The sequence below is a fragment of the Pseudomonas arvensis genome (assembly GCF_056688935.1).
Map to the genome: position 1 here is coordinate 1 of NZ_CP162038.1, position 56,271 is coordinate 56,271.

A 56,271-nucleotide genomic window follows, 5' to 3' on the forward strand; every position below is an offset into this window, starting at 1 on the left:
GTGTCAGTGGAACTTTGGCAGCAGTGCGTGGAGCTTTTGCGCGATGAGCTGCCTGCCCAGCAATTCAACACCTGGATCCGTCCGCTACAGGTCGAAGCCGAAGGCGACGAGTTGCGCGTTTATGCGCCCAACCGTTTCGTTCTCGACTGGGTCAACGAGAAGTACCTGAGCCGCGTTCTCGAATTGCTCGACGAACATGGCAACGGTCTCGCGCCCGTTCTCTCCTTGTTAATAGGCAGCAAACGTAGCTCGGCGCCTCGCGCTGCGCCGAATGCGCCGTTGGCGGCGAGTGCCTCGCAGGCCCAGGCCGCAGTGGCACCTGTTAACAATTCACCCGCGCCGCTTGCCCAGACGCCTTCGAAATCAGCGTCGCAGAAAAATGCGCCTATTAATGAAGAGCCGTCTCGCGACAGCTTCGACCCAATGGCTGGCGCCAGCTCGCAACAGGCACCGGTTCGCGCCGAACAGCGCACCGTGCAGGTAGAAGGCGCGCTCAAGCACACCAGTTACCTGAACCGCACCTTTACCTTCGAGAATTTCGTCGAAGGTAAATCCAACCAGCTTGCTCGCGCCGCGGCCTGGCAAGTGGCGGATAACCCCAAGCACGGTTACAACCCGCTCTTCCTTTATGGTGGCGTTGGCTTGGGTAAGACTCACTTGATGCACGCTGTGGGCAACCACCTATTAAAGAAGAACCCGAATGCCAAGGTCGTGTACCTGCACTCGGAGCGCTTCGTAGCTGACATGGTCAAGGCCTTGCAGCTCAATGCCATCAACGAGTTCAAGCGCTTCTATCGCTCCGTTGACGCCTTGCTGATCGATGACATCCAATTCTTCGCGCGCAAAGAGCGTTCCCAGGAAGAGTTTTTCCATACGTTCAACGCCCTGCTCGAAGGCGGCCAACAGGTCATCTTGACCAGTGACCGTTATCCGAAGGAAATCGAAGGCCTGGAAGAGCGCTTGAAATCGCGCTTCGGCTGGGGTCTGACCGTTGCGGTCGAGCCGCCGGAACTCGAAACCCGCGTTGCGATCCTGATGAAAAAAGCTGATCAGGCTAAGGTCGATCTACCGCACGACGCGGCGTTCTTTATCGCCCAACGCATTCGCTCCAACGTGCGTGAGCTGGAAGGCGCGCTCAAGCGGGTCATCGCTCACTCGCACTTCATGGGGCGCGACATCACCATCGAACTGATCCGCGAATCCCTGAAAGACTTGCTGGCACTGCAGGACAAACTGGTGAGTGTGGATAACATCCAGCGCACCGTGGCCGAGTACTACAAGATCAAGATTTCCGATCTGCTGTCCAAGCGCCGTTCGCGCTCGGTGGCTCGTCCGCGCCAGGTGGCCATGGCTCTCTCCAAGGAGTTGACCAACCACAGCCTGCCGGAAATTGGCGATGTGTTTGGTGGTCGCGACCACACTACGGTCTTGCATGCATGCCGCAAGATCAACGAACTTAAGGAATCCGACGCGGATATTCGCGAGGACTACAAGAACCTGCTGCGTACACTGACCACTTGATGACACCAGCGCAGCTTATTAAGGCAAGGGACTAGACCATGCATTTCACCATTCAACGCGAAGCCCTGTTGAAACCCCTGCAACTGGTCGCAGGCGTCGTCGAGCGCCGACAGACCTTGCCGGTGCTCTCCAACGTATTGCTGGTTGTCGAAGGCCAGCAGTTGTCCCTGACTGGCACCGACCTGGAAGTCGAACTGGTTGGCCGCGTGCAACTGGAAGAGCCCGCCGAACCAGGCGAGATCACCGTGCCCGCGCGCAAGCTGATGGATATCTGCAAAAGCCTGCCGAACGACGCGCTGATCGACATCAAGGTTGATGAGCAAAAGCTGGTGGTCAAGGCCGGTCGCAGCCGTTTCACGTTGTCGACCTTGCCAGCCAATGACTTCCCGACCGTGGAAGAAGGCCCCGGCTCGCTGACGTGCAGCCTGGAGCAAAGCAAACTGCGTCGTTTGATCGAGCGCACCAGCTTCGCCATGGCCCAGCAGGACGTGCGTTACTACCTCAATGGTATGTTGCTGGAAGTATCCGAAGGCATTATCCGTGCAGTGGCCACCGATGGTCATCGTCTGGCGATGTGCTCGATGCGTGCCGATATCGGTCAGCCAGACCGTCACCAGGTGATCGTGCCGCGTAAAGGTATTCTTGAGCTGGCGCGCCTGCTCACTGAGCCGGATGGCAATGTCAGCATCGTATTGGGTCAGCACCACATTCGCGCCACCACCGGCGAGTTCACCTTCACGTCCAAGCTGGTCGACGGTAAATTCCCAGATTACGAGCGCGTGCTGCCTAAAGGCGGTGACAAGTTGGTGATCGGCGATCGTCAGGCACTGCGTGAAGCGTTCAGCCGCACAGCGATTCTGTCCAACGAAAAATACCGTGGTATTCGTCTGCAACTGGCCAACGGTCAGCTGAAAATTCAGGCCAATAACCCGGAGCAGGAAGAGGCGGAAGAAGAAGTAGGCGTTGACTACAATGGCGGTTCGTTGGAAATCGGCTTCAACGTGAGCTACCTGCTGGACGTACTTGGCGTGATGACCACTGAACAGGTGCGCCTGATCCTGTCGGACTCCAACAGCAGCGCCTTGGTGCAGGAATCCGACAACGACGATTCGGCTTATGTTGTTATGCCGATGCGCCTGTAATCATGCTCAGCAGACGCTAGATGTCCCTCAGTCGCGTTTCAGTCACCGCGGTGCGCAACCTGCACCCGGTGACCTTCTCCCCCTCCCCCCGCATTAATATCCTCCATGGTGCCAACGGCAGTGGAAAAACCAGCGTGCTGGAAGCTATCCACTTGCTGGGGCTCGCCCGTTCCTTTCGCAGTGCGCGCTTGTTACCGGTTATCCAGTACGAACAATTGGCGTGTACTGTCTTTGGCCAGGTTGAACTGGCGGAGGGCGGATACAGCAGCCTGGGGATATCACGTGATCGTGGCGGTGAATTTCAGATTCGTATCGACGGGCAAAATGCGCGCAGTGCTGCGCAATTGGCAGAGATCCTGCCATTGCAGTTGATCAACCCTGACAGCTTTCGGCTGTTGGAAGGCGCACCCAAAATCCGCAGGCAATTCCTCGATTGGGGAGTGTTCCACGTGGAACCGCGCTTCATGGCCACTTGGCAGCGCCTGCAGAAGGCCCTGCGGCAGCGGAACTCGTGGCTGCGGCATGGTACACTTGACGCCGCTTCGCAAGCGGCCTGGGACCGGGAACTGTGCCTGGCCAGCGACGAAATAGATGAATACCGCCGCGCCTATATCAAAGCCTTGAAACCAGTCTTTGAGCAGACTTTGAGTGAGTTGTTGGATCTCGAAGGGCTGACGCTGAGCTACTACCGTGGTTGGGACAAAGAGCGTGAACTGAGCGCAGTGCTCGCCACGTCCCTGCAGCGGGATCAGCAAATTGGCCATACCCAGGCCGGACCCCAACGGGCAGATTTGCGTCTTAGGTTAGGTGCTCATAACGCTGCGGATATCTTGTCCCGCGGCCAGCAGAAGTTGGTGGTGTGTGCGCTGCGTATCGCCCAAGGCCACTTGGTTAGCCAAGCCCGACGCGGCCAGTGTATTTATCTGGTGGATGACTTGCCGTCTGAACTCGACGAGCAACACCGCCGCGCGCTATGCCGCTTATTGGAAGACTTACGCTGCCAGGTGTTTATCACTTGTGTAGACCATGAATTATTGAGGGAAGGCTGGCAGACGGAAACGCCAGTCGCTTTGTTCCACGTGGAACAAGGCCGTATCACCCAGACCCACGACCATCGGGAGTGAAGGCATGAGCGAAGAAAACACGTACGACTCGACCAGCATTAAAGTGCTGAAAGGTTTGGATGCCGTACGCAAACGTCCCGGTATGTACATTGGCGACACTGATGACGGTAGCGGTCTGCACCACATGGTGTTCGAGGTGGTCGACAACTCCATCGACGAAGCTTTGGCCGGTCACTGCGACGACATCAGCATCATCATCCACCCGGATGAATCCATTACCGTGCGCGACAACGGTCGTGGCATTCCGGTAGATGTGCACAAAGAAGAAGGCGTTTCGGCGGCAGAGGTCATCATGACCGTGCTCCACGCTGGCGGTAAGTTCGACGATAACTCCTATAAAGTATCCGGCGGTTTGCACGGTGTAGGTGTTTCGGTAGTGAACGCGCTGTCCGAAGAGTTGATCCTGACCGTCCGCCGTAGCGGAAAGATCTGGGAACAGACTTACGTCCACGGTGTTCCACAGGAGCCGATGAAAATCGTCGGCGACAGTGAATCGACCGGCACGCAGATTCACTTCAAGCCATCGGCTGAAACTTTCAAGAATATCCACTTCAGCTGGGACATTCTGGCCAAGCGTATCCGTGAACTGTCCTTCCTCAACTCCGGTGTGGGTATCGTCCTCAAAGACGAGCGCAGCGGAAAGGAAGAGCTGTTCAAGTACGAAGGCGGTCTGCGGGCATTCGTTGAATACCTGAACACCAACAAGACTGCGGTCAACCAGGTGTTCCACTTCAACATCCAGCGTGAAGACGGCATCGGCGTAGAAATCGCCCTGCAGTGGAACGACAGCTTTAACGAGAACCTGTTGTGCTTCACCAACAACATTCCACAGCGCGACGGCGGTACTCACCTGGTGGGTTTCCGTTCCGCACTGACGCGCAACCTGAACACCTACATCGAAGCCGAAGGCTTGGCCAAGAAGCATAAAGTCGCCACCACGGGTGACGATGCACGCGAAGGCCTGACCGCGATCATCTCGGTAAAAGTGCCGGATCCCAAGTTCAGCTCCCAGACTAAAGACAAGCTGGTGTCTTCCGAAGTGAAGACCGCTGTTGAACAGGAGATGGGTAAGTACTTCTCCGACTTCCTGCTGGAGAACCCGAACGAAGCCAAGTTGGTCGTCGGTAAGATGATCGATGCCGCGCGTGCCCGTGAAGCCGCACGTAAGGCTCGTGAGATGACCCGCCGCAAAGGCGCGCTGGATATCGCCGGCCTGCCGGGCAAACTGGCTGACTGCCAGGAGAAGGACCCTGCCCTCTCCGAACTGTATTTGGTGGAAGGTGACTCTGCTGGCGGTTCCGCCAAGCAGGGTCGTAACCGTCGCACCCAGGCCATTCTTCCGTTGAAGGGCAAGATCCTCAACGTTGAAAAGGCCCGCTTTGACAAGATGATTTCCTCCCAGGAAGTCGGCACCTTGATCACGGCGCTGGGCTGCGGTATCGGCCGCGATGAATACAACATCGACAAGCTGCGCTATCACAACATCATCATCATGACCGATGCTGACGTCGACGGTTCGCACATCCGTACCCTGCTGCTGACCTTCTTCTTCCGTCAGTTGCCGGAGTTGATCGAGCGCGGCTACATCTACATCGCCCAGCCACCGTTGTACAAAGTGAAAAAGGGTAAGCAAGAGCAATACATCAAAGACGACGACGCCATGGAAGAGTACATGACGCAGTCGGCTCTGGAAGATGCGAGCCTGCACTTGAACGATGAAGCCCCGGGTATTTCCGGCGAAGCATTGGAGCGTCTGGTTAACGACTTCCGCATGGTGATGAAGACCCTCAAGCGCCTGTCGCGCCTGTACCCTCAGGAGCTGACCGAGCACTTCATTTACCTTCCGGCCATCACCCTGGAACAGTTGGGCGATCACGCACACATGCAGGATTGGTTGGCCCAGTACGAAGTACGTCTGCGCACCGTCGAGAAGTCTGGCCTGGTGTACAAAGCCAGTCTGCGTGAAGACCGTGAACGTAACGTGTGGCTGCCAGAGGTTGAACTGATCTCCCACGGCCTGTCGAACTACGTCACCTTCAACCGCGACTTCTTCGGCAGCAACGACTACAAGACCGTGGTTACCTTGGGTGCCCAACTCAGCACCCTGTTGGACGACGGCGCTTACATTCAACGTGGCGAGCGTAAGAAAGCAGTCAAGGAGTTCAAAGAGGCTCTGGACTGGTTGATGGCCGAAAGCACCAAACGTCACACCATCCAGCGATACAAAGGTCTGGGCGAGATGAACCCGGATCAACTGTGGGAAACCACCATGGACCCTGCCCAGCGTCGCATGCTGCGCGTGACCATCGAAGACGCCATTGGTGCGGATCAGATCTTCAACACCCTGATGGGTGATGCGGTCGAGCCTCGCCGTGACTTCATCGAAAGCAACGCTCTGGCAGTGTCTAACCTGGACTTCTGATCCAGGCGGGACCCGAAAAACAAAAAGGCCAACGTTATGCGTTGGCCTTTTTTATTACGTGGAAATCAGTATTTTTTGAATGCTCCACGTGGAACATCACCCTTTTCAACCATGGGAAGCAGTCGCCACGCTCTCCAACCGGTACCCATACCCATAAATCGTCAACAGCTGCCAACCTCTATCAGCGGTAAGGCCGAGCTTGTTGCGCAGTCGATAGATATGCGTATCCAATGGCCGTGAGGACACCATTTCTTCATGGGTCCAGAACCGCTCATAAAGGTACTCGCGAGACAACGGTCGCGCTAAGTTGGCAAACAAGCAACTCGCTAGGCGGTATTCGCGTTCAGTGAGGTTGATCGGTTTTCCCGCGCGGGTGACGGTCAACTCGGCGTCGTCGAAGGTCAGATCGTTGAAACTTTGTACTTCCTGGGTCGCCGACTTCTGCAGGCCATGGCGACGTAGAACGGCGGTAACCCGAGCCTTGAGTTCGTTGGGACGAAAGGGTTTGCTGACGTAGTCATCGGCGCCACTGTTCAACGCGGTGACGATATCGCTTTCCGCATCCCTGCTGGTGAGCATGATCACGGCGGGTGGCGACTCCATGTGCTCACGGGTCCAGCGCAGCAACGCAATGCCGGTGATATCGGGCAGTTGCCAATCGAGTATCAGCAGGTCAAAGGTTTCCCGCCGCAACTGACGCAGCAGGTCCTCACCACGCTCGAAGCAATGCAGGGTCCAGGGCTGTTCGGCGGTGCTGGGGATTTGTCGCAGTGTCTGTTCCACCCTTCGCAATTCAGCGGGTTCGTCATCCAGTATTGCGACACGCATGGGTGGGTCCTTTCATTTCGAAGAGTACGGCAGTCGTAGTGAGGGCACGTACTGCGCAGATGCCAGCCATCGAATCTGAAGAATTGTGCGCAGATTCGTTAGCCCCTTGGATCTCTCGGTAGGCTGGGTTCAATGAGTGATCAACCCAGTTAAAGTCCTCGGTACCGATGTGGGAAAGATACCGGCTCCAGGCTGTAAGGAAAAGGATCAGCCGACGCGTGCGCTGTCGTAGACTTCTGTGCCCCGATGGTAGATACCTTGGTGGTTCTATCTTTATGAGTCTCACGCAGGAAAACTTTTCCACTGCCGCGAAAATGAGCTTCACTGGGCGCTATGCCACTTCCTTTCGTATGCCAACAACAGGGACACGCTGATCAATGATGCTCTGGGGCAAGGCTGAAAAACGTCAACCCACCCATGCCCAACGGCTGTTCCACGGTTTGGTTCGTGAGTGGTTGTGGATCGGTTTGCTGTTGTTGCCGATCACAGCCTACCTTTCGACGAGTGCTGGCCTGGCGTTGAACAATCCGCTGTACGACAGCCTTCGCCGTCTGACACCGCTGCCGGTGGACCCACGTATCTTATTGGTGACCATCGATGACGCCAGCTTGAAGAAGCTCGGGCAGTGGCCTTGGCCCCGTAGTTTGCATGCCGACCTGATCGACCGCCTGAGTGCTGCACAACCCACCGCCATCCTGTTCGACGTGATATTCAGCGATCCTGCCGATCCCGCTGCTGACAAACGCTTGGCCGACGCGGTGTGCAGCGCCGGCAACGTACTGTTGCCCCTGGCGCGTGATGATTCTGCCAGCGATAGCCAGCCCAGAGGAGAACTGCAGCCACTGCTTAAATGTGCCAAAGGCATAGGGCATATCAACGTGGAAGCGGACAGCGATGGCGTGGTGCGCAGGCTGTATTTGCGCGAGGGCCCACCCGATGCCACGGCGCCTCAGTTGGCATGGCTAGCGTTCACGATGAGTGGCCAACCCTCAGAGATGCCAGGTGAGCCTCGCGATTCGAACTCCCAGGGCTGGCATCAGGAACATGCAGTTCGCATCCCGTATATCGACCCCGACAGCCGTTTTCCGAGTGTGTCTTATGTCAGCGTATTACGCGGCGAAGTCCCTCCTGAGCGGTTGCGTAACCGCCTTATTTTGGTAGGCGCCCCGGGTTCGGGCATGGGCGATCGTTTTGTCACTCCGCTTTCCCCCATGATGGGCACTACAGCGGGTGTAGAGATCCAGGCCAACGTGCTCAACGGCCTACTGCAAGGACATAGCGTCGTGGATCTGCCCCAATGGCTGTCAGCCGTGATGGCAACGTGCTGGGTGGCGCTGCTGCTGGGCCTGCTGCTCTACCGCCCACGCTATGCACTATGGATGACGCTGGGGTGTATGTTCACGGCCTTGCTCGGCTCATTTGCCCTATTGCGTTTGGGCTACTGGTGGTCGCCTGCGGCCTGCCTGATCGGTTTGCTGCTCAGCTACCTGATCTGGAACTGGCGGCGTCTGAGCGTGATCCTGGCCTACTTTGGCTGGGAGTTGGCGCGGTTGGATAACGAACCCAAAGTCTTGCCCGAACGCCGCCGAGCGCCGGCCAGCAAAGGTGATGTGTTGCAGGGGCGCATCTTTGCCCTGGAGCAAGCGGTGAGCCGCACGCGGGACACCCGGCGCTTTATGGCCGATGGCCTTGAGTGCCTGCCGGTGGCGACGCTGATCACGGACACCCAAGGCAATATATTGCTGGCTAACCGGATTGCCCGCGACGTGTTCGGTAATGATCTGGTCAACCAAAACCTGTTGGACCAGCTGGTTGATCTGGGTTATCCACCGCTGCACAACGGCGTGCGCCCTGCCCTTTCGGCATTGGAATTGGTTGAGTTTCGGGATATCCACCAACGTAGCCTGCGCATGGAGCTTGCACCTCTGCTACCGGCCGAAGGGGATGTGGCGCTGGGTTGGCTGCTGAGCCTCACTGACCTCAGCAAGGAACGTGAGGCCCAGCAGCACCGAGAAACCATGTTGCGTTTCCTGTCCCATGATCTTCGTGCGCCGCACTCGGCGATCCTTGCACTGCTCGACGTACACAGCGCCGAGTCGCCAGTGTTTGCGCAGATAGAGCAGCAGGTACGCCGCGCCTTGAGCCTGACTGAATCTTTTGTTCAGTTGGCAAAAGCCGAGGCCGACGGTTACCACTTCCAGCCAACGCTGTTCGCCATGCTGGTTATGGATGCTTTTGACCAAGTGGCGCTGATCGCACAGCTCAAGGGCATTCACCTGGTCCACGATCTGGATGAGGCAGATGAGGGGATGGTGTCAGCCGATCAGTCGCTGCTCACCCGTGCGTTATTCAACGTGCTGGAGAACGCGATCAAATACTCGCCGTCCGGCACCACCGTCCGGTTGAGACACAGCAGCACGCAAGGCTGGTTGGAATGCCGGATCAGTGACCAGGGCCCAGGGATAGCTGCCGAAGATTTACCGGAGTTGTTCAGCCAGTACAAACGCTTTGATTCAGCCCAAGGCAGCGATGGGTTGGGACTCGGGCTGACCATGGTCAAAGCGGTCGTGGAGCGTCATGGAGGACGTATCGAATGTGAAAGCAGTGTGGGCAAAGGCACCACATTCAGCCTGCAATTGCCCTTGCTGGACGAGTGCTAAAACGTGCTTTTGCGCTGTGCATAAAAAACCGGTCACAAGGACCGGTTTTTTTATGCGGAAAAAACTTATGCACGTTTTTAGGGATTTTTAGGTCTCTGGAAATATGTAAGTAAATCAGCTTGTTATGAAGCAAAAAAGCCAATTCGCCAACAATCCGTGCACAGGTTATCCACAGATGCTCATACCACCGGAGTGTCTACCACAACCGGCTCCGGCGGCAGGGAACCCATGGCCCGTTGCTGCGCTTCATTCCACGCCTGCGCGCGTTCATTCAGCGCGGCAATGGCGCGTGGGCCTTCGCCTTCTGCGTACATAGGTTCGCCAATCACCACGGTGATGGTGCCTTCGCGTTTTGCCCAACCAGTCTTCGGCCAGAACTTGCCGGCGTTATGCGCAATCGGCAACACCGGCAGATGGGCGTTGACCGCCAGGGCCGTACCACCTCGGGAGAATTTACCCACGGTGCCAAAGGGCACCCGCGTACCTTCCGGGAAGATCAGCACCCAAACGCCGTCCTTGAGCAGCTCGTCGCCCTTCTTGGCCACGTGCTTGAGCGCCGCCTTGGGGTTGTCACGGTCGATGGCGATCGGGCGCAACATGGCCATGGCCCAGCCAAAGAACGGTACGTACAGCAATTCGCGCTTGAGCACCTGGCTCAACGGCGAGAAGTACGCGGAGAGGAAGAACGTCTCCCAGGTGCTCTGATGGTTAGACAAAATCACGCAGGGCTGGTCCGGGACGTTTTCAGCGCCCTTGATCTCAAAACGGATGTTCAGGAACACCTTGGTCAGCCACAACGCGCAGCGGCACCAATAGACGTTGATAAAGCGATAGCGCGCCTTGAACGGCAGGAAGGGCGCAATAAAAAAGCTCAGGGTGCACCAGAGAAGCGAACTGGTGCCCAGCAGCAGGTAAAAGAAAAAGGTTCTGATGGCCTGCAAGATCGACATGGCGGCATTTACCGTTGCGGGACACGGCCCGCCTGTTGAAAAGCGCACTCCCGAACACTCCTTGGCCAGGATGTCGAGGGCGGCTAGTTGTTGATAAGTTCTGCGGCAACGGCCGCCAGATCGTCAAAAATCAAAGTGCCTACCGGCAGGTTTTTCGCCTGGGTCTTTTCGCCTTTCCCGGTCTTTACCAAAACTGGCTGAGAGTCGACGGCTTTGGCCGCCTCCAGGTCACCGAGGCTGTCCCCGACGAACCATATCCCAGCTAACGGCACCTTGTAATGTTCTGCAATGGTTTTCAACATGCCAGGCTTGGGTTTACGGCAATCGCAGCCCTCATCCGGCCCGTGGGGGCAGTACGTCACCAACCCCACCTGACCGCCCTGCTCCGCCACTAACGTGCGCAAGCGCGCGTGCATGGCGTCCAGGGTAGCGATGTCGTAGTAGCCACGGGCAATGCCGGACTGGTTGGTGGCAATCGCCACTGTCCAGCCGGCTTTGCTCAACTGCGCGATGGCCTCGATCGAGCCGGGCAGTGGTATCCACTCCGCCACTGACTTGATGTAAGCGTCGGAGTCGTAGTTGATCACCCCGTCCCGATCGAGAATCAGCAGTTTCACCATGGTCAGCTCAGGGTCGAAATGTCGGCGATGTTGACGAACAAGCCGCGCAGACGCGCCAGCATGGCGTAGCGGTTTTTCCGCACGCCGGCATCTTCGGCATTGATCATCACCGCCTCGAAGAACGCATCCACCGGCTCACGCAAGGTGGCCAGGCGCGCCAGTGCTTCGGCGTAGTTACGCTCGGCGATCAGCGGCTTCACGGCGTTTTCTGCCTTGGCGATGGCCGAGTTCAGCGAGAACTCCTTGGCATCGGCAAACAGGCCAGGGTCGACATCGCCGTTGCCCAGGCCTTCGGCCTTGCTCAGCAGGTTCGACACACGCTTGTTCACAGCGGCCAGGGCATCGGCTTCCGGCAATTTGCGGAAGGCCTGCACGGCTTGTACGCGCTGATCGAAGTCCAGCGCCGAACCCGGTTGCAGGGCACGTACCGACAGGTAGACGGAAACGTCCACGCCTTCGTCTTCGTAGCGCGCACGCAGGCGGTCGAACACAAACTCCAGCACTTGCTCGGCCAGGCCGGCTTGCTTGACCTTGGTACCGAACTGGCCGACGGCGAACACCACGGCCTGGGTCAGGTCGAGGTCGAGCTTCTTGTCGATCAGGATACGCAGCACACCCAGGGCTGCACGGCGCAGGGCATACGGGTCTTTGCTACCGGTAGGCAGCATGCCGATACCGAAGATACCCACCAGGGTATCCAGCTTGTCGGCGATGGCCACGGCCGCGCCGGTCAGGGTGGTTGGCAGCTCTGCACCGGCACCGCGTGGCATGTACTGCTCGTTCAGTGCCAGGGCAACGTCTTCGGCCTCGCCATCGTTGAGGGCGTAGTAGTAGCCGGCAACGCCTTGCATCTCAGGGAATTCGCCGACCATCTCGGTGGCCAGGTCGCACTTGGACAGCATACCGGCGCGGGCGGCCGAGGCCGCATCGCCGCCAATGCGGGGTGCGATATAGGCAGCGAGCTTGGAAACGCGCGCAGCCTTGTCGTAGACGCTGCCGAGCTTTTCCTGGAACACCACGTTTTGCAGGCGCAGGTTGAAGTCTTCAAGCTTCGACTTCTTGTCTTGCTTGAAGAAGAACTCGGCGTCGGTCAGGCGCGGGCGGACGACTTTCTCGTTACCGGCGATGATCTGCTGCGGGTCTTTGCTTTCGATGTTGGCCACGGTAATGAAGCGCGGCAGCAACTTGCCGTCCACATCCAGCAGGCAGAAGTACTTCTGGTTGTCCTGCATGGTGGTGATCAGGGCTTCTTGCGGCACGTCGAGGAAGCGCTCTTCGAACGAACACACCAGCGGCACTGGCCATTCAACCAGCGCGGTCACTTCGTCGAGCAGGCTTGGCGGCACGATGGCGGTGCCTTCCTGCAGGCGGGCCAGCTCTTCGGTGCGCTTGCTGATCAGCTCGCGACGCTCATTGGCGTCGGCCAGCACGTAAGCGGCACGCAGGTCGGCGGCATAGCTCGCCGGCGAGGTGATGCGTACGGCTTCTGGATGATGGAAGCGGTGACCACGGGAGTCGCGGCCAGCCTTCTGGGCGAGGATGGTGCAGTCGATGACCTGGTCACCGAGCAGCATCACCAGCCATTGGGTTGGGCGGACGAATTCTTCTTTGCGTGCACCCCAGCGCATGCGCTTGGGGATCGGCAGGTCGTTCAGGGAGTCTTCAACGATGGTCGGCAGCAGGCTGGCAGTCGGCTTGCCGGTGATAACCTGGCTGAAGCGCAGTTTCGGACCGCTCTGATCGATCTCGCTCAGCTCCACGCCACACTTCTTGGCAAAACCAAGGGCGGCCTGGGTCGGGTTGCCTTCAGCGTCGAAAGCCGCCTGGCGCGGCGGGCCGTCGAGGTTGATGCTGCGGTCCGGTTGCTGGGTTTCCAGCGCGGTCAGCAACACCGCCAGGCGACGTGGCGCGGCGTAGACTTTCTTGGCTTCAAACTTCAGGCCGGCAGTCTGCAGGCCTTTTTCGATACCGGCCAAAAATGCGTCGGCCAGGGTGTTGAGGGCCTTGGGTGGCAGCTCTTCGGTGCCCAGTTCAACCAGGAAATCTTGAGCACTCATTGTGCAGCCTCCAGCTTAGCCAACACTTCATCACGCAGGTCCGGGGTGGCCATCGGGAAGCCCAGCTTGGCGCGAGCCAGCAGGTAGGCTTGGGCGACGGAACGCGCCAGGGTGCGTACACGCAGGATGTATTGCTGGCGCGCGGTTACCGAAATGGCACGGCGGGCGTCCAGCAGGTTGAAGGTGTGGGATGCCTTCAGGACCATTTCATAGCTTGGCAACGGCAGCGGCTGGTCGAGTTCGATCAGGCGCTTGGCTTCGCTTTCATAGAAGTCGAACAGTTCGAACAGCTTCTCGACGTTGGCGTGTTCGAAGTTGTAGGTGGATTGCTCCACCTCGTTCTGGTGGAACACATCGCCATAAGTCACTTTGCCGAACGGGCCGTCAGCCCATACCAGGTCGTAGACCGAGTCCACGCCCTGCAGGTACATGGCCAGGCGTTCCAGACCGTAGGTGATCTCGCCGGTCACCGGGTAGCACTCGATGCCGCCCGCTTGCTGGAAGTAAGTGAATTGCGTCACTTCCATGCCGTTGAGCCAGACTTCCCAGCCCAGGCCCCAGGCGCCCAGCGTCGGCGATTCCCAGTTGTCTTCGACGAAACGGATATCGTGGACCAGCGGGTCCAGGCCAACATGCTTGAGCGAGCCCAAGTACAGTTCCTGGAAGTTGTCCGGGTTCGGCTTCAATACCACCTGGAATTGGTAGTAGTGCTGCAGACGGTTCGGGTTTTCGCCGTAGCGGCCGTCAGTCGGGCGACGACTGGGCTGCACATAAGCGGCGTTCCAGGTTTCCGGGCCAATGGCCCGCAGGAAGGTAGCGGTGTGGAAAGTGCCGGCGCCTACTTCCATATCGTAGGGCTGAAGTACCACACAACCTTGCTCGGCCCAGTATTGCTGGAGGGCGAGGATCAAGTCTTGGAAGGTACGCACGGCTGGCGTAGGCTGGCTCACGAAATTCACCTGTTACTTGGGCTGCGATTTAAAGAGCGGGAGTATACCCGATTCGGCCGCGCCACCATCCCCTGGAGCCTTATGCCACGCTGCTTTTGGTGTTCTGAAGATCCGCTGTACATGGCTTATCACGATCAGGAGTGGGGAACGCCGCTGCGCGATGCGCAGGGCTTGTTCGAGTTGCTTTTACTCGAAGGGTTCCAGGCGGGCCTTTCCTGGATCACCGTTTTACGCAAACGCGAGCATTATCGAAAGGTCTTGTTTGGTTTTGATGCGCAGCGCCTGGCGCACTTGAGCGACGACGAGATCGAAGCGCTGATGCTCGACCCTGGTATCGTGCGCAACCGCCTAAAGCTCAACGCGACTCGCCGCAACGCCGCGGCCTGGTTGGCACTGGAAGATCCGGTGGGCTTGCTCTGGTCGTTTGTCGGCGGCGTGCCCAAGGTCAATCACTTCAAGGATCGCAGCGAAGTCCCGGCGATCACCCCCGAGGCTGAAGCCATGAGCAAAGCCCTGAAAAAGGCCGGCTTCACCTTCGTCGGACCGACCATTTGCTACGCGTTCATGCAGGCCTCGGGCATGGTCATGGACCACACTCAGGACTGCGACCGTTACGCGGACTTGGTCAACGCCGGTTAGAATGCGTGCTTTGCGCACCACACACGAACGGGAGTGACCTGTGGAAAAGTTTAAAGGCGCCTTGCTGGTAGGCGCTCTTCGGTTGTTTGCCCTGCTGCCCTGGCGTGCCGTCCAGGCCGTCGGCACGGCGATTGGCTGGATCATGTGGAAAACCCCCAACCGCTCTCGCGAGACGGTGCGGATCAACCTCTCCAAATGTTTCCCGGACATGGACCCGGCCGCCCGCGAACGCCTGGTCGGCCAGAGCCTGATGGACATCGGCAAGTCCCTGACCGAAAGCGCCTGTGCCTGGATCTGGCCGGCGCAACGCTCCATCGACCTGGTGCGTGAAGTCGAAGGCCTCGAAGTGCTGCACGATGCATTGGCCTCGGGCAAAGGCGTAGTGGGCATCACCAGCCACCTGGGTAACTGGGAGGTGTTGAACCACTTCTATTGCAACCAGTGCAAACCGATCATTTTCTATCGCCCGCCCAAGCTCAAGGCGGTGGATGAGTTGCTGCGCAAACAGCGCGTGCAGTTGGGCAACCGCGTGGCGGCGTCCACCAAGGAAGGCATTCTCAGTGTGATCAAGGAAGTGCGCAAAGGTGGCCAGGTGGGTATTCCCGCTGACCCGGAGCCGGCGGAATCGGCAGGGATCTTCGTGCCGTTCTTTGCCACCCAGGCGCTGACCAGCAAGTTCGTGCCAAACATGCTCGCGGGCCACAAGGCTGTTGGTGTGTTCCTGCACGCCCTGCGACTGCCGGACGGTTCTGGCTACAAAGTAATCCTCGAAGCGGCGCCGGAAGACATGTACAGCACCGACACGGCCACGTCCTGCGCGGCGATGAGCAAGGTGGTGGAGCGCTATGTCGGCGCCTACCCGAGCCAGTACATGTGGAGCATGAAACGCTTCAAGAAACGCCCGCCGGGTGAAGCGCGGTGGTACTGATTCACCGCTGATCTAAAGAACAACACAAACCAAATGTGGGAGGGAGCTTGCCCCCCGATTGCAGTCTGTCAGCTACTGATATTTGGCTGATACACCGCTATCGGGGGCAAGCCCCCTCCCACATTTGATTTGCGCTTAGGCTTGGCGGTCGAGTTTCTTCAGGAACACCGTCATTTCTTTTTCCGCCTGTTTGTCGCCATGGGCCTGGGCCGCTTCTATGCCCTGTTCCCATGCCAGCCGTGCGGCGGTCAGATCATTCAAGCCAAGTTGCGCCTTACCCAACAACTTCCACGCCGCTGAATACTTCGGATCAAACTCAACGCACTTGCGCAAATGCTCGGCCGCCCTGGCATTGTCCTTCAGATCCAGATAACCCTTGCCCAAGCCGAAGCGCAGCAATGCGTTATCCACACCCTTGGCGAGCATTTTTTCCAGGGATTCGAGCATGTCGGTCACTCCGGTTGATCAGAAAAAGCTCAAACCCACGTGGAACAACTTCTCCACATCGCGGATATGTTTTTTATCCACAAGGAACAGGATTACGTGGTCGCCGGTAGCGATCACTGTATCGTCGTGGGCAATGATCACTTCTTCATCGCGAATAATCGCGCCAATGGTGGTGCCCGGTGGCAGGCCAATATCGCGGATGGCCTTGCCGATCACTTTGCTCGACTTCGCATCGCCGTGTGCGATCGCTTCGATGGCTTCCGCCGCGCCACGGCGCAGGGAGTGCACGCTGACGATATCGCCACGGCGTACGTGGGCCAGCAAGGTGCCGATAGTCGCCAGTTGCGGGCTGATAGCGATGTCGATATCGCCGCCCTGGATCAAGTCGACATAAGCCGGGTTGTTGATGATGGTCATCACCTTCTTCGCCCCCAGCCGCTTGGCCAGCAGCGAGGACATGATGTTGGCTTCGTCATCGTTGGTCAGGGCCAGGAAAATGTCGGCGTCGGCGATGTTTTCTTCCATCAACAGGTCGCGGTCCGAGGCGCTGCCTTGCAGGACGACCGTGCTGTCGAGGGTGTCGGACAAATGCCGGCAGCGCGCCGGGTTCATCTCGATGATCTTCACTTGATAGCGGCTTTCGATGGCCTCGGCCAGGCGCTCACCGATCTGCCCGCCGCCGGCGATGACGATGCGTTTATAGTTTTCGTCAAGCTGGCGCATTTCGCTCATCACGGCGCGAATATTCGCTTTAGCCGCGATGAAAAACACTTCGTCGTCGGCCTCGATCACCGTATCGCCCTGGGGCAGGATCGGCCGGTCACGCCGGAAAATCGCGGCTACGCGGGTTTCCACATTGGGCATGTGTTCGCGCAGCTGGCGCAGCTGCTGGCCGACCAGTGGGCCGCCATAATAGGCCTTCACTGCGACCAACTGCGCTTTGCCGCCCGCGAAGTCGATCACCTGCAGGGCGCCCGGAATTTCGATCAGGCGCTTGATGTAGTGGGTCACCACCTGCTCCGGGCTGATCAGCACGTCGACCGGGATGGCGTCGTTATCGAACAGGCCGGCGCGGGTCAGGTAGGCGGCTTCGCGGACACGGGCGATCTTGGTCGGGGTGTGGAACAGAGTGTGGGCGACCTGGCACGCGACCATGTTGGTCTCGTCGCTGTTGGTCACGGCCACCAGCATGTCGGCATCGTCGGCTCCGGCCTGACGCAGCACCGTAGGAAACGACGCACGACCTTGTACGGTGCGGATGTCCAGGCGGTCGCCCAAGTCGCGCAGGCGCTCAGCGTCAGTGTCCACCACGGTGATGTCATTGGCTTCGCTGGCCAAATGTTCCGCCAGTGTGCCGCCCACCTGCCCTGCCCCAAGGATGATGATTTTCATCCGGTCACTCCCTCAAAAACCATTCAGCCGCGTGCGGCGGCAATCTTGATCAGTTTGGCGTAGTAGAAGCCGTCGTGCCCGCCTTCTTGCGCGAGCAATTGGCGACCGTGCGGCTGCTTGATGCCAGCCGTTGTGGCGAGGTCCAGCTCCCGGGCGCCGCTGGTGCGGGCGAGGAAGGCTTCGATCACCTCGGTGTTTTCGGTAGGCAAGGTGGAGCAGGTGGCGTAGAGCAGGATGCCGCCGACTTCCAGGGTCGGCCACATGGCGTCCAGCAGCTCACCTTGCAGGGTGGCCAGGGCGACGATGTCGTCGGGTTGGCGGGTGAGCTTGATGTCCGGGTGGCGGCGGATCACGCCGGTGGCCGAGCATGGCGCGTCGAGCAGGATGCGCTGGAATGGTTTGCCGTCCCACCAGGTGGCGGTGTCACGGCCATCGGCGGCGATCAGGTCGGCACTCAGGCCCAGGCGTGCGAGGTTTTCTCGTACGCGCACCAGGCGCTTGGCTTCCAGGTCGACGGCGACGACACCGGCCAGGTCTTTTTCGACTTCCAGGATGTGACAGGTCTTGCCGCCCGGGGCGCAGCAGGCGTCGAGCACGCGTTGGCCGGGCGCCAGGTCGAGCAAATCGGCGGCCAATTGCGCGGCTTCGTCCTGCACGCTGATCCAACCCTCGGCAAAACCCGGCAGGCTGCGCACGTCAGTGGCGGCTTCAAGCACAATGCCATCGACGCTGTACACGCACGGCGTGGCGTTGATGCCCGCATCGGTGAGCAATTGCAGGTAGGCGTCACGCGCGTGATGACGACGGTTGACCCGCAAAATCATCGGTGGATGCGCATTGTTGGCCGCGCAAATGGCTTCCCACTGCTCGGGCCAGAACGCCTTCAGGGACTTTTGCAGCCAGCGCGGGTGGGCGGTACGCACCACTGGGTCATGTTCCAGCTCGGCCAGCAGCGCTTCGCTTTCGCGCTGGGCGCGGCGCAGTACGGCATTGAGCAAGGCCTTGGCCCAGGGTTTTTTCAGCTTGTCGGCGCAACCGACGGTTTCACCGATGGCGGCATGGGCCGGCACGCGGGTGTAGAGCAACTGATAAAGCCCCACCAGCAGCAGCGCTTCGACGTCAGCATCGGCCGCCTTGAATGGCTTTTGCAGCAGCTTGGCCGCCAGCGCCGATAAGCGCGGCTGCCAACGGGCGGTGCCAAAAGCCAGGTCCTGGGTAAAGCCGCGATCGCGGTCCTCGACCTTATCCAACTGCGTCGGCAGTGAACTGTTCAGCGAAGCCTTGCCGTTGAGTACGGCGGCGAGAGCCTTGGCGGCGGCCAGACGTGGGTTCATTGCGCGGCCACCCCAAGTACGGTGCCCAGGGAAAACTTCTCACGGCGGCTGTTGAACAAATCGCTGAAATTCAGCGCCTTGCCGCCGGGCAATTGCAGACGGGTCAGGCACAGGGCCTGCTCGCCACAGGCGACCAACAGGCCGTCTTTGCTGGCGCCAATGATTTCACCGGGGGCGCCTTTGCCGTCGGCCAACGTGGCGGCCAACACTTTCAAGGCTTCGCCATTGAGGGTGCTGTGGCAGACCGGCCACGGGTTGAAGGCACGCACCAGGCGCTCCAGCTCCACGGCCGGGCGGCTCCAGTCGATGCGCGCTTCGTCTTTGTTCAATTTGTGGGCGTAGGTGGCCAGGTTGTCGTCCTGCACTTCGCCTTCCAGGGTGCCGGCAGCGAGGCCAGCGATTGCTTGGATTACGGCGGGCGGGCCCATTTCGGCCAGGCGGTCGTGCAGGCTGCCGCCAGTGTCTGCGGCGGTGATCGGCGTCACCACTTTGAGCAGCATCGGGCCGGTGTCCAAACCCGCCTCCATGCGCATCACGGTTACACCGCTTTGAGCATCACCGGCTTGCACCGCGCGCTGGATTGGCGCCGCACCGCGCCAGCGTGGCAGCAGTGACGCATGACTGTTGATGCAGCCCAGGCGCGGAATATCCAGCACCACTTGCGGCAGGATCAAGCCGTAAGCCACCACCACCAGCAGGTCAGGCTTGAGCGCAGCCAGCTCGGCCTGTGCCTCGGCGTTGCGCAGGGTCGGCGGCTGCAGCACAGCAATGTTGTGCTCCAGCGCCAACTGCTTGACCGGGCTCGGCATCAGTTTTTGCCCGCGACCGGCCGGGCGATCCGGCTGGGTATACACCGCAATGACATCGTAAGGGCTGGCAAGCAGCGCCTTGAGGTGTTCGGCGGCGAATTCGGGGGTGCCAGCAAAAACAATGCGCAGTGGCTCGGTCATGGGAGGTCTCGGTTAAAAGCAGTCACAAAAGAAAAAGGCTTGCCGCAGCAAGCCTTTGGAAGGAGGGCATCAAGCTTGCTGGCGATGCTTTTTTTCCAGCTTCTTCTTGATCCGATCACGCTTGAGCGTGGACAGGTAATCGACAAACAGCTTGCCGTTGAGGTGGTCGCATTCGTGTTGGATGCACACCGCCAGCAGGCCTTCGGCAATCAGCTCGAACGGCTTGCCGTCGCGGTCCAGGGCCTTGATCTTGACGCGCAGCGGGCGCTCGACGTTCTCGTAGAACTCCGGCACCGACAGGCAGCCTTCCTGGTATTCGCCCATCTCTTCGGTCAGCGGTTCGAACTCTGGGTTGATGTACACCATCGGTTCGCTGCGGTCTTCCGACAGGTCCATGACCACGATGCGCTGATGCACGTTGACCTGGGTGGCGGCAAGGCCGATACCCGGGGCTTCATACATTGTTTCAAACATGTCATCGACCAACTGACGAACCTTGTCGTCCACTACGGCCACCGGTTTGGCGATCGTGCGCAGGCGCGAGTCGGGGAATTCGAGGATGTTCAAAATAGCCATAAGCGTAATTGCTGCACATGTGAGGTAAAGGCAAATCGGCGGTGGGATGGACCCATACGGCCGGTGTGAAAGGCTCGAAAGCCGCGAAGGCTCTGGCATTTCACGCGAACGCACATAATAAAGGAGATTCACCCCATGAGGAAATCGCTACTCGTCTTGCTGCTGTGGGTTCCGTTTGCCGCAGCCCTGGTTCCCCAACCTGGCCCGCGTCTGGATCTACCGACGCAACAGGCCATCCAGCGCTTTTTATTGCACAACCGCATTCTGGATACGCCCCGGGATCTGGACACAGCGCCTTACATTGTCGCGGCCGAGGCCGGGCGCGTGCTGGGCACCCAGGGCGAGCGTGTGCACGCCAGGGGCGACCTGGACCCGGCCCAGCCGAGCTATGGGATCTTTCGCCGAGGCAAGGTCTATACCGACCCCCAGACCCAGGAACTGCTGGGTATCAATGCCGATGACATTGGTACTGCTCGCTTTGTGATGGCGGGGGACCTCAGCACTCTCGCCGTGCAACGGGCCACCCAGGAGGTGCGTCCTGGGGACCGTCTGCTCCGCGCGCAATTGCCCACGGCGCTGGAGCCTCAGAAATCAGCGCCTTTCATTGAAGGAAAAATCATCGATATCCCGAGGGGCGTGACCCAGATCGGCGTGCTGGACGCCGTCACCCTCAACAAGGGCCGGCGCGACGGGATGGTCGAGGGCCAATTGCTGGCCGTCATCAAAACCGGCGCCACCGTCCGTGACCCGCTAACCGGCGCCCCCACGAAGCTACCCGATGAGCGCGCCGGCACGCTGCTGGTGTTCCGCACCTACGAAAAACTCAGTTATGGCCTGGTTCTCAACGCCTCGCGCCCACTGGCCGTGATGGACCGTTTCGAGACTGCTGAGCAAACGCAATAAATAGCCTGCTAAATAAGTTACCAACAGAGTTATCCACAGCTTGTTCCGGTCAAGGATGATCAGATGTTTCCGATAAACAGCAGTGAAATTTCCCCGTCAGAACTGGAAGCCCGGCTACGCTTGCACCGGCTGCCGGAAGTAGGCCCAAAGCGTTTCAGGTTGTTGATCGAAGCGTTCGGCAGCGCTTCAAAGGCTATCAGTGCACCGGCCAGTGCCTGGCGTGCACTGGGGTTGCCCCCCGTCAGCGCCGACGCCCGGCGCAGTCCGCAAATCCGTGATGGCGCCAGTCAAGCATTGACCTGGTTAGGGCGCCCGGCCCAGCATTTGCTGATGTGGGACCAACCGGAGTACCCCGCTCTGCTCGCCCAGATCGACGATGCGCCACCGTTGTTATTCGTCGCTGGCGACCCTTCAATCCTCGAAAAACCGCAACTGGCGATGGTCGGCAGCCGGCGTGCGTCGCGCCCTGGCATGGACACTGCCGCGGCGTTTTCTCGCAGTTTGGCCAGTGCCGGTTTTGTCATCACCAGTGGCCTTGCGTTGGGTATCGATGGCGCGGCGCATCAAGCGGCATTGGATGTGGGTGGACATACCATCGGCGTGCTTGGCACGGGCCTGGAAAATTTTTATCCACAGCGCCACCGGCGGCTCGCCGAGGCGATGATTGCCCACGGCAGTGCCGTGGTGTCCGAGTTTCCGCTGGATGCCGGGCCCCAGGCGAACAACTTTCCCCGGCGCAATCGCATCATCAGTGGCCTGTCGTTGGGCGTACTGGTGGTGGAGGCCAGCGTGGCCAGTGGCTCGCTGATCACCGCGAAGCTGGCCGCCGAGCAGGGCCGTGAGGTGTACGCGATCCCTGGCTCCATCCATCACCCTGGGGCCAAGGGTTGTCATCAGTTGATCCGCGAAGGTGCGACGCTGGTGGAAACCATCGAGCACATCCTTGAAGGCTTGCGGGGCTGGCAGGCATTGTCGCGCCCCACGCCGATGCCAGTGACCCATCCGTTGGTGGCGTTGCTGCACGCGGCACCTCACACCAGCGAAGCCCTGGCGATTGCCAGCGGCCGACCTTTGTCCCAGGTGCTGGCGACCCTTACCGAGTTGGAACTGGAAGGCCTGGTCATCTGCGAAAGCGGGCGCTGGCTTGCACGCTGCTAGGTTTTGTAACGAAGATCGGTAAACTGCGCAGAGCTTTAGTCCGGAGGGTAAACAATGGTCAACAGGTGGCGTGTGCTGGAAGCCGCACGGGAAATTCGCGCAGGCGCGGTGATTGCCTATCCAACCGAGGCGGTCTGGGGCCTGGGTTGCGACCCTTGGAACGAAGAAGCGGTGGACCGGCTGCTGGCGATCAAGAATCGCTCGGTGGACAAGGGCCTGATCCTGGTTGCCGACAATATCCGTCAGTTCGACTTCCTGTTCGAAGACTTCCCGGATACTTGGATCGACCGCATGGCCAGCACCTGGCCTGGGCCGAATACCTGGTTGGTGCCGCATCAGGATTTACTGCCGCAATGGGTTACCGGTGTGCATGACACCGTGGCGCTGCGGGTCAGCGATCACCCCTTGGTGCGTGATTTATGCGCGCAGGTGGGGCCGTTGATTTCCACCTCGGCCAACCCGCAAGGCCGCCCGGCTGCCCGTACGCGGATTCGTGTGGAGCAGTATTTCCGTGGCCAGGTGGATCTGGTGTTGGGTGGCGCCTTGGGCGGGCGCAAGAACCCCAGCCTGATTCGCAACCTGGCTACGGGTGAGGTGGTGCGGCCTTCCTGAGACCGCGTCGAATGAGAGTGTCAGATTTTTTGTGTTCGGGCCGGTTACGGCCTGCCGTCAGGCAGGCCATCTTTACCAGGTCGGCCTGATAAATCGATCTCCGTACAGAATCGCAAATTGATTCATTGCGTTCTTCCAATCATGAGCTGCACTGCCCCAGTTCGCGGTGATATTTCGTAATGCCAGCCAGATTAGTTTTGTCGCGGCCTCATCCGTTGGGAAGTGGCCTCGCGTCTTGATGACCTTGCGCAACTGGGCATTGATACTCTCGATGGCATTGGTTGTGTAGATCACTTTGCGTATCGCCGGGGGAAACACGAAGAACGGGATAACTCGATCCCAAGCACGTTTCCAAGCTGATACGACTGTCGGATATTGCTTACCCCAAGGCCCGGCTTCGAAAGCCAGTAGCGCTTGTTCTGCGGCGTCAGCATTGAGTGCTTGATAGATCGGTTTCAGTGCCTTGGCCAGCTCACGGCGCTTATCCCACGGGGCGTAATCGAGGCTGTTACGGATCAGGTGGACGATGCAGGTCTGCAACGTCGTCTCAGGAAACACAGCACTCAGCGCTTCGGGCATGCCTTTGAGACCGTCAGTTACGGCGATCAAGACGTCTTCGACGCCTCGGGTTTTCAGGTCGTTAAAGACCTTCATCCAAAATTTGGCGCCTTCGGTTGTTTCAATCCAAATGCCCAGAATATCTCGCGTTCCGTCCGGCAATACTCCCAGTGCCAAGTAGATCGCTTTGTTGCGAACCAAGCCTTCGTCGCGAATTTTGACTCGCAATGCATCGAAGAAAATTACCGGGTACATCGGTTCAAGCGGTCGCTGTTGCCAGGCGGTAACCTCCTCCAACACTGCGTCAGTGACGGAGCTGATGAAATCGTGAGAGACGTCTGTTCCGTACTGTTCAGAGAGAAACGCCCGGATTTCGCGAACCGTCATGCCTCGGGCATACATCGCGATAATCTTGTCATCGAAGCCGGTAAAACGCCGTTCGTGTTTGGGGATCAGAATCGGAGCAAAGCTTCCATCACGGTCTCTGGGAATGTCCAAACGCAGCGGACCGTCATCGGTTAGCACCGTTTTTCCGCTCTTGCCGTTGCGCTGGTTACTCGACTCCTCAGGGCGCTCCGCGCCCTGAGGATAGCCAAGGTGGTGGCCCAACTCGGCACCAAGAGCTCGCTCGATCAGCGCCTTTTTGAACGCCATCGAGGCATCCTGAATGGCTTCGGCACTCATCGGGCCGCTGACGAACTGGTCGATCAGCTCTTGGGGAATGGATGGAAGGTCTCGCGGGGCCTCACGGGCCGGTTTCTTTTTGGTCGGCATACATGCACCTCTATCAACATGTTATGCCCGAACACAAAATTTATGACAGTCCCCGTCGAATCGTCGAACCGCCCCTCCCACATTTGAACCGTGTCCTTCAGGACAACACGGTCAACTGTGGGAGGGGGCTTGCCCCCGATGGGGCCCTCAAGGCAACAGAATGGTCGACCCCGTGGTACGCCGCCCCGACAACTCCGTCTGCGCCTTCGCCGCCTCCGCCAGCGAATACCGCTGGTTGATATCAATGCGCACCTTGCCGCTTTGAATCATCGAAAACAGATCATCCGCCATCGCCTGCAAGTTCGTCGGGTTGTTGGCGTAGGTCGCCAAGGTCGGCCGGGTGACGTACAGCGAGCCTTTGGCCGACAGTATCCCCAGGTTCACGCCATCCACCGCGCCCGACGCGTTCCCGAAGCTCACCACCAATCCACGTGGCGCCACGCTGTCCAGGGACGTCAGCCACGTATCCTTGCCGACGCCGTCGTACACCACCGGGACCTTTTTGCCGTCGGTCAATTCCAGCACGCGCTTTGCCACGTCTTCCTTGCTGTAATCAATGGTTTCCCAGGCGCCGAGGGATTTGGCCAAAGCGGCCTTTTCTGGCGAACTCACGGTACCGATCAACTTCACGCCCAGCGCCTTGGCCCATTGGCAGGCCAGGGAGCCCACACCCCCGGCAGCGGCGTGGAACAGGATGGTTTCGCCGCCCTTCAGTTCATAGGTCTGGCGCAGCAGGTACTGCACGGTCAGACCTTTAAGCATGGCCCCGGCGGCTTGTTCGAAGCTGATATCGTCCGGCAGGTGCACCAGGTTGGCGGCGGGCAATACGTGCAGTTCGCTGTAGGCGCCAAGCGGGCCGCTGCCATAGGCCACGCGGTCGCCGACCTTGAATTGGCTGACTTCGCTGCCAACGGCGTCAACCACGCCGGCGCCTTCTGCGCCCAGGCTGGACGGCAAGGCGGGCGGCGCATACAGGCCGCTGCGGAAATAGGTGTCGATGAAGTTCAGGCCAATGGCCTCGTTACGCACCCGAACCTGCTGCGGGCCCGGCTCCGCCGGCGTGTAGTCGACATATTCAAGTACATCGGGGCCGCCATGGGCGCTGAACTGGATACGTTTTGCCATCTGCCTTCTCCTTGGTTCGAACTCGCGTAGCCGCTTATCGAACTCCTAAGCTTGATCTTCGTCAACTGCGACGGCATAGGGTGCGGTGTTATCCTGTGCGCCCATTTGCCGCCGACGCCCAATGGCCTCGCGTAGCTTTGCCCGATTCAAGGTGATGCCATGACTACCCGCACCGAGGCTGTAAAGGCCTACCTGCTTGACCTGCAAGACCGCATTTGCAGCGCCCTGGAAACCTTCGAGACGGACACTCGCTTTATCGAAGACGCCTGGACCCGGCCTGCCGGCGGCGGCGGTCGCACCCGTGTGATCGAAAACGGCGCGGTGATCGAAAAAGGCGGCGTTAACTTTTCCCACGTCTTCGGCAGCGGCCTCCCACCCTCCGCCAGCGCACACCGCCCTGAACTGGCCGGTCGCGGCTTTGAAGCCCTCGGCGTGTCGCTGGTGATCCACCCGCACAACCCCCATGTGCCGACGTCCCACGCCAACGTGCGCTTTTTCATCGCCGAAAAAGAGGGCGAAGAGCCGGTGTGGTGGTTCGGCGGCGGCTTTGACCTCACCCCGTATTACGGCAACGAAGAAGACTGCATCCACTGGCACCGCGTGGCCGAGCAGGCCTGTGCGCCGTTCGGGCCGGACGTGTACTCGCGCTACAAGGCTTGGTGCGATACCTATTTCCACATCAAGCACCGCAACGAGCCCCGTGGCATCGGCGGGCTGTTTTTCGATGACTTGAACGAGTGGGACTTCAACACCTGCTTCGCCTTCATCCGCGCCATCGGCGATGCCTATATCGATGCCTATCTGCCGATCGTGCAGCGCCGCAAGGCCACGGCCTATACCGAGCAGCAGCGCCAGTTCCAGGAATTCCGGCGTGGCCGCTATGTTGAATTCAACCTGGTCTACGACCGTGGCACGCTGTTCGGCCTGCAATCGGGCGGGCGTACCGAGTCGATCCTGATGTCGTTGCCGCCGCAAGTGCGCTGGGGCTATGACTGGAAAGCCGAGGCCGGCAGCGAAGAAGCGCGCCTCACCGATTACTTCCTGCAAGACCGCGACTGGCTCGGCCTTGCCGCGCCTAAGGCGACCGTCTGATGGATCGTTATGTCGTATTCGGCAACCCCATCGGGCACAGCAAGTCGCCGCTGATTCACCGCATGTTCGCCGAGCAGACCGGCGAACAATTGGACTACAGCACCTTGCTTGCTCCCCTGGAGGATTTCACCGGGTGTGCCCGTGAGTTTTTCCTGCAAGGGCGTGGCGCCAACGTCACCGTACCGTTCAAGGAAGACGCCTGCCGCCTGGCCAACAACCTCACCCAACGCGCCCAACGCGCCGGGGCGGTGAACACGCTGAGCAAGTTGGCCGATGGCACGCTGCTGGGTGATAACACCGACGGCGCCGGCCTGGTGCGCGACCTGACGGTCAACGCCGGGTTGAGCCTGCAAGGCAAACGCATCCTGTTGCTGGGTGCCGGTGGCGCGGTACGCGGCGTGTTGGAGCCGTTGCTGGCCGAGCGGCCTGCTTCCTTGATCATCGCCAACCGCACCGTGGCAAAGGCCGAGTTGCTCGCTAAACTGTTCGACGACTTGGGCCCGGTGTCTGCCAGTGGTTTCGACTGGCTGCGTGAGCCGGTGGACGTGATCATCAATGCCACGTCTGCCAGTCTGTCAGGCGATGTACCGCCGATTGCCGGCAGCCTGATCGAACCGGGTAAGACCTTTTGCTACGACATGATGTACGCCAAGGAGCCGACCGCGTTTTGCCGTTGGGCGTCCGAGCAAGATGCTGCGGTGGCGATGGATGGCCTGGGCATGCTGGTTGAGCAGGCGGCCGAAGCGTTTTTCCTGTGGCGCGGTGTGCGCCCGGAGTCGGCGCCGGTGTTGGCTGAGCTACGTCGTCAGTTAGCCTGATACATTTGAACCGCGTTCAGTTCTCGAAATGGAGGGGGCATTTGTCGGCCCCTTCCAGCTTCTTCAGTTCTTCCACTACCTGCGGCCGCGCCCCGCGCAATGTCAGGCTACGCCCCAGCCCCTTCAATCGCCGCGCCTCCTGGTGCAGCATCTCCACCCCGGAATAGTCGATAAAGTTGATCTGCTGCGCTTCGATCACCACCCGCTCGCCCTGTAAACGTTGCAGGCGCACTTGCAGGTAGTGGCTGGCGCCGAAAAAGATCGAGCCGCCGACGCGCAATACGTCGTCGCGACCGTCGCGCCATTGCTGAACCCGTGGCTGCGACGTGCGTTTGAGATAGAAAAACAGTGACGCCAGCACCCCCGCATAGATCGCCGTTTGCAGCTCCAGCAGCAAGGTGGCGACGAAGGTCAGGCTCATCACCACAAACTCGGCGCGGCTGACCCGGAACAATGCGCGAATCCCGCGGTGATCCACCAGACCCCAGCAAATCAGCAGGATGCTCGCCGCCATGCTTGGGATCGGAATATGCGCGATCAATGCTGCGCCAAACAACGCAAACAGCGCCACCCACAACGCGGAAAACATCCCGGCCAACGGCGAGCAGGCACCCGCCTCATAGCTGAGGCCCGAGCGGGTAAAGGACCCGGCCGACAAGTAGCCGGAGAAAAATCCGCCGACGATATTGGATAAACCCTGCGCGCGAACTTCCTGATTCGCGTCGAGCAACTGTTGCGAACGTGCCGACAACGAGCGGGCAATCGACAGGCTGGTCACCAGCCCCAGCATGCCCACCGCCACGGCGCTGGGCAGCAGGCGCAGGATCATGTCCAGGTCCAACGGTAACGGGCTGAACGGCGGCAGTTTGCCGATAAACGAACTGACCAATGCCACATGCCCGAACATCGCCGGCCACAGCCATGCGGCGACGCTGCTTAAGGCCAGTGCGATCAACAGTGTCGGCCAGCGCGGCACCAGGTACTTGAGCACTGCGCCCACCAGCAATGTACTCAAGCCCAGGGCAAGCGAGGCGTGGTCCCATTGGCCGCCATGCTCGATCAACGCCAGCAGGCTATTGATCGCCGTGGCCTGGCTAGGCAAGTCCAGCCCCAGCAGATTGGGCAGCTGACCGAGCGCGATCACGACGGCGGCGCCCAAGGTGAAGCCCAGCACTACCGAATGAGAGACAAAGTTCACCAGCGCGCCAAAGCGCAGCATGCCCAGCAACCACTGGAATACCCCCGCGAGGAACGTCAGCAACAGGATCAAGGTGATGTAGTCCTGTGAGCCCGGTACGGCCAGTGGACTGACACTGGCATACAGCACGATGGAAATCGCCGCCGTAGGGCCGCAGATCAGATGCCAGGACGAGCCCCACAGGCAGGCGATCAGCACCGGAATGATGGCGGCATACAGGCCGTACTCCGGTGGGAGACCGGCGATCAGCGCGTAGGCAATCGACTGCGGCAGGGCAAGCACGGCGCCACTGAGGCCCACCAGCGCATCCCGGCCGACACTGGCACGGGTTTGGCGTGGGAGCCAGCTGAGGAAGGGGAACAGTGTGTGGCGGTTGGGCCGTGGCATCAGAGGCTCGGATTTAAAGGGTTAAACCAGAATAACATCGGGCTGCACGTAGATACCGTCTAGAGCCTCACCGGGCAAGCGCAAGCTTCGGATCGTAGCAGCTGTCGAGCCTTGGCGAGGCTGCGTAGCGGACGTATTGACACCCCGCGATCTGCGGGGCGCCAACGCAGCCTCGCTTGCGCTCGACAGCTGCTACAAGGCGAAATGTGCGCTTGCCCGGTGAGGGTGAAGACGGTATCTACGACCCGAAACTTGAAGACGGGATCTACAGGGGAAAGGGGGCAGGCGTTAGAGTTTGGCTTTGACTGCGGCCAATGCATCCTGGCCATCCACGGTTTTAACCCCATCAAGCCACTTATCCAGCACAGCCGGATTGGCCTTGATCCACGCCTTCGCAGCCTCGGCATTGCTGACCTTGTTGTTGGCCACCTCGGCCATGATGCTGTTCTCCATTTCCTGGGTAAAACTCAAGTTGGTCAGCAGTTTTCCTACGTTCGGGCAGGCCTGTGCATAACCCTTGCGGGTCAGGGTATACACGCTGCCTGTGTCACCAAAGTACTTTTCCCCGCCTTTGAGGTAGTGCATTTTCAACTGCACGTTCATTGGGTGCGGGGTCCAGCCGAGGAAGGTGACGAAGCGTTGTTTTTTCACCGCCCGTGACACTTCAGCCAGCATCGCCTGTTCGCTGGACTCGATCAGTTTCCATTGGCCGAGCTCGAAGTCGTTCTTCTTGATGATCTCCTGCAACGAGATATTCGCCGGCGCGCCGGAGCCGATGCCGTAGATCTTCTTGTCGAACTTGTCGGCGAATTTGTTCAGGTCGGCAAAGTCATGCACACCCGCGTCCCACACGTAATCCGGCACGGCGAGGGTGAACTCGGTGCCGTCGAGGTTTTTTGCCAGTTGCACCACATCGCCGTTGGCCACGAACTTGTCGTAAAACCCCTGCTGCGCGGGCATCCAGTTGCCCATGAACACATCCACCTGGCCGTCCTTGAGCCCGCCAAAGGTAATCGGCACCGCGAGGGTGTCGACCTTGGGTTTGTAGCCCATGCCCGTCAGCAGAAAACCGGTGATGGCGTTGGTGGCCGCGATATCGCTCCAGCCTGGATCGGCCATTTTCACGGTTTCACAGCTGGTGTCTGCATACACATTAGCGCTGCCCAGCACCAGCATGCCCACTATCACAGATAACTTTTGCATGGCCTTCCCTCTGTATTTATTGGTTTTGGCAGGGTTGTGGATAACGTGCCTTGCGCTCCAGGTCATCGAGGTCGATATGGTTGCGCATGTACTGCTGACTGGCGTCTACCAGTGGCTGGTGATCCCAGCTCTTCAGCTTGCCTTGGGTCAGCGCCTCGAATACCAGGCGCCGACGGCGTTGGCTGGCGAGCACCTGCTGGTGGATCGCCGGGATGTCCCATTTGGCCCGCGCTTCACTTAAAAACGCCTCGAACAGTGACCGATGCTGCGGTGACTGGCTGAGATCTTCCTGCTCGTGCGGGTCGTTGTGCAGATCGAACAGCAGGCAGGGATCGTCTTCGCTGTAGATGAATTTATAGGCGCCCCGGCGAATCATCATCAGCGGGCTGATGGTGCCTTCGGCCATGTACTCGCCAAACACTTCGTCGTGCCCGCCCTGCCCTTGCAAGTGCGGGACCAGTGAGCGGCCATCCAGTGGCAGGTGTGGGTCGAGTTCGCCGCCGGCCAGTTCCACCAGGGTCGGCAGCAGGTCGGCGGTGGACACTGCGTGGGAAACGCGGCCCGCCGCAAACTGCCCCGGTGCACAGACCAGCAGCGGCACGCGGGCGGCCATTTCAAACCAGTGCATTTTGTACCAGAGGCCGCGCTCGCCGAGCATGTCGCCGTGGTCACCGGAGAACACGATGATGGTGTCGTCGGCCAGGCCGGTGTCTTGCAGGGTTTGCAGCAGCTTGCCGACATTGCTGTCGATGTAGCTGCAGGCACCGAAGTAAGCCCGGCGCGCATCGCGGATCTTATCCACAGGCAGCGGCTTGTCCCATAGGTCGTAGACCTTGAGCAGGCGTTGGGAATGCGGGTCGAGATCAGCTTGCGCGGGTGTTGCAGGCAACGGGATGTCGTTGTCGTCGTACAGATCCCAGAATGGCTTGGGAATCGTGTACGGGTCGTGGGGATGGGTCATCGACACGGTCAGGCAGAACGGCTGGTCGCCGTCTTCACGAATATGGTCGAACAGGTACTGTTGGGCCTTGAACACCACCTCTTCGTCGAAATCCAGCTGATTGGTGCGCACGCAGGGACCGGCTTGCAGTACCGAGGACATATTGTGATACCAACTGGGGCGCACGTCCGGCTCATCCCAGTTCACCGCCCAGCCGTAGTCAGCGGGGTAGATGTCGCTGGTCAGGCGTTCTTCATAGCCGTGCAACTGGTCCGGCCCGCAGAAGTGCATCTTGCCCGACAGCGCGGTGCGGTAACCGAGGCGACGCAGGTAGTGGGCATAAGTCGGTACATCGGCGGGCAAATCCGCCGCATTGTCGTAGGCGCCGATCTTGCTCGGCAACTGGCCGCTGACCAAGGTGAAGCGCGACGGCGCGCACAGTGGGCTATTGCAATAGGCAGCGTCGAACACCACGCCTTGTTCGGCGAGGCGGCTGAGATTTGGCAGCTTGATCGTGGAAGGTCCGTAGAACGGCAGCATCGGCGCGGCCATTTGATCGGCCATGATGAAAAGAATGTTCTTGCGCTTCATGGGTTCTAGGCATTCCATAGGCGGTGTTTATGCGAATGAGCATGCAGCCCATGGAAAATGGGGTAAAGCCCATAAAAAGCAATGTCTAGGATAAGCACAGCTTATGTATGAGTCCCTGGGTGACCTGTCCCTCGACCTGCTGCGCGCATTTGAAGCGGCGGCACGCCATCGCAGTTTTACCGCCGCCGCGATGGAACTGGGCACCACCCAGCCCGCGATCAGCCAGCAGATCAAGCGCCTCGAAGAACAGCTGGCGGTGCGCCTGTTTGATCGCATCTATCGCGGTATCGAACTGACGGACGCCGGCGCCCTGCTGTTCGAGCACGTGCAAGGTGGCCTGCAGAGCATCAATCAGGGCCTCAGCGCCATCACCCAGCAGGACCAGCACGAAGTGCTGCAAGTGGCCACCGACTTCGCCTTCGCCGCCTACTGGCTGATGCCGCGCCTGCACCGCTTCCACCAGGCCAATCCTCAGGTCGATGTGAGCCTGGTGACCAGTGAACGCAACCACGCCACCCTGCGCAGCGACATTGACGTGGCGGTGCTGTTTGGCGACGGCCGCTTCAAGCAGGGCGACAGCCTGTGGCTGTTCAATGAGGAAGTGTTTCCGGTGTGCAGCCCGCAGTGGCTCAAGGCGCAACCCGCACCACTGACCCTGCAGAACTTGCACGATGTGCCGCTGCTGCACCTGCGCCAGGAAAACAACAGCCAGTGGTTCGACTGGAGCGGCGTGTTCCGCGAGCTGGGCATCACCGCAGCGCCCACCCCCGGCCAGCTGCGTTTCGACAACTACACCCTGCTGATCCAGGCGGCGATTGCCGGCCAGGGCGTCGCCATCGGCTGGCGCCATTTGGTGGATAACCTGCTGGAGCAGAACTGGCTGTGCCGACCGATCAGCGACACCGTGATCTCACGTTTCGGCTACTACGTGGTACAGCCCCAGCGCAAACGCCGGGGGCAGTTGGTCGAGCGTTTTGTCGAGTGGCTGGTGGCCGAGCAGGCCAGCAGCGCGCAGTCGTTGACCGGGCTGGCCCTGCCGTCGATTGCGGTCTAGGATTTGGCGCATATTGGATCCGGAGTCCGTCATGCAACGTATCAAGGGCTATCACGCCCATATCTACTTTGACGCAAACACCCTTGAGCAGGCGCGCACTCTGTGCGAAGACGCTGCCAAACTCTTCCCGCTGCGCATGGGGCGTGTACACGAAAAGCCCGTCGGCCCGCACCCGGACTGGAGTTGCCAATTGGCATTCGACGCCGAATACATCGGCGTCGTGCTGCCGTGGCTGGTGATCCATCGCGACGGCTTGGTGGTGTTCCTGCACCCGGATACCGGCGACGATTTAAAGGATCACACCGACTACGCGATCTGGATGGGCGCCATGCGTGACCTGAACTTGTCAGCCTTTTCTTAAATTCCGTCCCTGAATGTGGGATTGATATTTATATATTGAGACTTTCTCGCCCATAGGTTTATATTCGCCGCATCCGCTCTGAACTCAGGTGAAGCGATGCAGGCGCAATTGATCGCGCTCGATTGGGGGACCAGCTCCCTTCGTGCTTACAAACTCGGCCCCGCTGGCGTGGTGTTGGAACAACGCTCGCTGGCGTCGGGCATCATGCATTTGCCCAGTGAGCCCCGGGACATCGCCGGCGTGCGTTGCAGTGACGGTTTTGAATTGGCCTTCGACGCGGCCTGCGGTGACTGGCTAGACGCCCAACCCGGCTTGCCGGTGATTGCTTGCGGTATGGTCGGCAGCGCCCAAGGCTGGAGCGAAGCGGCTTATCGCAATACTCCGGTCGATGTCGCCAGCCTCGGCCAGGCTCTGCATGCCGTGCGCAGCCTGCGCGGTGTCGATGTGCACATCGTGCCGGGTGTGATCGAGCAGGTCGGTTTGCCCAATGTGATGCGCGGCGAAGAAACCCAAGTGCTGGGCGTGCTGCAGGGTTTAGGCGCTGAAGTGTTGATTGGCCTGCCGGGCAGCCACTCCAAGTGGGTCGAGGTCGTCGATGGCCGTATCACTCACTTCGATACGTTCATGACCGGTGAAGTCTTCGCCGTGCTGAGCAAGCACAGCATCCTCGGCCGCACCCAGAAGACCCCCGAAGCCTTCCAGGCCGACGCCTTTGACCGCGGCGTGCACGTGGCGTTGTCCCAAGACGGCCAGCGCGGCGTGCTGTCGACCTTGTTCAGCGCCCGCACCCTGGGGCTCACCAGGGAACTCGCTGGCGACCAGCAGCCCGATTATCTGTCTGGCCTGTTGATCGGCCACGAACTCGCCGGCCTGCCGGCCAGTGCCCGCAAGACCCCCATCATCCTGGTGGGCGCCGCGCCCCTGTGCGCCCGCTATCAACGCGCCCTCGCCCTTTGCGGCTTCGCCCACGTCAGCCTGGCGCAGGAAGCCACCGAGCGCGGCCTGTGGCAACTGGCCGTGGCGGCCGGGCTGGTTCAACCTGTATCGGAGGCCTGACATGCTCAAGCAAGCACTCGCACAAAACGGTTTGATCGCAATCCTGCGCGGCCTGCGCCCGGATGAAGCCCAGGCGGTCGGCCAGGTGTTGTATGACGCCGGTTTCCGCGTGATCGAAGTCCCGCTGAATTCGCCGGACCCGTACACCAGCATCCGCACCCTGCGCGACAGCCTGCCCGCCGATTGCCTGATCGGTGCCGGCACGGTGTTGACACCCGAACAGGTCGGGCAGGTCAAAGCGGCTGGCGGCCAAGTGATCGTCATGCCCCACAGCGATGCCAAGGTGTTGCGCGCCGCCAAAGCGGCGGGCCTTTACCTGTCGCCGGGTGTGGCCACGCCGACCGAAGCCTTTGCGGCCCTCGCCGAAGGCGCCGACGTGTTGAAGTTGTTCCCAGCCGAGCAAATGGGCCCGGCAGTGATCAAGGCGTGGCTGGCGGTACTGCCGGCGGGCACGCTGCTGTTGCCGGTAGGCGGCATTACCCCGGACAACATGCAGGTGTTTACCGACGCCGGCGCCAAGGGGTTCGGGCTGGGTTCCGGGTTGTTCAAGCCGGGTATGACAGTGGATCAGGTAGCGAGCCGTGCCCAGGCTTATGTCGCCGCCTGGAAAGCCCTGAGCTGATATCAAGTTCCGCGCCCACAGGCGCCGCATCTATAAGAGAGATAACAGATGAAAATCACCAAACTGACGACCTATATCGTCCCGCCGCGCTGGTGCTTCCTCAAGGTCGAGACCGACCAGGGCGTGACCGGCTGGGGTGAGCCCGTGGTCGAAGGCCGCGCACACACCGTGGCGGCTGCCGTTGAAGAATTGTCCGACTACCTGATCGGCAAAGACCCACGCAATATCGAAGACATCTGGACCGTGCTCTATCGCGGCGGCTTCTACCGTGGCGGCGCCGTGCACATGAGCGCCCTCGCCGGTATCGACCAGGCGCTGTGGGACATCAAGGGCAAGGCCCTCGGTGTATCCGTCAGCGACCTGCTGGGCGGCCAGGTGCGCGACAAGATCCGCGTGTACTCGTGGATCGGCGGCGACCGTCCGGCCGACACCGCTCGCGCTGCCAAAGAGGCCGTGGCTCGCGGTTTTACCGCCGTGAAAATGAACGGCACCGAAGAATTGCAGTTCGTCGACAGCTTCGAAAAAGTCGACCTTGCCCTGGCCAACGTGGCGGCCGTGCGAGATGCGGTTGGCCCTAACGTGGGTATCGGCGTCGACTTCCATGGCCGGGTGCACAAGCCCATGGCCAAGGTCCTGATGAAAGAACTGGACCCGTACAAACTGATGTTTATCGAAGAACCGGTGCTCAGCGAAAACTACGAAGCGCTCAAGGAACTCGCACCGCTGACCAGCACGCCGATTGCCCTGGGCGAGCGTCTGTTCTCACGGTGGGACTTCAAGCGCGTGCTCAGCGAAGGCTACGTCGACATCATCCAGCCGGACGCCTCCCACGCCGGCGGCATCACCGAAACCCGCAAGATCGCCAACATGGCCGAAGCCTACGACGTGGCCCTGGCCCTGCACTGCCCGCTGGGCCCGATCGCCCTGGCGGCTTGCCTGCAACTGGACGCGGTTTGCTACAACGCGTTTATCCAGGAGCAAAGCCTGGGCATTCACTACAACGAGAGCAACGACTTGCTCGACTACGTGCGTGATCCAGGCGTGTTCGACTACGACAAGGGCTTCGTGAAGATCCCCAACGGGCCGGGCCTGGGCATTGAGATCAACGAGGAATACGTGATCGAACGCGCGGCTATCGGCCACCGCTGGCGCAACCCGATCTGGCGCCATGCCGACGGCAGCTTTGCCGAGTGGTGATTTCTGCCTGAAAGAACAGGGGTCAAAAAATGTGGGAGGGGGCTTGCCCCCCTCCCACACTTGATCCGGTTTTTTCAGAAGGCCCACCTCAATAAACATAAGAAGAGGCAACCCCCATGCACCCTGAATCCCTCACCGGACAGGCGTCTTTAGTCACGCCTACCCGAAAGCGCTACTTCATCATGGTGTTGCTGTTTATCACCGTGGTTATCAACTACCTCGATCGCAGCAACCTGTCGATTGCCGCGCCGGCGTTGACCAGTGAGTTGGGGATCGACCCGGTGCACGTCGGCCTGATTTTCTCCGCGTTCGGCTGGACCTACGCTGCCATGCAGATCCCCGGCGGTTGGCTGGTGGACCGCGTGCCGCCGCGCATCCTCTACACCGCCGCCTTGCTGTTGTGGTCCATCGCCACCGTGATGCTCGGTTTCGCCGCCAGCTTCATTGCGCTGTTTGTACTGCGCATGGCCGTGGGGGCGCTGGAAGCCCCGGCCTACCCGATCAACAGCCGCGTGGTCACCACCTGGTTCCCTGAGCGCGAGCGCGCGACGGCGATCGGTTTCTACACCTCCGGGCAGTTTGTCGGGCTGGCGTTCCTCACGCCCGTACTGGCCTGGCTGCAACACTATTACGGCTGGCACATGGTGTTTGTCGTCACCGGTGGCGTCGGTATTTTGTGGGCGGCGATCTGGTACGCGGTGTACCGCGAGCCAAAGGACTTCAAAGGCGCCAACGAGGCTGAAATCCAACTGATCCGCGACGGTGGTGGCCTGGTGGATATGCAGGCGCAAACCGTCAAGGCGCCGTTCAGCTGGGTCGACCTGGGCATCGTGCTGAGCAAGCGCAAACTCTGGGGTATCTACCTGGGGCAGTTCTGCCTCAACTCTACCCTGTGGTTCTTCCTGACCTGGTTCCCAACCTACCTGGTGAAATATCGCGGCATGGACTTCATCAAGTCCGGTTTGCTGGCATCGCTGCCGTTCCTGGCTGCGTTCGTGGGTGTGCTGTGCTCGGGGATTTTTTCCGACTGGCTGATTCGCCGGGGTGCGTCGGTAGGCTTTGCGCGTAAGTTGCCGATCATTGGCGGGTTGTTGATTTCCACAGCAATCATCGGCGCCAACTATGTGGACTCAACCGCATGGGTGATCGCGTTCCTGGCGGTGGCGTTCTTTGGTAACGGCCTGGCGTCGATTACCTGGTCACTGGTATCGACCCTGGCACCGGCACGGTTGCTGGGCCTGACGGGGGGCGTGTTCAACTTCATCGGCAACCTGTCCGCGATTGCCACGCCGATCGTGATTGGTTTTCTGGCCAGCGGCGATTCGTTCGCGCCAGCGATTACCTATATTGCGGTGCTGGCGTTGCTTGGGGCGTTGTCCTACATCCTGCTGGTGGGCAAGGTCGAACGGATCCAGTTGTAAAAAAAGGTCAATAGCGCCCAGTCCCATTCCAGCACCAGCCAAAGCACCTCTTTGGGTGCGTCCGGCATTGCCTTGAAATAATAGGTGGTTAGACGGCAAGAGGCATGAAGTGCGTTGAAGGGTGAGCAAAACGCTCACCCTTCAAGCCTAGCGGACATTCGAGAGGTTATTCGGTCAGTTCAGCACACCGTCCAGAATCTCGTAGACGATGCCTGTACCCACAGCAATCAACACCACATCCGGTCCCGAACGGCGCCATTCGTAACCCTGGTACACCGGCAGGCGGGCCAGGGCGCGGTTGTCCAGGCGTTCGCCGTAATAGCCGCGAGGCAGTGGCTCGCCGCGAACCAGGCGCACATTTGGCGGCGGCGGTGCGCCCCGGGAGAACTGGCCATGGTTGTCGTGGATGATCTGGCGCACCGGGCCGAAGTCCTGGGGTGGGCCGCCGCGACGGTTGGCCTGTGGGCCACGATGGTCGTCGCCGCGTTGCTCGTGCTGGCCTTGCGGGCCGCCACGGTCATCACCTCGCTGGTCAGGCGGCGCGGCTTGCACCAGGGCGCTGGCGCCAAGCACCAGCACGCCAAGACCTGCAATCACGGATTTGGGCATTTTCATCGGGTATTCCTCAGGGCACACAAACAAAAAAGGGACGTCGAACGCAGTTCGAAATCCCTTGGTCTTGCTGTTTAGGCCGTGAAGCGGCGAGTTGATTCCTCTGTATCAGGAACTTTACCTCTGGCTACATGGCGCTTACTTACGGGCGTTACGCACACCTTCCGACAGCGCCGCGCAATGGCTCAACACCCCGTCGATGGCTTGCTTGTGGTTGCTGGCATTGGCGATGTGATCGATCAACGCTGATCCCACTACCACACCGTCCGCCAGGCGAGCGATGGCCGCGGCTTGTTCCGGCGTGCGGATACCAAAACCGATACTGATCGGCAGGTCGGTATGGCGGCGCAGGCGGGCCACGGCTTCTTCGACGTGCTCCAGGGTGGCGGCACCGGCACCGGTCACACCGGCCACCGAGACGTAGTACACAAAACCGGAGCTGCCGTTGAGGACGGTCGGCAGGCGCATGTCGTCGGTGGTCGGCGTGGTCAGGCGGATAAAGTCGATACCTGCCGCCTGGGCCGGGTCGCACAGCTCGCCGTTATGTTCCGGGGGCATGTCGACCACGATCAGGCCGTCGACACCGGCTTCCTTGGCGTCGGCGATGAACGTGGGCACGCCGTATTTGTGGATCGGGTTGAAGTAGCCCATCAACACCAGCGGGGTGTCGTTGTTGTCTTTGCGGAACTCGCGAACCATCTGCAGGGTTTTCAGCAGGTTCTGCTTGGCTTCCAACGCCCGGATATTGGCCAACTGGATGGCTGGGCCGTCGGCCATCGGATCGGTGAAGGGCATGCCCAGCTCGATCACATCGGCGCCGGCGGCCGGCAGGCCCTTGAGGATTGCCAGGGACGTGTCATAGCCAGGGTCGCCGGCGGTGACGAAGGTCACCAGGGCGGCGCGGTTTTGTTCTTTGAGTTGGTCAAAGCGCGTTTGCAGGCGGCTCATCAGTGTTTCTCCTGCTGGGACTGTTCCATATGGTGCATCACGGTCTGCATGTCTTTGTCGCCACGGCCAGACAGGTTGACCACCATCAGGTGATCCTTGGGCAGGGTCGGTGCGCGTTTGAACACTTCGGCCAGGGCATGGGCGCTTTCCAGGGCAGGGATAATCCCTTCCAGGCGGCAGCATTTATGGAAGGCATCCAGCGCTTCGTCGTCGGTCACCGAGGTGTACTGGACGCGGCCGATGTCGTGCAACCAGGCGTGTTCCGGGCCGATGCCAGGGTAATCCAGGCCGGCGGAAATCGAGTGGGCGTCGATGATCTGGCCGTCGTCGTCCTGCAGCAGGAAGGTACGGTTACCGTGCAGTACACCCGGTACGCCACCGTTGAGGCTGGCCGCGTGCTTGCCGGTTTCGATGCCGTGGCCGGCGGCTTCCACGCCGATGATCTCGACGCTGGTGTCATCCAGGAACGGGTGAAACAGGCCCATGGCGTTGGAACCGCCGCCGATGCACGCCACCAGGCTGTCCGGCAGGCGGCCTTCCTGGGCTTGCAGCTGGGTGCGGGTTTCCTTGCCGATCACGGCCTGGAAGTCGCGCACCATCGCCGGGTACGGGTGTGGGCCGGCCACGGTGCCGATCAGGTAGAAGGTGTCGTCGACGTTGGTCACCCAGTCACGCAGCGCTTCGTTCATGGCGTCTTTCAGGGTGCCGGTGCCGGCAACCACCGGGATCACTTCGGCGCCCAGCAGCTTCATGCGGAACACGTTGGCCTGCTGGCGCTCGATGTCGGTGGTGCCCATGTAGATCACGCATTGCAGGCCGAAACGCGCGGCGACGGTGGCGGTGGCCACACCGTGCATGCCGGCGCCGGTCTCGGCAATGATGCGTTTTTTGCCCATGCGCCGCGCCAGCAGGATCTGGCCGATGCAGTTGTTGATCTTGTGCGCGCCGGTGTGGTTGAGCTCTTCGCGCTTGAGGTAGATCTTGGCGCCGCCGCAGAACTCAGTCAGGCGCTCGGCGAAATACAGCGGGCTTGGACGGCCCACATAGTCGCGCTGGAAGTAGGCCAATTCCTCGTTGAATGCCGGATCGATCTTGGCCGCTTCGTATTCGCGGGCCAGGTCGAGGATCAACGGCATCAGGGTTTCGGCAACGTAGCGGCCGCCGAATGCGCCAAACAGGCCGCTGGCGTCAGGGCCGTTGCGTAGATCGGTCTGGGACTGAGTCATGGGACGCTCCAGGAAAAAAGGTGTGTAACTGACAATGAGGGCCACTCTACCCCTGACGCTCCCGACTGAAAACCGATAAGATCGCCGTAACCTGTCAGGAAAACTCACAGATGAGCCGAGACCTTCCACCCCTCAATGCCCTGCGCGCGTTTGAAGCCACCGCGCGGCTCAACAGTGTCAGCCAAGCGGCTGAGCAGTTGCATGTGACCCACGGAGCAGTCAGCCGACAGTTGAAGGTGCTTGAGGAACACTTGGGGGTCAGTCTGTTCATCAAAGACGGGCGCGGCCTTAAACTCACAGATTCCGGCGTTCGGCTACGGGATGCCAGCTTCGAGGCATTCGAGCGGTTGAGGGATGTATGCGCCGAACTGACCCAGGCCAGCGCCGACGCGCCGTTTGTGCTCGGCTGCTCGGGGAGTTTGCTGGCGCGCTGGCTGATCCCGCGCTTGGGGCGTTTGAACTCAGACTTGCCGGACTTGCGCCTGCACCTGTCAGCAGGTGACGGCGACCTTGATCCTCGGCGCCCCGGCCTGGATGCCCTGCTGGTCTTCGCCGAGCCACCGTGGCCGGCGGACATGCAGGTGTATGAGCTGACCAGTGAGCGCATCGGCCCGGTGATGAGCCCGCGCTTCAACGGTTACGAACGGCTGCGCCAGGCGCCCGCCTCGTCTTTATGTGGCGAAGCGCTGCTGCACACGACCTCGCGCCCCCAAGCCTGGCCCAGTTGGGCGCAGCAACACGGCATCGAACCCGGCGCGTTGAAACACGGCCAGGGTTTTGAGCATTTGTATTATTTGCTGGAAGCAGCAGTGGCCGGGCTGGGTGTGGCGATCGCGCCGCAGCCGTTGGTGGCCGAGGACGTGCGTGCAGGTCGGCTGGTGGCGCCGTGGGGTTTCAGTGAAACCCCGGCGCACCTGGCATTGTGGCTGCCCAAACGCGCCGCAGACGGGCGCGCCGGGCAACTGGCGCAGTGGCTCAAGGCTGAGCTTTCGCGCCAGCCGGGGAGTTAATCACCACGCTTGCACAGCAGATAAGCGGCGAGCAGGCCCAATGCACCGACAGCCACACCGGCTGTAGTCCATGGGTGCTCTTGCGCGTAATCCCGGGTAGCGACACCGGTTTCGCGGATTTTGACTTTGCTTTCTTCATAGGCGTCGCTGATCAGGTGGCGGGAGTGCTTGAGGGCATTCTCGGCATTGCTTTTCAGGGCCTTCAAGGTTTTGCGCGACTCATCCGACGCATCGTCCTTGAGGCTTTCAAGGGACTTGAGCAGGCTCGAAATCTCGGCTTCCATGCTTTCCAGCGACGCTTTGCGTAAAGAAGTGTTGGCCATGTGGACTCTCCTGAAGTGATTGAGTGGCGTGTGTAGATACCGACTCCAGCGGTTTCAGAAAGTGCAGTAAATCTGAACTTTCGAGTAGGAATGGCCGCCAGAAGCAGTACGAACATTGACTGCTACGCTTGCTTAACGACCCTAGGAGAACTGCCATGAGTGATCACCACACCTACAAGAAAGTCGAATTGGTTGGCTCATCGACCACGAGTATCGAGGACGCCATCAACAATGCCATTGCTGAAGCCAACAAGAGCATCAAGCACTTGGAGTGGTTTGAGGTGACTGAAACCCGCGGGCATATCGAAAACGGCAAGGTCGCCCACTACCAGGTCACCCTCAAGGTGGGGTTCCGAATTGCCAGTAGTTGATCGGGCGAGTTGAACTTTGCCGGCTGGCCGATTGCCATAACCTGCGCTACAACCAATGGGTGCCGACGCCACAAGCGTCGGCACGCTCTTTTTGATCAGCGCAAGGAAAGTAACGGATGAAGAAGTTCCTGTTAGCGGTAGGTTTGTTGAGCATTGCCGGCACAGCCCTGGCGGCGGGCAAGCCTTGTGAGGAGCTGAAAAGCGAAATTGCCGCGAAAATCGACGCCAAGGGCGCTTCGGGTTATTCGCTGGAAGTGGTGGATAAAGGCGCCTCGACCGACGCTAAAGTGGTCGGTAGCTGTGAAGGCGGCACCAAGGAAATCGTCTACAAACGCGGTTGATTGCGTGTTTCAGACATAAAAAACCGACGCAGGTGCGTCGGTTTTTTTTCGCCTGGGTTTTAGCCCTTCATCAACTGCGCCAGCAGCTCGTAGGAATGAATCCGGTCGGCGTGTTCATACAGGTCGCTGGTAAAGATCAGCTCGTCGGCGCCGGTTTGCTCGATCAACACCTCCAGTTTGGCGCGGATCTTCGCCGGGCTGCCGACCATTGCCAGGCCGAGGAAGCTTCCCACCGCATCTTTCTCATGGGGCAGCCACAGGCCGTCCATGGTATCGACCGGCGGGCGCTGCACCAGGCTTTGCCCACGCATCAACGCGAGGATGCGTTGGTACACCGAGGTGGCCAGGTAGTCGGCCTGTTCATCGGTGTCAGCGGCCACCAGCGGAATGCCGAGCATCACATAAGGCTTGTCCAGCACCGCCGATGGTTTGAAGTGATTGCGGTACACGCGAATCGCTTCATGCATCAGGCGAGGTGCGAAATGGGAGGCGAAGGCGTAGGGCAAACCGCGCTCGCCTGCCAGTTGTGCGCTGAACAGGCTGGAACCGAGCAACCAGACCGGCACGTTGGTGCCGGTGCCGGGTACGGCAATGATGCGTTGGTCGGGTGTCCGTGGGCCCAGGTAGGCCATCAGCTCGGCAACATCTTCAGGGAACTCATCGGCGCTGCCGGAGCGTTCTCTGCGCAGAGCGCGCGCGGTCATTTGATCGGAACCCGGCGCACGGCCCAGGCCCAGATCGATACGGCCGGGGTAGAGGCTTTCCAGGGTGCCGAACTGTTCGGCGATCACCAGCGGCGCGTGGTTGGGCAGCATCACGCCACCGGAGCCGACGCGGATCGTCGACGTACCGCCCGCCAGATAACCCAGCAACACCGAGGTGGCCGAGCTGGCGATGCCGTCCATATTGTGGTGTTCAGCCACCCAGAAACGGTTGTAGCCAAACTTTTCCACATGCTGGGCCAGGTCCAGGGAATTGCGCAGCGACTGCGCCACACTGCCATTGGCCCGCACGGGCACCAGGTCGAGGGTCGAGAACTTCACGTCGGACAGCGATTTCATAAGCCTGCTTCTCCAATAGGGGCGCAGGCTTTTTAGACGATCCAAAACCTGCCGCTTCATGTGCATGCTCTATGCAATGAGGGCATATACCCGAGATTCAATAGCTGAGCAGAAATTTCCTACTGGATTGCTAGGTTTCTCCGACAAGAAGATGAACTTTGCCAAGCGGTCTATCCTCAGAACCCTTACTGACGCAAAACCACCGTTCGAGGAGACCGCTATGAGTATCGTTAAAAAAGCATCCGCGCATTGGGAAGGTGACCTGAAGACGGGCCTGGGGTCTATCTCCACGGAAACCGGCGTGTTGCGCGAAGCGCCCTACGGCTTCAAGGCACGTTTTGAAGGCGGCAAGGGTACTAACCCGGAAGAACTGATTGGTGCGGCGCATGCCGGCTGTTTCTCCATGGCGTTTTCCATGATTCTGGGCGATGCGGGGCTCAAGGCTGACAGCATCGACACCCAGGCCGAAGTGACGCTGGACCAGGTCGATGGCGGCTTTGCTATTACGGCTGTGCACCTGATCCTGAAAGCCAAGATCCCAGGCGCGAGCCAGGCGCAGTTCGATGAGCTAAGCAAGAAGGCGAAGGAAGGCTGCCCGGTGTCCAAAGTGTTGAATGCAACAATCAGCCTGGACGCCACGCTGGTCAACTGACCGCGTAGGTCCACTGTGGGAGGGGGCTTGCCCCGATAGCGGTCTTTCAGTCATATAAATGTCGACTGATCCACCGTTATCGGAAGCAAGCCCCCTCCTACATTCAGTTCTGCGTTAAATCAGAACTCGTGTTTCCAAACTGTGGTCGAATAGCCATATGCAGCCTAGGCGCACACCCGTGCGCAGTGCATTCAGGGAGCTTCACACATGAAACGTTTTGCCTTGGCGATCATCTGCGGTGTGTTGGCCACTTCGGCCGTGGCCGCGCCGAAAGATTGTGAAGAGCTCAGGAAAGAGATCGAGGTCAAGATCCAGGCTAACGCGGTGCCGTCCTACACCCTGGAGATCGTCAGCAAGGAAGAAGCTGATAAGCACGACGTAGCCATGGTCGTCGGCAGTTGTGAGAACGGCACCAAGGCGATCGTCTACCAAAAAAATAACGACTGATCAGAGGCAGTTCACGCTGCGCTCTTCAGCCAGTAACTGGCGGGCGGCGTTATACAGGCGGATATTTGGCGTGTAGCCCAACGAGCGTCCTTCCAGGCGATAACGTTGGCCTGCTTCGAAATGGTCGTACTGCAGCGTAATGAAGCAGGTTCGCTCGGTCGTTTGGCCAAAACTGCTGAAATTTCCGCCCGTAGGCACTTCAAAATCAAAACGTACCATCAGCTCGTGGCCGCCAGGCGGGACTTGGAAGTAGCGTCCGTCATTAAGGTTCTTGCCGTCCAGGCGCTGTGCCATCACCAGCTTGGCGCCCGGCGTTGGCGTGGCAAAATCAACCCATGCTTGTTGCGGATCGGCGGGAGGCACCGGGGTTGACGTACAGGCGCTGATGAACACGGCGGCGACGCAAAGCAAGAGCTGACGCATGACAGGCACTCGATGACAGGACGGGTATCTCGGTCAGTATAAACACGAACCCATCAGCCAAGAGCAGTCAGGTATGGTCAGGCGTTTTCTTCCAGGGTTGATGGTGTTGCTGCTCAGTGGCTGTTCCAGTGTCAGCTACTACAGCCAATTGGCGGGTGGCCAGTGGCAGCTGTTGCAGGCTCGGGAGCCCGTTTCAAAGGTCGTCGCTGACCCATCCCGCCCGCAGCAACTGCGCGAGCATCTCGCCCAATCCCAAAAAGCGCGAACCTTCGCCAGCGAACACCTGCACCTGCCTGACAACCAGAGTTACCGGCTGTACGCCGATATTGGCCGGCCTTATGTGGTCTGGAATGTCTTCGCCACGCAGGAATTTTCCCTGTCTCCTGAAAATCACTGCTTCCCCATTGCCGGTTGCGTGGCTTATCGCGGTTATTACAGCCAAGGTGCCGCACGGGGTGAGGCGGCGTTGCTGCGTCAGCAAGGCATGGATGTGTCGATTGGCGGGGTCGAAGCCTATTCCACGCTGGGTTGGTTCAATGACCCGATCATCAGTTCGATGATGCATTGGGGTGATGAACGCCTGGCCACGCTGATTTTTCATGAGCTCGCGCACCAGCGTTTTTATGTGAAGGACGACACTGAGTTCAACGAATCATTTGCCAGCTTTGTCGAGCAGGAAGGTACCCGACAATGGCGCGCCGCCCGTGGTTTGGGGCCTCTGAGCAATTTGACGTTGAAGCAGCGTGACCAGTTTATCCAGCTGATCCTCGACACGCGCGAACGCCTGGAAAAACTCTACGCGCAGCCGCTGTCTGCCGAGTCGATGCGCCAGGCCAAGGCGGCCGAATTCGAGCACTTGCGCCGTGAATACCGGCAGATGCGCGACAGCCAGTGGGATGGCGACAAGCGTTATGACGCCTGGATCAACCTGCCGATGAACAATGCGCGGCTGCTGCCGTTCGGGCTGTATGACCAGTGGGTGCCGGCGTTTGCGGCGTTGTTTGCGCGCGAAGGCGGGGATTGGGTGAAGTTCTATGCGGCGGTGGAGAAGTTGGGTGGATTGCCGGTGGCGCAGCGCAAGGCGGCGTTGAGGCAGTTGGCGGGGGGTTGATCTTTAGGGACTCATCGGGGGCAAGCCCCCTCCCACCTTGTCCGGCGTACACCTTTCAAAAATGTGGGAGGGGGCGGCGGCCTCAAGCCCGCTGCAAAAACGCCTGATGCATCTCTGCCAACGTCTCAAAGTGCCAGGTCGGCGCCTCGGCATTCAACTCTTCAAAGCTGCCAAACCCATAACCGACGGCCGCTGAATCCAGCCCATTGCTACGCGCTCCGATCAGGTCGTGCTTGCGATCACCAATCATCAAGGTCGTGGCCGGGTCCAGGCCTTCCTCGCACATCAGATGCGCGATCAGCTCGACCTTGTTGGTCCGCGTCCCGTCCAATTCGCTGCCGTAGATCACCTTGAAGTGCTTGGCAAAGTCGAAATGTCGGGCGATTTCACGGGCAAATTCCCACGGCTTGGAGGTGGCTACGTACAGCTGGCGGCCCTGGCTGCTCAAGTCTTCCAGCAGCGGCGTCACCCCGTCGAACACGCGGTTTTCATACAGCCCCGTGACTTTGAAGCGCTCGCGGTAAAAATTCAACGCCTCCCAGGCCTTGGCTTCATCGAAGGGGTAGAACTGCATGAACGCTTGCAGCAACGGCGGGCCGATGAAATGTTCGAGTTTGGTCAGGTCCGGCTCGTCGATGCCCAGTTTGCCGAGGGCATACTGGATCGAGCGGGTGATGCCCTCGCGTGGATCGGTGAGGGTGCCGTCCAGGTCGAACAACACGGTTTGGTAAGGCAGGCTCATTGGTCAAATCCCTCAGCCAGGTGCAGGTCTTTGAGCTTCACGTAGTTCGCGGCGCTGTAGGTGAAAAAGGCGCGCTCCTTGTCAGTCAGCGCCCGGACCTGTTTAACCGGGCTGCCCACATACAAGAAGCCGCTGTCGAGTTTCTTGCCTGGCGGCACCAGGCTGCCGGCGCCGATGATCACGTCGTCTTCCACCACCGCGCCGTCCATCACGATACTGCCCATGCCGATCAGGATGCGGTTGCCCACGGTGCAACCATGCAGCATGACTTTGTGAGCGATGGTCACGTCGTCGCCGATCAGCAGCGGGAAACCATCAGGATTGAAGGGGCCGGCGTGGGTGATGTGCAGCACGCAGCCATCCTGCACGCTGGTGCGCGCACCGATGCGGATGCGGTGCATGTCGCCGCGAATCACGGTCAGCGGCCAAACCGAGCTGTCGGTGCCGATTTCGACATCGCCGATCACCACCGCCGAAATATCGACAAAAGCCCCGGCGCCCAGGGTTGGCGTGTGGTTCTGATAGGTGCGAAGGGTCACGATAGCCTCTCTCTCTTCTGCTGATAGCTGCGGTGGGCGTTGATTGTAATTAAGATGGCCCCATCTTTGTTCTTACATGTTTCTTCAGCCAAGGTGCCAACCGTGAGCGCGAACAACCCTCTTCTGCAGTCCTACGACCTGCCGCCGTTCTCGGCGATCCGTGCCGAGCACGTGCAGCCGGCCATCGAACAGATCCTCGCCGACAACCGCGTTGCCATCGCAGGCATCCTGCAAAGCCAGGGTAAAAATCCGACATGGGCCGGGCTGGTACTGGCCATGGACGAACTGAATGACCGCCTGGGCGCCGCCTGGAGCCCGGTCAGCCATCTCAACGCGGTGTGCAACAGCGCCGAATTGCGCGAGGCCTATGAAAGCTGCCTGCCCGCATTGAGCGCGTATTCCACCGAAATGGGCCAGAACCGCGAGCTGTTCCAGGCCTTCGAAGCCTTGGCTAACAGCCCCGAAGCCGCCGGTTTCGACGTGGCGCAAAAAACCATTCTTGAGCACTCCCTGCGCGATTTCCGCCTGTCGGGCATTGACCTGCCACCTGAGCAGCAGAAGCGTTATGCCGAAGTGCAGAGCAAACTGTCCGAGCTGGGCAGCAAGTTCTCCAACCAACTGTTGGACGCCACCCAGGCCTGGACCAAACATGTCACCGATGAGGCTACGCTCGCCGGCCTGACCGACTCGGCCAAGGCGCAAATGGCTGCTGCCGCACAGGCCAAAGGCCTCGACGGCTGGCTGATCACCCTGGAATTCCCCAGCTACTACGCGGTGATGACCTACGCCCACGACCGTGCCCTGCGTGAAGAAATCTACGCGGCCTACTGCACTCGTGCGTCGGACCAAGGCCCGAATGCCGGTCAGAACGATAACGGCCCGGTGATGGAGCAGATCCTCGACCTGCGTCAGGAACTGGCGCAACTGCTCGGTTTCGCGTCGTTCTCCGAACTGAGCCTGGCCACCAAAATGGCTGAATCCAGCGATCAGGTCCTGAGTTTCCTGCGCGACCTGGCCAAGCGCAGCAAGCCGTTTGCCGCCCAGGATCTGCAACAGCTCAAGGCCTACGCCGCCGAACAAGGTTGCGCCGACCTGCAAAGCTGGGACAGCGGTTTCTACGGCGAAAAACTGCGCGAGCAGCGCTACAGCGTGTCCCAGGAAGCCCTGCGCGCCTACTTTCCGATCGACAAAGTGCTGGGCGGCCTGTTCGCCATTGTGCAGCGCCTGTATGGCATCGAGATCGCCGAGCAGAAAGGCTTCGACACCTGGCACCCGGATGTTCGCCTGTTTGAAATCAAGGAAAACGGCCAGCACGTCGGCCGCTTCTTCTTTGACCTTTACGCCCGCGCCAACAAGCGTGGCGGTGCCTGGATGGACGGCGCCCGCGACCGTCGTCGCACCGTTGACGGTGTGCTGCAAAGCCCGGTGGCCAATCTGGTGTGCAACTTCACCCCGGCTGACAGCGGCAAGCCTGCCCTGCTGACCCACGATGAAGTCACCACGCTGTTCCACGAATTCGGCCACGGCCTGCATCACCTGCTGACCCGCGTCGAGCACGCCGGCGTGTCCGGCATCAACGGAGTGGCCTGGGATGCGGTGGAGTTGCCGAGCCAATTCATGGAGAACTGGTGCTGGGAGCCAGAAGGCCTGGCGCTGATCTCCGGCCATTATGAAAGCGGCGAGCCGCTGCCCCAGGACCTGCTGCAAAAAATGCTTGCGGCGAAGAATTTCCAGTCCGGCCTGATGATGGTGCGCCAGCTGGAATTTTCGTTGTTTGACTTCGAAATGCACGCCACCCACGGTGATGGCCGCAGCGTGGCGCAGGTGTTGGAAGGCGTACGCGACGAGGTGTCGGTCATGCGTCCGCCGGCCTACAACCGCTTCCCCAACAGCTTTGCGCACATCTTCGCCGGTGGTTATGCGGCTGGTTACTACAGCTACAAGTGGGCAGAAGTGCTGTCGGCGGATGCCTTTTCCAAGTTCGAAGAGGACGGCGTACTCAACGCTGACACCGGTCGTGCATTCCGCGAGGCGATCCTGGCCCGTGGTGGTTCACAGGCGCCGATGGTGCTGTTCGTCGACTTCCGCGGACGCGAACCGTCGATTGACGCACTCTTGCGCCACAGCGGCCTGAGTGAGGACGCGGCAGCATGAGTGAAGGGCCTGTGATTACCAAAAAACAATTCATCGCCGGGGCGGTCTGCCCGGCGTGCAGCGAGCCGGACAAGCTGAAAATGTGGACCGAGGACAACGTGCCGCACCGCGAATGCGTGGCCTGTGGCTATACCGACACCTTGAATGATCAAGGGCTGTCAGTGCCTAAGGAGCTGGGGACGCGGGTCAATACCTCGGCACTCAAAGCGCCGGCGGATCCCAAGGTTCAGGCAGTGCAATTCTTTCCGAACCCGAAGCTGAAAAAAGACTAAAAGTTTCACGCACACCTAATGTGGGAGGGGGCTTGCCCCCGATAGCGCAGTGTCACGCAGCCTATGTATCGGCTGACCCACCGCTATCGGAGCCAAGCCCCCTTCCACATTTTTTTGCCTGCGTTTATTCGACTTAGGTCGTTGAATCCGTTCTCCACATCCTTAGCCTGCTATCATTTGTAACCATTGATTGCCAAAAGTAGACGAGCCGCTCCCCAGAAGCGACCGAATAAACCCGTGACCACATGATGAGGTGCACCCATGTCTGATCAAGATCAAGACAACCCCCGGCGTGACTTTTTGCGCAAATCCTTGACCTTGATCCCGGTGGTCACGGTTGCCAGTACCGGCCTTGGCGGCTCGATATTGATGGCCACGCCTGAGCCTGCCCAGGCCACGCCGGCGAAGCCTGCGGCGAGCGACAAGGCCTACGAGCCAAGCTATTTCACCGCAGAAGAATGGGCGTTTATCAACGCCGCCGTCGAGCGCTTGATCCCCGCCGACGCCCAAGGCCCAGGTGCCCTGGAAGCCGGTGCGCCGGAATACATCGACCGTCAGATGAACACGCCGTATGCCAGTGGCGCGCTGTGGTTCATGCAAGGTCCGTTCAACGCCGACGCCGCGCCAGAGATGGGCTGGCAGAGCAAGTTGGTGCCCAAAGAGATCTATCGCCTGGGTATTGCTGCGACGGATGCCTGGTCGAAAGCCTTCAACGGTAAAGCTTTTGCTGCGCAAGACAGCGCTACCCGAGACGATATGCTGCGCCGTCTGGAGGCTGGCGGCAGTGAGGTAACGGCGCATTTCGAGGCGGTGCCGCCAAAGATGTTCTTCAACCTGTTACTGCAAAACACCAAGGAAGGCTTCTTCTGCGACCCGATCCACGGGGGCAATAAAGGCATGGTCGGCTGGACCATGATCGGCTTCCCCGGCGCCCGCGCCGACTTTATGGATTGGGTGGAACGCAACGAGCAATACCCCTTCCCGGCTGTTTCCATCCGTGGCGAGAGGGCATAACCGTGGCGACCATCATGAAGAAAGTGGATGCAGTGATCGTAGGCTTCGGCTGGACTGGCGCGATCATGGCCAAGGAGCTGACGGAGGCGGGCCTCAACGTGCTGGCGCTGGAGCGCGGCCCGATGCAGGACACGTACCCGGACGGCAACTATCCCCAGGTCATCGACGAATTGACCTACAGCGTGCGCAAGAAACTCTTCCAGGACATCTCCAAGGAGACGGTGACCATTCGCCACAGCGTGAATGACGTCGCCCTGCCTAACCGTCAGCTCGGTGCTTTTTTGCCGGGCAATGGCGTGGGCGGCGCGGGTTTGCACTGGTCGGGTGTGCACTTTCGTGTCGACCCGATCGAGCTGCGCATGCGCAGCCATTACGAAGAACGCTACGGGAAAAATTTCATTCCCAAGGACATGACCATCCAGGACTTCGGCGTCAGCTATGAAGAACTGGAGCCGTTCTTCGACTACGCGGAAAAGGTCTTCGGCACCTCCGGCCAGGCCTGGACGGTGAAAGGGCAATTAGTGGGTGAAGGCCGTGGCGGCAACCCGTATGCGCCGGATCGTTCCAACCCGTTCCCATTGGAATCGCAGAAAAACACAGTCTCCGCACAGCTGTTTCAGAAAGCGGCTGCCGACGTCGGTTACAAACCCTACAACCTGCCGTCTGCCAATACTTCGGGGCCTTACACCAACCCCTATGGCGCGCAGATGGGCCCATGCAATTTCTGCGGTTTTTGCAGTGGCTACGTGTGCTACATGTACTCCAAGGCTTCGCCGAACGTTAACATCCTGCCCGCCTTGCGCCAGGTGCCGAACTTCGAACTGCGCCCCAATTCCCACGTGCTCAAGGTCAACCTCGACAGCACCAAGAAGAAAGCCACGGGCGTGACCTATATCGACGCCCAAGGACGCGAAATCGAGCAGCCGGCGGACCTGGTGATCCTCGGCGCGTTCCAGTTCCACAACGTGCGGCTGATGCTGCTGTCGGGCATCGGCAAGCCGTACGACCCGATCACCAATGAAGGCGTGGTGGGCCGCAACTTCGCCTACCAGAACATGGCCACCATCAAAGCCTTTTTCGACAAAGACACTCACACCAACAACTTCATCGGCGCGGGCGGTAATGGCGTGGCGATGGACGACTTCAACGCGGACAACTTCGACCATGGGCCCCATGGCTTTGTGGGCGGTTCGCCGATGTGGGTCAACCAGGCCGGCAGCCGGCCGATTGCCGGGACGTCCAACCCGCCTGGCACCCCGGCCTGGGGCAGTGCGTGGAAGCGCGCCACCGCCGATTACTACACCCATCAGGTGTCGATGGATGCCCACGGCGCCCATCAATCCTACCGGGGCAACTACCTGGATCTGGACCCGGTTTACCGCGATGCCTACGGCTTGCCGCTGCTGCGGATGACGTTCGATTGGCAGGAAAACGACATCAAGATGAACCGCTTCATGGTCGAGAAAATGGGCAAGGTCGCCCAAGCGATGAACCCCAAGGCCATTGCGGTACTTGGTAAAAAAGTCGGTGAGCATTTCAACACTGCGTCCTACCAGACCACCCACCTCAACGGTGGCGCGATCATGGGCACCGACCCGAAAACCAGTGCGTTGAACCGTTACCTGCAGAGCTGGGATGTACACAACGTGTTTGTCCCAGGCGCTTCCGCTTTCCCACAGGGCCTGGGCTACAACCCTACTGGCCTGGTGGCGGCGCTGACCTACTGGTCGGCTCGGGCGATCCGTGAGCAGTACCTGAAAAACCCCGGCCCACTGGTTCAGGCATAAGGAGCGATGACCATGAAAGCATTTGTTATCGCGACGTTGGCGCTGCTCAGCAGTTGCTCCATAAGCGCTGCCGAAACCGACCTGATCCAGCAGGGCGAATACCTGGCCCGCGCCGGTGACTGCGTGGCCTGCCACACTGCCAAGGGTGGCAAACCCTTTGCGGGTGGGCTGCCGATGGAAACCCCGATTGGCTTGATCTACTCCACCAATATCACCCCGGACAAGACCGGCCTGGGCGACTACAGCTTCGACGACTTCGACAAGGCCGTGCGCCATGGTGTCGCCAAAAGCGGTAGTACGCTTTACCCGGCGATGCCCTATCCGTCTTATGCGCGTGTCAGCGACAGCGATATGCAGGCGCTGTATGCGTACTTCATGAAGGGTGTGGAACCCGTTGCCCAAGACAACAAGGACAGCGACATTCCGTGGCCCTTGAGCATGCGTTGGCCGTTGGCGGCGTGGCGTTGGATGTTTGCCCCTGAAGTGGCGGATACACCGGCTGAGGCAGCGACTGACCCGGTTATCGGCCGCGGCGCCTACCTGGTGGAAGGTTTAGGCCACTGCGGCGCGTGCCATACACCGCGTGCCCTGACCATGCAGGAAAAAGCCCTGAGTGCTACCGATGGCACCGCGTTCCTGTCCGGCAGTGCGCCGTTGGAAGGTTGGATCGCCAAGAGCTTGCGTGGCGACCACAAGGACGGCCTCGGCAGCTGGAGCGAGGAGCAGCTGGTGCAATTCCTCAAGACCGGTCGCAGTGATCGCAGCGCGGTGTTTGGTGGCATGAGCGACGTGGTCGTCCACAGCATGCAGTACATGTCGCAAGACGACCTGACCGCTATCGCCCGTTACCTCAAGAGCCTGCCGGCGGTCGATCCCCAGGATCAGCCCCATGTGTACGACAAGCAGGTAGCCCAGGCGCTGTGGAAAGGCGATGACAGCCAGCGGGGTGCCTCGGTGTATATCGACAACTGCGCGGCCTGCCACCGAACCGATGGCCATGGCTATACACGGGTGTTCCCGGCCCTGGCGGGTAACCCGGTAGTGCAGACGGCGGATGCCACCTCGTTGATCAACATTGTGTTGAACGGCGGCACTTTGCCGGCTACGCACGCGGCGCCGTCGACCTTCACCATGCCGGCGTTTGCCTGGCGCCTGTCGGACCAGGAAGTCGCCGACGTGGTCAGTTTCATCCGTGGCAGCTGGGGCAACAAAGGTGCGCCAGTGAACGCCAGCGACGTCGCCGACCTGCGCAAGAACGATATGCGCACCACTTCGGGCGATGATCTGGGGCAGGCCACGCAAAAGCACTAAATCCTGGCTGGCCGCCAAACGGCACTGGTCAGACACCTCGCGCCTCGATACTGTATATAAAAACAGTACCGAGGCGCTTTTATGTCTACGCCGTTGCCGCCCCGTGGCCGGGGCACGGCCACCAACCTGCACAACCGCTTTGCGCCAACGGTCAGCGTGGCCGAGGACGACGGCTGGTACCAGGAAGTACCGCCGACCCAGGGCACCGAAGTGCGTATTGAGACGGCCAAGACCATCATCACCCGCAATACCTCGCCGGACCTGCCGTTTGATCGCTCGATCAACCCGTATCGCGGTTGCGAGCATGGCTGTATCTACTGCTATGCGCGGCCCAGCCATGCCTATTGGGACATGTCACCGGGGCTGGATTTCGAAACCAGACTGATCGCCAAGAGCAATGCGGCCGATGTGCTGGAGCAGCAGCTGTCCAAGCCCGGCTACGTGTGTGCGCCGATCAACCTGGGTTCCAATACCGACCCGTACCAGCCCATCGAGCGCGAATACAACATCACGCGGCAGACCCTCGAAGTGTTGCTGCGCTACCGACACCCGGTGACCATCATCACCAAGGGTTCGCTGATCCTGCGTGATCTCGACCTGCTCACCGAGTTGGCCCGCCAGCGCCTGGTGGCGGTGATGATCAGCCTCACCAGCCTGGACGATGAGCTCAAGCGCATCCTGGAACCGCGCACCGCCGCGCCCAAGGCGCGGTTGCGAGCGATCCGGGTGATGCGTGAGGCGGGGATTCCGGTGGGCGTGCTGTGCTCGCCGATGATCCCGATGATCAACGACAGTGAACTGGAAAGCCTGCTGACCGAAGCGCACGCCGCTGGTGCGCAGAGTGCGGCGTACATGATGCTGCGCTTGCCGCTGGAGGTGGCGCCGCTGTTTGAAGAGTGGCTGGCAGCCCATTATCCGCAGCGTGCGGCCCATGTAATGAGCCTGGTTCGGCAGGTGCGCGGTGGTGAGGTGTATGACAGCCGCTTCGGCGTGCGCATGCGGGGCGAAGGGCCGTTCGCCGATTTGCTGGCCCAGCGTTTCAGCAAGGCGATCAAACGCCTGGGGCTCAATCGCCGTGAAGGATTCAACCTGGATTGCACGGCGTTCTGTCCACCGGGCAGACAGATGGCATTGTTGTAGACTGATCAGCAAGAATGCACCTTGCTTGTAGGAATAGTCGCGTTTTGACATCACTGAAACCCGCGATCTAGAGCGGTTCATTCAGTTTGAGTTAAGTTTCGACAGTTACCTTGCTCAGCGAGTGACTGATGAGTCGGCGCCTGGATTTTGGAGTTTTACAACTATTCCACTGGCCGGGCGTCGAACTGTCCTGAACACTCCCCTGCACTAATCAAGAGGATGAATCATGAGTGATAAGGATAAACAGCCGTTGGCTGCGTCGGCTTCAGCCCCTCAAGTGGCGGAGTCCGCCGATGCAGCGCTAAAGCATATCGTTGACGGTTTTTTGCATTTCCATCACGACGTCTTCCCCCAGCAGGAAGAACTCTTCAAGAAACTCGCCACGGCCCAGAGCCCACGGGCGATGTTCATTACCTGCGCCGACTCGCGCATCGTGCCCGAGCTGATCACCCAAAGCTCGCCCGGCGACCTGTTCGTGACCCGTAACGTCGGCAACGTAGTGCCGCCCTACGGTCAGATGAACGGCGGTGTTTCAACCGCTATCGAGTACGCGGTACTTGCCCTGGGTGTGCAGCACATCATCGTCTGCGGTCACTCCGACTGTGGCGCCATGCGTGCGGTACTCAACCCCGACAGCCTGGAAAAAATGCCGACGGTACGGGCCTGGCTGCGGCACGCCGAGGTGGCCAAGTCGATGGTCGAGGACAACTGCGACTGCGCCAACGAAGGCGAGAGCATGAAGGTGCTGACCGAAGAAAACGTCATCGCCCAGTTGCAACATTTGCGTACCCACCCTTCCGTGGCCTCACGCATGGCCAATGGTCAGTTGTATATCCACGGTTGGATCTACAACATCGAGACCAGCGAAATCCGCGCCTACGATGCCGACCAGTCGGCGTTCCGACCGTTGAGCGGCGACGGGCCGATCCCTTGCGCGACGCCTAAAGCGCGCTTCTAAAACACTTCCCTGCCGGGTAATGCGGTGGCTGCCATGGATGCAGCCAGGCTTTACCGCGCCCGGCGAATGCCTCGGGAGAGTCATCATGCGTGCTGCTCAATTGAAAGCTGTATTGCCACGGGAGCTGCTCGCCTCGGTGGTTGTGTTTCTGGTCGCCCTGCCGCTGTGCATGGGCATCGCGATTGCGTCCGGCATGCCGCCGGCCAAAGGTCTGATCAC

General features: G+C 60.1%; 55 protein-coding genes (1 of these 55 only partly in view). 32 read left to right on the forward strand and 23 right to left on the reverse strand.

Going from position 1 to position 56,271, the window contains the following annotated elements; genetic code table 11:
• Genes dnaA through gyrB form a run of 4 tightly spaced genes read left to right on the forward strand, consistent with a single transcriptional unit; the run spans position 1 to position 6,209 of the window.
• Entirely contained in the window at positions 1–1,521 is a 1,521-nt protein-coding gene (gene dnaA, locus AB3G88_RS00005; RefSeq protein ID WP_099586139.1) for a chromosomal replication initiator protein DnaA, read from the forward strand.
• A 38-nt stretch (positions 1,522–1,559) separates the two neighbouring features.
• Complete coding sequence (gene dnaN, locus AB3G88_RS00010) at positions 1,560–2,663, forward strand: DNA polymerase III subunit beta (RefSeq protein WP_005783345.1); 1,104 nt, start codon at positions 1,560–1,562, stop codon at positions 2,661–2,663.
• A gap of 20 nt (positions 2,664–2,683) precedes the next feature.
• A complete protein-coding gene (recF, locus tag AB3G88_RS00015) occupies positions 2,684–3,787 on the forward strand; it encodes a DNA replication/repair protein RecF (RefSeq protein ID WP_099586140.1) in 1,104 nt (367 codons plus the stop codon).
• Positions 3,788–3,791: 4 nt separating this feature from the next.
• Positions 3,792–6,209 (forward strand): DNA topoisomerase (ATP-hydrolyzing) subunit B, encoded by a 2,418-nt coding sequence (gene gyrB, locus AB3G88_RS00020; RefSeq protein ID WP_099586141.1) that lies wholly within the window; start codon positions 3,792–3,794, stop codon positions 6,207–6,209.
• 105 nt (positions 6,210–6,314) lie between these two features.
• On the opposite strand, the gene AB3G88_RS00025 is transcribed toward gyrB, so the two are convergent.
• Positions 6,315–7,037 carry a response regulator transcription factor gene (locus AB3G88_RS00025; RefSeq protein ID WP_099586142.1) on the reverse strand — a complete coding sequence of 241 codons (723 nt, stop codon included), beginning with the start codon at positions 7,035–7,037 and terminating at the stop codon, positions 6,315–6,317.
• Between the two features lie 377 nt (positions 7,038–7,414).
• On the opposite strand from AB3G88_RS00025, the gene AB3G88_RS00030 reads away from it, so the two are divergent.
• Positions 7,415–9,697: a CHASE2 domain-containing protein gene (locus AB3G88_RS00030; protein ID WP_480452663.1), complete on the forward strand. Its 2,283-nt coding sequence runs from the start codon at positions 7,415–7,417 to the stop codon at positions 9,695–9,697.
• A 179-nt stretch (positions 9,698–9,876) separates the two neighbouring features.
• Here AB3G88_RS00030 and AB3G88_RS00035 read toward each other — a convergent pair whose 3' ends face one another.
• From AB3G88_RS00035 to glyQ, 4 genes are all read right to left on the reverse strand, one after another.
• Entirely contained in the window at positions 9,877–10,647 is a 771-nt protein-coding gene (locus tag AB3G88_RS00035) for a lysophospholipid acyltransferase family protein (protein ID WP_017528685.1), read from the reverse strand.
• An 83-nt stretch (positions 10,648–10,730) separates the two neighbouring features.
• Positions 10,731–11,267: a D-glycero-beta-D-manno-heptose 1,7-bisphosphate 7-phosphatase gene (gene gmhB / locus AB3G88_RS00040; protein ID WP_162633358.1), complete on the reverse strand. Its 537-nt coding sequence runs from the start codon at positions 11,265–11,267 to the stop codon at positions 10,731–10,733.
• Between the two features lie 2 nt (positions 11,268–11,269).
• A complete protein-coding gene (gene glyS / locus AB3G88_RS00045; protein WP_480452666.1) occupies positions 11,270–13,324 on the reverse strand; it encodes a glycine--tRNA ligase subunit beta in 2,055 nt (684 codons plus the stop codon).
• Positions 13,321–14,274 carry a glycine--tRNA ligase subunit alpha gene (gene glyQ / locus AB3G88_RS00050; protein WP_003213601.1) on the reverse strand — a complete coding sequence of 318 codons (954 nt, stop codon included), beginning with the start codon at positions 14,272–14,274 and terminating at the stop codon, positions 13,321–13,323. Before glyQ ends, glyS begins: the two co-directional genes overlap by 4 nt.
• Positions 14,275–14,355: 81 nt before the next feature.
• Here glyQ and AB3G88_RS00055 point away from each other — a divergent pair, with 81 nt between their 5' ends.
• Together AB3G88_RS00055 and AB3G88_RS00060 are read left to right on the forward strand one after the other, a co-directional pair.
• Positions 14,356–14,913: a DNA-3-methyladenine glycosylase I gene (locus AB3G88_RS00055; RefSeq protein WP_099586145.1), complete on the forward strand. Its 558-nt coding sequence runs from the start codon at positions 14,356–14,358 to the stop codon at positions 14,911–14,913.
• Between the two features lie 40 nt (positions 14,914–14,953).
• On the forward strand, positions 14,954–15,841 hold the full coding sequence (locus tag AB3G88_RS00060) for a lysophospholipid acyltransferase (RefSeq protein WP_480452668.1): 888 nt from the start codon (positions 14,954–14,956) through the stop codon (positions 15,839–15,841).
• Between the two features lie 135 nt (positions 15,842–15,976).
• Here AB3G88_RS00060 and AB3G88_RS00065 read toward each other — a convergent pair whose 3' ends face one another.
• The 5 genes from AB3G88_RS00065 to def all read right to left on the reverse strand — a co-directional run bounded on the left by AB3G88_RS00065 (position 15,977) and on the right by def (position 20,540).
• Positions 15,977–16,288, reverse strand: coding sequence for a tetratricopeptide repeat protein (locus AB3G88_RS00065; RefSeq protein WP_480452670.1), 312 nt, complete (start codon positions 16,286–16,288; stop codon positions 15,977–15,979).
• Between the two features lie 18 nt (positions 16,289–16,306).
• A complete protein-coding gene (gene trkA / locus AB3G88_RS00070) occupies positions 16,307–17,680 on the reverse strand; it encodes a Trk system potassium transporter TrkA (protein ID WP_480452672.1) in 1,374 nt (457 codons plus the stop codon).
• 23 nt (positions 17,681–17,703) lie between these two features.
• Positions 17,704–19,014, reverse strand: coding sequence for a 16S rRNA (cytosine(967)-C(5))-methyltransferase RsmB (gene rsmB, locus AB3G88_RS00075; RefSeq protein WP_099586149.1), 1,311 nt, complete (start codon positions 19,012–19,014; stop codon positions 17,704–17,706).
• Positions 19,011–19,964, reverse strand: coding sequence for a methionyl-tRNA formyltransferase (gene fmt, locus AB3G88_RS00080; RefSeq protein WP_480452674.1), 954 nt, complete (start codon positions 19,962–19,964; stop codon positions 19,011–19,013). Before fmt ends, rsmB begins: the two co-directional genes overlap by 4 nt.
• 69 nt (positions 19,965–20,033) lie before the next feature.
• Entirely contained in the window at positions 20,034–20,540 is a 507-nt protein-coding gene (gene def, locus AB3G88_RS00085; RefSeq protein WP_099586151.1) for a peptide deformylase, read from the reverse strand.
• A 135-nt stretch (positions 20,541–20,675) separates the two neighbouring features.
• On the opposite strand from def, the gene AB3G88_RS00090 reads away from it, so the two are divergent.
• The 3 genes from AB3G88_RS00090 (at position 20,676) to tsaC (ending at position 23,213) form a co-directional block, all read left to right on the forward strand.
• Positions 20,676–21,443, forward strand: coding sequence for a peptidoglycan-binding protein (locus AB3G88_RS00090; RefSeq protein WP_099586152.1), 768 nt, complete (start codon positions 20,676–20,678; stop codon positions 21,441–21,443).
• 63 nt (positions 21,444–21,506) lie between these two features.
• Complete coding sequence (dprA, locus tag AB3G88_RS00095; protein WP_480452677.1) at positions 21,507–22,601, forward strand: DNA-processing protein DprA; 1,095 nt, start codon at positions 21,507–21,509, stop codon at positions 22,599–22,601.
• A 54-nt stretch (positions 22,602–22,655) separates the two neighbouring features.
• On the forward strand, positions 22,656–23,213 hold the full coding sequence (gene tsaC, locus AB3G88_RS00100; RefSeq protein WP_099586154.1) for an L-threonylcarbamoyladenylate synthase type 1 TsaC: 558 nt from the start codon (positions 22,656–22,658) through the stop codon (positions 23,211–23,213).
• 72 nt (positions 23,214–23,285) lie between these two features.
• Here the strand turns inward: tsaC and AB3G88_RS00105 are convergent, their stop codons facing one another.
• Entirely contained in the window at positions 23,286–24,545 is a 1,260-nt protein-coding gene (locus AB3G88_RS00105; protein WP_015372597.1) for an IS256 family transposase, read from the reverse strand.
• Positions 24,546–24,692: 147 nt separating this feature from the next.
• A complete protein-coding gene (locus AB3G88_RS00110) occupies positions 24,693–25,670 on the reverse strand; it encodes a quinone oxidoreductase family protein (RefSeq protein ID WP_480452679.1) in 978 nt (325 codons plus the stop codon).
• 159 nt (positions 25,671–25,829) lie between these two features.
• On the opposite strand from AB3G88_RS00110, the gene hemF reads away from it, so the two are divergent.
• The gene (hemF, locus tag AB3G88_RS00115; RefSeq protein WP_480452681.1) at positions 25,830–26,762 is read left to right on the forward strand and encodes an oxygen-dependent coproporphyrinogen oxidase; all 933 of its coding nucleotides are present in this window, start codon (positions 25,830–25,832) and stop codon (positions 26,760–26,762) included.
• Positions 26,762–27,580 carry a shikimate dehydrogenase gene (gene aroE / locus AB3G88_RS00120; RefSeq protein ID WP_480452683.1) on the forward strand — a complete coding sequence of 273 codons (819 nt, stop codon included), beginning with the start codon at positions 26,762–26,764 and terminating at the stop codon, positions 27,578–27,580. Before hemF ends, aroE begins: the two co-directional genes overlap by 1 nt.
• A 16-nt stretch (positions 27,581–27,596) precedes the next feature.
• Here aroE and AB3G88_RS00125 read toward each other — a convergent pair whose 3' ends face one another.
• The 3 genes from AB3G88_RS00125 to betC form a co-directional block, all read right to left on the reverse strand.
• Complete coding sequence (locus tag AB3G88_RS00125) at positions 27,597–29,165, reverse strand: SulP family inorganic anion transporter (RefSeq protein ID WP_191946638.1); 1,569 nt, start codon at positions 29,163–29,165, stop codon at positions 27,597–27,599.
• Between the two features lie 288 nt (positions 29,166–29,453).
• A complete protein-coding gene (gene choX, locus AB3G88_RS00130; protein ID WP_099586159.1) occupies positions 29,454–30,368 on the reverse strand; it encodes a choline ABC transporter substrate-binding protein in 915 nt (304 codons plus the stop codon).
• 16 nt (positions 30,369–30,384) lie between these two features.
• Entirely contained in the window at positions 30,385–31,899 is a 1,515-nt protein-coding gene (gene betC / locus AB3G88_RS00135; RefSeq protein ID WP_480452686.1) for a choline-sulfatase, read from the reverse strand.
• A 103-nt stretch (positions 31,900–32,002) separates the two neighbouring features.
• Here betC and AB3G88_RS00140 point away from each other — a divergent pair, with 103 nt between their 5' ends.
• The 6 genes from AB3G88_RS00140 to AB3G88_RS00165 all read left to right on the forward strand — a co-directional run bounded on the left by AB3G88_RS00140 (position 32,003) and on the right by AB3G88_RS00165 (position 37,610).
• On the forward strand, positions 32,003–32,953 hold the full coding sequence (locus AB3G88_RS00140) for a choline sulfate utilization transcriptional regulator (protein WP_099586161.1): 951 nt from the start codon (positions 32,003–32,005) through the stop codon (positions 32,951–32,953).
• A gap of 31 nt (positions 32,954–32,984) precedes the next feature.
• Positions 32,985–33,314 (forward strand): DOPA 4,5-dioxygenase family protein, encoded by a 330-nt coding sequence (locus tag AB3G88_RS00145; RefSeq protein WP_099586162.1) that lies wholly within the window; start codon positions 32,985–32,987, stop codon positions 33,312–33,314.
• Positions 33,315–33,410: 96 nt separating this feature from the next.
• On the forward strand, positions 33,411–34,370 hold the full coding sequence (locus tag AB3G88_RS00150) for a 2-dehydro-3-deoxygalactonokinase (RefSeq protein ID WP_480452688.1): 960 nt from the start codon (positions 33,411–33,413) through the stop codon (positions 34,368–34,370).
• A gap of 1 nt (position 34,371) precedes the next feature.
• Positions 34,372–34,992 (forward strand): 2-dehydro-3-deoxy-6-phosphogalactonate aldolase, encoded by a 621-nt coding sequence (locus AB3G88_RS00155; RefSeq protein ID WP_112192839.1) that lies wholly within the window; start codon positions 34,372–34,374, stop codon positions 34,990–34,992.
• Between the two features lie 48 nt (positions 34,993–35,040).
• Positions 35,041–36,189, forward strand: a complete 1,149-nt coding sequence (gene dgoD / locus AB3G88_RS00160) for a galactonate dehydratase (RefSeq protein WP_099586165.1) — start codon at positions 35,041–35,043, stop codon at positions 36,187–36,189.
• Between the two features lie 116 nt (positions 36,190–36,305).
• Entirely contained in the window at positions 36,306–37,610 is a 1,305-nt protein-coding gene (locus AB3G88_RS00165; protein ID WP_112192840.1) for an MFS transporter, read from the forward strand.
• Positions 37,611–37,784: 174 nt separating this feature from the next.
• Here the strand turns inward: AB3G88_RS00165 and AB3G88_RS00170 are convergent, their stop codons facing one another.
• The 3 genes from AB3G88_RS00170 to trpB all read right to left on the reverse strand — a co-directional run bounded on the left by AB3G88_RS00170 (position 37,785) and on the right by trpB (position 40,396).
• Positions 37,785–38,225 carry an anti-virulence regulator CigR family protein gene (locus AB3G88_RS00170; protein ID WP_112192842.1) on the reverse strand — a complete coding sequence of 147 codons (441 nt, stop codon included), beginning with the start codon at positions 38,223–38,225 and terminating at the stop codon, positions 37,785–37,787.
• Between the two features lie 135 nt (positions 38,226–38,360).
• On the reverse strand, positions 38,361–39,170 hold the full coding sequence (gene trpA, locus AB3G88_RS00175; protein ID WP_480452691.1) for a tryptophan synthase subunit alpha: 810 nt from the start codon (positions 39,168–39,170) through the stop codon (positions 38,361–38,363).
• Positions 39,170–40,396, reverse strand: coding sequence for a tryptophan synthase subunit beta (trpB, locus tag AB3G88_RS00180; RefSeq protein ID WP_112192844.1), 1,227 nt, complete (start codon positions 40,394–40,396; stop codon positions 39,170–39,172). The genes trpA and trpB overlap by 1 nt, the downstream gene beginning before the upstream one ends.
• A gap of 110 nt (positions 40,397–40,506) precedes the next feature.
• Between trpB and AB3G88_RS00185 the strand changes: the two genes are divergently transcribed.
• Positions 40,507–41,406 carry a LysR family transcriptional regulator gene (locus AB3G88_RS00185; RefSeq protein ID WP_112192845.1) on the forward strand — a complete coding sequence of 300 codons (900 nt, stop codon included), beginning with the start codon at positions 40,507–40,509 and terminating at the stop codon, positions 41,404–41,406.
• Here the strand turns inward: AB3G88_RS00185 and AB3G88_RS00190 are convergent.
• On the reverse strand, positions 41,403–41,729 hold the full coding sequence (locus AB3G88_RS00190) for an ElaB/YgaM/YqjD family protein (protein WP_003170746.1): 327 nt from the start codon (positions 41,727–41,729) through the stop codon (positions 41,403–41,405). The two genes, AB3G88_RS00185 and AB3G88_RS00190, sit on opposite strands and share 4 nt — an antisense overlap.
• Positions 41,730–41,884: 155 nt before the next feature.
• Between AB3G88_RS00190 and AB3G88_RS00195 the strand changes: the two genes are divergently transcribed.
• Positions 41,885–42,100: a dodecin gene (locus tag AB3G88_RS00195; protein ID WP_032885105.1), complete on the forward strand. Its 216-nt coding sequence runs from the start codon at positions 41,885–41,887 to the stop codon at positions 42,098–42,100.
• Positions 42,101–42,216: 116 nt separating this feature from the next.
• Positions 42,217–42,441, forward strand: coding sequence for a DUF1161 domain-containing protein (locus AB3G88_RS00200; RefSeq protein WP_058424398.1), 225 nt, complete (start codon positions 42,217–42,219; stop codon positions 42,439–42,441).
• A 59-nt stretch (positions 42,442–42,500) separates the two neighbouring features.
• On the opposite strand, the gene AB3G88_RS00205 is transcribed toward AB3G88_RS00200, so the two are convergent.
• Positions 42,501–43,502, reverse strand: a complete 1,002-nt coding sequence (locus AB3G88_RS00205) for an LLM class flavin-dependent oxidoreductase (RefSeq protein ID WP_099586172.1) — start codon at positions 43,500–43,502, stop codon at positions 42,501–42,503.
• Between the two features lie 220 nt (positions 43,503–43,722).
• Between AB3G88_RS00205 and AB3G88_RS00210 the strand changes: the two genes are divergently transcribed.
• Positions 43,723–44,154, forward strand: a complete 432-nt coding sequence (locus tag AB3G88_RS00210; RefSeq protein ID WP_099586173.1) for an OsmC family protein — start codon at positions 43,723–43,725, stop codon at positions 44,152–44,154.
• Between the two features lie 207 nt (positions 44,155–44,361).
• Positions 44,362–44,601: a DUF1161 domain-containing protein gene (locus tag AB3G88_RS00215; RefSeq protein WP_034110558.1), complete on the forward strand. Its 240-nt coding sequence runs from the start codon at positions 44,362–44,364 to the stop codon at positions 44,599–44,601.
• On the opposite strand, the gene AB3G88_RS00220 is transcribed toward AB3G88_RS00215, so the two are convergent.
• Positions 44,602–45,024 carry a PA0061/PA0062 family lipoprotein gene (locus AB3G88_RS00220; RefSeq protein ID WP_191958764.1) on the reverse strand — a complete coding sequence of 141 codons (423 nt, stop codon included), beginning with the start codon at positions 45,022–45,024 and terminating at the stop codon, positions 44,602–44,604. It abuts the gene before it with no gap.
• 73 nt (positions 45,025–45,097) lie between these two features.
• Between AB3G88_RS00220 and AB3G88_RS00225 the strand changes: the two genes are divergently transcribed.
• Positions 45,098–46,135, forward strand: coding sequence for an aminopeptidase (locus tag AB3G88_RS00225; RefSeq protein ID WP_191946634.1), 1,038 nt, complete (start codon positions 45,098–45,100; stop codon positions 46,133–46,135).
• An 82-nt stretch (positions 46,136–46,217) separates the two neighbouring features.
• Here the strand turns inward: AB3G88_RS00225 and AB3G88_RS00230 are convergent, their stop codons facing one another.
• Together AB3G88_RS00230 and AB3G88_RS00235 are read right to left on the reverse strand one after the other, a co-directional pair.
• The gene (locus AB3G88_RS00230) at positions 46,218–46,877 is read right to left on the reverse strand and encodes an HAD family hydrolase (protein WP_480452695.1); all 660 of its coding nucleotides are present in this window, start codon (positions 46,875–46,877) and stop codon (positions 46,218–46,220) included.
• Positions 46,874–47,416 (reverse strand): gamma carbonic anhydrase family protein, encoded by a 543-nt coding sequence (locus AB3G88_RS00235; RefSeq protein ID WP_099586177.1) that lies wholly within the window; start codon positions 47,414–47,416, stop codon positions 46,874–46,876. Before AB3G88_RS00235 ends, AB3G88_RS00230 begins: the two co-directional genes overlap by 4 nt.
• 54 nt (positions 47,417–47,470) lie before the next feature.
• On the opposite strand from AB3G88_RS00235, the gene prlC reads away from it, so the two are divergent.
• The 8 genes from prlC to AB3G88_RS00275 form a co-directional block, all read left to right on the forward strand.
• Positions 47,471–49,570, forward strand: a complete 2,100-nt coding sequence (prlC, locus tag AB3G88_RS00240; RefSeq protein WP_178075385.1) for an oligopeptidase A — start codon at positions 47,471–47,473, stop codon at positions 49,568–49,570.
• Entirely contained in the window at positions 49,567–49,842 is a 276-nt protein-coding gene (locus AB3G88_RS00245) for a YheV family putative zinc ribbon protein (protein ID WP_010207776.1), read from the forward strand. The genes prlC and AB3G88_RS00245 overlap by 4 nt, the downstream gene beginning before the upstream one ends.
• A 261-nt stretch (positions 49,843–50,103) precedes the next feature.
• Positions 50,104–50,856: a gluconate 2-dehydrogenase subunit 3 family protein gene (locus AB3G88_RS00250; RefSeq protein WP_480452698.1), complete on the forward strand. Its 753-nt coding sequence runs from the start codon at positions 50,104–50,106 to the stop codon at positions 50,854–50,856.
• Positions 50,857–50,858: 2 nt separating this feature from the next.
• On the forward strand, positions 50,859–52,643 hold the full coding sequence (locus tag AB3G88_RS00255; protein ID WP_112192849.1) for a GMC family oxidoreductase: 1,785 nt from the start codon (positions 50,859–50,861) through the stop codon (positions 52,641–52,643).
• Between the two features lie 12 nt (positions 52,644–52,655).
• Positions 52,656–53,954: a cytochrome c gene (locus AB3G88_RS00260; protein ID WP_480452701.1), complete on the forward strand. Its 1,299-nt coding sequence runs from the start codon at positions 52,656–52,658 to the stop codon at positions 53,952–53,954.
• Positions 53,955–54,035: 81 nt separating this feature from the next.
• A complete protein-coding gene (locus AB3G88_RS00265) occupies positions 54,036–55,094 on the forward strand; it encodes a PA0069 family radical SAM protein (protein ID WP_099586182.1) in 1,059 nt (352 codons plus the stop codon).
• A gap of 226 nt (positions 55,095–55,320) precedes the next feature.
• Complete coding sequence (locus AB3G88_RS00270) at positions 55,321–56,052, forward strand: carbonic anhydrase (RefSeq protein WP_099586183.1); 732 nt, start codon at positions 55,321–55,323, stop codon at positions 56,050–56,052.
• Between the two features lie 85 nt (positions 56,053–56,137).
• Positions 56,138–56,271, forward strand: the beginning of a protein-coding gene (locus AB3G88_RS00275) for a SulP family inorganic anion transporter (RefSeq protein ID WP_099586184.1). The gene runs 1,414 nt beyond the window's last position; the window shows 134 of its 1,548 coding nt (coding positions 1–134); the start codon lies at positions 56,138–56,140; its stop codon lies beyond the right edge, outside the window.

Bases quoted from the DNA above. Each gene is read 5' to 3' on its own strand.
- AB3G88_RS00065 (WP_480452670.1), bottom strand. From the start codon at position 16,288: ATGCTCGAATCCCTGGAAAAAATGCTCGCCAAGGGTGTGGATAACGCA.
- AB3G88_RS00155 (WP_112192839.1), top strand. From the start codon at position 34,372: ATGCTCAAGCAAGCACTCGCACAAAACGGTTTGATCGCAATCCTGCGC.
- AB3G88_RS00265 (WP_099586182.1), top strand. From the start codon at position 54,036: ATGTCTACGCCGTTGCCGCCCCGTGGCCGGGGCACGGCCACCAACCTG.
- AB3G88_RS00165 (WP_112192840.1), top strand. From the start codon at position 36,306: ATGCACCCTGAATCCCTCACCGGACAGGCGTCTTTAGTCACGCCTACC.
- AB3G88_RS00260 (WP_480452701.1), top strand. From the start codon at position 52,656: ATGAAAGCATTTGTTATCGCGACGTTGGCGCTGCTCAGCAGTTGCTCC.
- AB3G88_RS00110 (WP_480452679.1), bottom strand. From the start codon at position 25,670: ATGGCAAAACGTATCCAGTTCAGCGCCCATGGCGGCCCCGATGTACTT.
- AB3G88_RS00230 (WP_480452695.1), bottom strand. From the start codon at position 46,877: ATGAGCCTGCCTTACCAAACCGTGTTGTTCGACCTGGACGGCACCCTC.
- AB3G88_RS00200 (WP_058424398.1), top strand. From the start codon at position 42,217: ATGAAGAAGTTCCTGTTAGCGGTAGGTTTGTTGAGCATTGCCGGCACA.
- dprA (WP_480452677.1), top strand. From the start codon at position 21,507: ATGTTTCCGATAAACAGCAGTGAAATTTCCCCGTCAGAACTGGAAGCC.
- AB3G88_RS00030 (WP_480452663.1), top strand. From the start codon at position 7,415: ATGATGCTCTGGGGCAAGGCTGAAAAACGTCAACCCACCCATGCCCAA.
- recF (WP_099586140.1), top strand. From the start codon at position 2,684: ATGTCCCTCAGTCGCGTTTCAGTCACCGCGGTGCGCAACCTGCACCCG.
- AB3G88_RS00195 (WP_032885105.1), top strand. From the start codon at position 41,885: ATGAGTGATCACCACACCTACAAGAAAGTCGAATTGGTTGGCTCATCG.
- def (WP_099586151.1), bottom strand. From the start codon at position 20,540: ATGGCTATTTTGAACATCCTCGAATTCCCCGACTCGCGCCTGCGCACG.
- AB3G88_RS00270 (WP_099586183.1), top strand. From the start codon at position 55,321: ATGAGTGATAAGGATAAACAGCCGTTGGCTGCGTCGGCTTCAGCCCCT.
- prlC (WP_178075385.1), top strand. From the start codon at position 47,471: ATGGCCCCATCTTTGTTCTTACATGTTTCTTCAGCCAAGGTGCCAACC.
- AB3G88_RS00210 (WP_099586173.1), top strand. From the start codon at position 43,723: ATGAGTATCGTTAAAAAAGCATCCGCGCATTGGGAAGGTGACCTGAAG.
- dnaN (WP_005783345.1), top strand. From the start codon at position 1,560: ATGCATTTCACCATTCAACGCGAAGCCCTGTTGAAACCCCTGCAACTG.
- AB3G88_RS00150 (WP_480452688.1), top strand. From the start codon at position 33,411: ATGCAGGCGCAATTGATCGCGCTCGATTGGGGGACCAGCTCCCTTCGT.
- AB3G88_RS00035 (WP_017528685.1), bottom strand. From the start codon at position 10,647: ATGTCGATCTTGCAGGCCATCAGAACCTTTTTCTTTTACCTGCTGCTG.
- glyS (WP_480452666.1), bottom strand. From the start codon at position 13,324: ATGAGTGCTCAAGATTTCCTGGTTGAACTGGGCACCGAAGAGCTGCCA.
- choX (WP_099586159.1), bottom strand. From the start codon at position 30,368: ATGCAAAAGTTATCTGTGATAGTGGGCATGCTGGTGCTGGGCAGCGCT.
- dgoD (WP_099586165.1), top strand. From the start codon at position 35,041: ATGAAAATCACCAAACTGACGACCTATATCGTCCCGCCGCGCTGGTGC.
- betC (WP_480452686.1), bottom strand. From the start codon at position 31,899: ATGAAGCGCAAGAACATTCTTTTCATCATGGCCGATCAAATGGCCGCG.
- AB3G88_RS00245 (WP_010207776.1), top strand. From the start codon at position 49,567: ATGAGTGAAGGGCCTGTGATTACCAAAAAACAATTCATCGCCGGGGCG.
- aroE (WP_480452683.1), top strand. From the start codon at position 26,762: ATGGATCGTTATGTCGTATTCGGCAACCCCATCGGGCACAGCAAGTCG.
- AB3G88_RS00205 (WP_099586172.1), bottom strand. From the start codon at position 43,502: ATGAAATCGCTGTCCGACGTGAAGTTCTCGACCCTCGACCTGGTGCCC.
- gmhB (WP_162633358.1), bottom strand. From the start codon at position 11,267: ATGGTGAAACTGCTGATTCTCGATCGGGACGGGGTGATCAACTACGAC.
- trkA (WP_480452672.1), bottom strand. From the start codon at position 17,680: ATGAAAATCATCATCCTTGGGGCAGGGCAGGTGGGCGGCACACTGGCG.
- tsaC (WP_099586154.1), top strand. From the start codon at position 22,656: ATGGTCAACAGGTGGCGTGTGCTGGAAGCCGCACGGGAAATTCGCGCA.
- AB3G88_RS00145 (WP_099586162.1), top strand. From the start codon at position 32,985: ATGCAACGTATCAAGGGCTATCACGCCCATATCTACTTTGACGCAAAC.
- AB3G88_RS00220 (WP_191958764.1), bottom strand. From the start codon at position 45,024: ATGCGTCAGCTCTTGCTTTGCGTCGCCGCCGTGTTCATCAGCGCCTGT.
- AB3G88_RS00225 (WP_191946634.1), top strand. From the start codon at position 45,098: ATGGTCAGGCGTTTTCTTCCAGGGTTGATGGTGTTGCTGCTCAGTGGC.
- gyrB (WP_099586141.1), top strand. From the start codon at position 3,792: ATGAGCGAAGAAAACACGTACGACTCGACCAGCATTAAAGTGCTGAAA.
- hemF (WP_480452681.1), top strand. From the start codon at position 25,830: ATGACTACCCGCACCGAGGCTGTAAAGGCCTACCTGCTTGACCTGCAA.
- AB3G88_RS00170 (WP_112192842.1), bottom strand. From the start codon at position 38,225: ATGAAAATGCCCAAATCCGTGATTGCAGGTCTTGGCGTGCTGGTGCTT.
- AB3G88_RS00090 (WP_099586152.1), top strand. From the start codon at position 20,676: ATGAGGAAATCGCTACTCGTCTTGCTGCTGTGGGTTCCGTTTGCCGCA.
- AB3G88_RS00055 (WP_099586145.1), top strand. From the start codon at position 14,356: ATGCCACGCTGCTTTTGGTGTTCTGAAGATCCGCTGTACATGGCTTAT.
- trpA (WP_480452691.1), bottom strand. From the start codon at position 39,170: ATGAGCCGCCTGCAAACGCGCTTTGACCAACTCAAAGAACAAAACCGC.
- fmt (WP_480452674.1), bottom strand. From the start codon at position 19,964: ATGACCGAGCCACTGCGCATTGTTTTTGCTGGCACCCCCGAATTCGCC.
- AB3G88_RS00215 (WP_034110558.1), top strand. From the start codon at position 44,362: ATGAAACGTTTTGCCTTGGCGATCATCTGCGGTGTGTTGGCCACTTCG.
- AB3G88_RS00140 (WP_099586161.1), top strand. From the start codon at position 32,003: ATGTATGAGTCCCTGGGTGACCTGTCCCTCGACCTGCTGCGCGCATTT.
- AB3G88_RS00125 (WP_191946638.1), bottom strand. From the start codon at position 29,165: ATGCCACGGCCCAACCGCCACACACTGTTCCCCTTCCTCAGCTGGCTC.
- AB3G88_RS00250 (WP_480452698.1), top strand. From the start codon at position 50,104: ATGTCTGATCAAGATCAAGACAACCCCCGGCGTGACTTTTTGCGCAAA.
- AB3G88_RS00190 (WP_003170746.1), bottom strand. From the start codon at position 41,729: ATGGCCAACACTTCTTTACGCAAAGCGTCGCTGGAAAGCATGGAAGCC.
- rsmB (WP_099586149.1), bottom strand. From the start codon at position 19,014: ATGAACCCACGTCTGGCCGCCGCCAAGGCTCTCGCCGCCGTACTCAAC.
- AB3G88_RS00105 (WP_015372597.1), bottom strand. From the start codon at position 24,545: ATGCCGACCAAAAAGAAACCGGCCCGTGAGGCCCCGCGAGACCTTCCA.
- AB3G88_RS00185 (WP_112192845.1), top strand. From the start codon at position 40,507: ATGAGCCGAGACCTTCCACCCCTCAATGCCCTGCGCGCGTTTGAAGCC.
- trpB (WP_112192844.1), bottom strand. From the start codon at position 40,396: ATGACTCAGTCCCAGACCGATCTACGCAACGGCCCTGACGCCAGCGGC.
- AB3G88_RS00025 (WP_099586142.1), bottom strand. From the start codon at position 7,037: ATGCGTGTCGCAATACTGGATGACGAACCCGCTGAATTGCGAAGGGTG.